The organism is Heyndrickxia coagulans 36D1, from assembly GCF_000169195.2.
In the GTDB taxonomy this organism is placed as follows: Bacteria; Bacillota; Bacilli; order Bacillales; family Bacillaceae_C; genus Weizmannia; species Weizmannia faecalis.
In genome coordinates this window covers 1,730,145-1,787,815 of sequence record NC_016023.1, presented here as the reverse complement: position 1 = coordinate 1,787,815, position 57,671 = coordinate 1,730,145, and the positions used below count along the sequence as shown (strand labels likewise).

Genomic DNA, 57,671 nt, shown 5'->3' with positions numbered 1-57,671 from the left:
ACATCTCTGACAACATCCGATCCAAACAATACCGCGAAAAATGGGATGAGCGCATATAAACCATAGTGTAAGAACCATAATCCATAGTGAAGGCCGACGATTGATTTTTCTTTTCCTTCAAGCGCGAGCTTTCTGAATTTCGGTGCAAATGGCCCGATAACAAAAGAAAAGATCAAGTTCATCAATTGCAGTCCTAAAATGGCTAATGGAAAAACCAACGGGATAATCGCGCCCATATTCCCGCCCATGTTGATTGAAAAAACAGTGGCTAATCCTGCTGCCAGTGAAGGCTCTGCTGTACTGGATATGCCAATATTGACGACGCCCATAAATATTGTTTCCAGAGACGCCCCTACAAGGAGTCCTGTGTTTAAGTACCCCAGTAATAAACCCGTAAGAGGAGCGACAACGATTGGGCGGCTTAGCATAGACATGCCAAGCAATTCATGTCCTGCAACTCCTGCAAATACTGCAAACGCGACGACAATTGCATCATACACAAGGTATTCCTCCTAACGTCTTATGTTTTTAAGGATATTTACAGCTAACTTTTTTTCCATGGCTGGAGTAGGCTGAAATTCTGTATTTGGATACAGCTTTACCAATGTTTCTAAATGATCAATTTCTTCTTGTGTGAGCATGACTTCTTTTGAGAATGTGATCTTTTCCCCATCTGTCATTTTTCCGGCGTTTCCGATATTTACGAGTTCAATGTCCTGAAATCTTTCGCAAATTGTAACAGCATCTTTCACAGTTGTGACCAATACCATAAGCCTCATTTTTTGAGCCCTTGGGTCGTTCAGCAGTTGTATTGCAGACTCCACCGTTTTAATAATGCATTTTATCTCTTGAGGCACAGCCATTTTCAAACTCATTTTTTGAATTTCATTATTTGCTGCCTCATCATTTGCAACTACTAAACCATCAAGTTTTAACGCCTTCGTCCAAGTCATGGCTACTTGTCCATGTATTAATCTTTCATCCACTCTCAGAGCAACGATCATCTTAATCCCTCCTAATTAAAAAATAAATCCTCATTGTTATCTTTTTCCGTTTCCTGTTTGGAAAGATTGCTTAGTTCGATTAATTTCATTTGTTTCTGAGAATCGGCAACCATTTCCTCTAGCAGCTGATCCGTCAGTTTTTTTGTTGAAAGCACGACTTCAAGGATGACCGGTAAGTTAAAACCGGAAATGAGATGCACTTTTCTTTTTATGGAACTGGCGTAAGCAATGATCTTCTGGGTTACACTTCCTCCGTATAAATCAGTAAAGATAATAATTTCATTTTCTTCACTTGCAGATTGGAAAAAATGTTCAATTTGTTTGTCAATGCTCTCATCATTGACGTATGCATTCAAAAAATAGATGTTTTCTTCCACACCCGTAAGAAGTTTAATACTGCTTTTGATGCCGTTTGCAAAATAACCATGAGTGGCAACTAATATTTTGTTCATTTCTCTCCTCCTTTCGTCTCATCGGTTTTTCGTATATTATTAATGCAATTTCCGTGCCAGTCTTTTAAAAAACAGGTATGCCAGGCATTTCAATTGTAAAAAATAATGTGTCCAAAAAATTGGACACAACAGGAACACTGGATAGACAGATTACGGGATTCACGAAAGCCCTCTCATTTTTGAATAAACGGGCCAATTAATTGGTATAACAACGAGATTTCGTATTGGCTGACCATAATGTTGTAATTATTTTCCATTGGCTTAAAAATATTTTTTGAAGTAACGTAGAATTCCGCTTCGGGTTCTGACAATTTCTCTTTAATATCCTCTTTTTCTTCTCGAGAAATAAAAAGACGTTCTATCATAAGAGCGATGTGCATATACAAATTTAACTTTACTTTTCCAGTAAACGTAATACGATAATAATTTTCATATTTTGTCAAAACATTTTCCACTTCATTGATCACAACAACGGGATTTAAAAATTTCAGCCGGTCTACCACGCCTTGTATTGAAAATAGTTTTAGCAATTCCTGAATCATTTTATCAAAGGAATTTCTACTGATATCGTTATAAATTAAACTCCATAAATTGGAAATACCCTCTGCATCCAGCATATTGTATATATTGACATGGGGAATGGAAAAAGAGCTTGGTAAGTCCGTTGTGGTAATGACAAGCTTTGTTTTGTCAAAATAATTTTTTGAATTCCTGTCAATTGTATTTTTCAATTCCCTGTATTCCATCGTTAATACTTCTATCTTTTCTGTAGATAAATACTTGCTCATGATATCTTTAATTTTTTCCGATATGCCCATGCCGGACATACAAGAAATAATGATGTTTTTTGTTTTTGAGAAGCCTTCAAAATACTGGGTTTCAATTTTATATTTTTCGACAGACTGTTCTCTGCTATGGTTTTAAAAGGCACCCTGTTTTTTATTTTAAGCCCTATGTCCAGTGCAATCGAGGTGGTTAAGTTGTCGACTATTAATAAATCACCCTGCAGAGCGTTCTTAATGGATGAATACAGTTTGCTGAGCGAACCCATATCAACTAATAAAGTAAGCCCGTCCGGATTCGCCTGATGATGAATAAACATACGTGCTTCTGTAATAATATTTTCCAGTGCTGTATTGATCGGCATATCAATGGCTTCAAAAACATATGTTTCACATAATCGGTTGACCACAGACTGGATACTGCTGGCCGTGCTTTCTCCATGAGCGATGAGCAAACCCTTCAGTTCAATATCTTCTTTCACATAATCAGATAGCAGGAGGGAGATCACTATTTTTAGGAACGCACTTTTTTCGCTTGTTAAGTGCAGGGAACTGACAAATTTATCGGCAATATAACTCGTTCTTGGATAAACCGTTTGAATTTCTATATTTAAATCCTTTAAACAGCCTAAAAAGGGTATCTTTTTCTCATGAATGTAATAATAAAAATCAAAGCTGATTTTGTCTATTGATACACTGTTTACAATCCCGTACCGGTTCATAATGATATCTTCCCATTTTTGAATAAACATGTTCTTTACATACATTATGCTTTGATTGGATACATTTTCAAAGTAAGAAAAGTTACCCAAGCTTTTTAAATGAAGCGTCTGTAATCTGTTTTTTAATTGTTCCAATGACGCCTTTGAACCCGTGCCTTTAGCATCGTGCAAATCTGACATGATTTTTTTCAATTCCAGCATGAAGCCATCTGCATGCTCCTGGTCAAAATCAAAAGGGAATGCATATTCAATCAAGAGATAATTGTGCGGATACTTGCTTGTTTCCGCTTTCCGAACAGGCATATCAGAAATGGTACCGGGGCTTATCAGTAAAGTATCATGGTCGGGATGATGATTATAAGCATCAGCACAACTCAGCTTAATCATATTTTTTAACTTTCCGATGTTGCCATTAAAATGGCTGTTTAATAATAATTGTACGGACTCTCCTTTAACCAATATATTTTTTTGAAGGATGTTTGCTTCTTGATAAAACATATATTTTATTAACTGTATTTTTTCAGCCAATGGCCGGTTATTGAAATTAGAAATAGTAACATGTACTTGAATCCTTCTCAGAAATGTTTCTAAAAATATATTTTCCTCATTTTCTGTGGTTGCGAAAATAAATCGGACTTTCGATTCATTCCATGTCTTATTTTCCCCGAGCGGTCTGTATTTGCCGGTATCCATGAACAAAAAAAGCTTTTCCTGGTTTTCTTTAGATAATCTATGGATCTCGTCTAAAAATAAAAAGCCACCGTCCGCCTCTTGGATAAGCCCGTCTTTTTCCGGGTTGCCCCCGTAAAAGCACCCTTTTTATAACCAAACAGAACAGAAGATAATAATTCTGCATTGTCTGCGTAGTCTGCACAGTTTAAAACAATGTAAGGGGCGTTTTTTTAATAACCTCTTGATTTATGGCATACTGATAGATTAACGACGCGAGAAAACTTTTGCCGACACCTCTTTGTCCGGTGATCAATATATTTAAACCGTTAGGAGGGTATTTAACCGCCGCCTGGCAACGTTGTATGATTTCACTCTGGCTGCCATGATATCCAATAAAAGATTCGAAGACGTCTTCCGTTTTCATCTTGCTTATAACAGACCAATAGACAGGTTTTGTGGCTGTTTTTGCCACTTTTCCTTCTTCAAGTAACCTGGAAAGATAATGACTTACTACTTGCCTTGAAAGGGAAAGCTTTTCTGCAATTTCTGATGCAGTAATTCCATCTTTGGCGGTATTTAATTCGCTTAGTAATTTAAATACCTCAACTTTCGCACCTAGAAAATCATAATAAATTCAGTGCTGGCTAATGTCTATTACGTCTCAGATACAGCACTTGACAGTAAAATTAATATATGAAAAAACACCTCTACTTTTGGTATAGTTGATTTATCGAAAATCACTACCAAATAGAAGAGGTGTCTCCTACTATGATAGCGAAAAACAGCCTGAATAATCAACTACCAAATGAAATAAAATCAACATTTAAAGAGTTGAATGTGTTGAAACACTTGCGAATCGCCGGTATTACGAAGTCCTTTGGTTTTTCTTGTGCCTACATTTTTCAATTGATTTTTTGTATGATCTTTGAAAACAAAAACTGGTTCAGGATGTTGGAAAGTAAGAAAGCTACAGACATCCCAGCCAAAGATACCGTTTATCGGTTTCTCAACCAATCAACGTTCAACTGGCGTCGTTTCCTCCTTTCACTGGTTGCCTCAGTGATTGGAAAAGTTTCGAAATTGACACGTCATGACCGTCCGAAAGTATTGATTTTAGATGATTCATCTTATGACCGGAACCGAAGCAAACACGTTGAGCTTCTGGCTCGCTGCTTTGATCATGCATCTCAAAAAATGCGTTTTTACAAAGGATTCCGCATGTTGACATTAGGATGGTCTGATGGCGCAACATTCCTACCCGTTGACTTCTCATTATTGAGTTCGAAAAAGAGCCAGATCAACGGCATATCCGAAAATATCGATAAACGTAGCTCCGGTTATAAGCGCCGAAAAGAAGCATTACAAACGGCACCAGAACAGATTCCTGGCATGATTGCCCGGGCGATGAATTCTGGTATCGATGCTTCCTATGTTCTAATGGATTCGTGGTTCACCCAACAACCTCTCATCAAGGAGATTACAGAACAAGGTCTTGACGTAATTGGTATGGTCAAAAAATTAAAACAACGCTATTTTGTCGATGGTAAGCGTGTTAGCCTAGATGAATTGTATCGTCTAGCTAAACCGACTAGTGGAAAGAAAGGAATCTTGCGTTCCATCCATACAACGCAGGCCAATGGCGTGCCAATTAAAGTTGTCTTTGTTCGCAACCGCAACAAGAAAAGCGACTGGTTGGCGATTTTGAGTACAGACTGTACACTGAGTGACCAGGAAATCATCCGTATTTACGGGATGCGTTGGGATATTGAGGTTTTCTTCAAAACAACAAAGTCCCTATTAAAACTACAAAAGGAATTCCAGAGTCGTTCATATGACGCGCTTATCAGCCACACGACCATTGTGTTTGCAAGGTATATTGTCTTGTCATGGCAAAACCGTTGCAGTGTAGATGACAGAACATTAGGTGGCATGTTTTATGAATTATGTGATGAAATAGATGACCTTGATTGGGCTGTTGCATTGCAGCAGTTAGTCGAGATTCTTGAAGATACTCTGGATAAAAGTAATAAGAAAATTCAACAACTGATCAAAAGTCAACTACAACAATGGATTGCGGGTCTGCCGAATTATATCAAGGTATACCTACCTGTTTCAGTCTGCGAAAGTTGAGTAAATACCTTATCTTGCGCTGATATTTTCATTTTGCTCACTCCCGGCTGGAACTCTATATTGATAGCACAATCATACCATTTGAAAAATATATTACAAATTCAGAAAAAAGCAAGAGATATGGCCGGAGTGGATATAACTTATCTTAAAATCTCTTGATTCAAGGATAGCAACGCCAGGCACTCCACGGAAAAAAGCGGTTCGGGCTGGTGTTGTTTAGTCGGAAAGTATCAACGGCAGTTAATAACAAGTGATCAATGAGACCATTCTCCAGTTCCTTTTTCAACTCCGGAAAAGTGGCTTCTTTGAACTCTTTTTTTGTCCAGATCAGCTTTATCAAAGTATACGTTGCCATAGAGTAGCTGAATCCAAGCCTGTTTAACATCTTAGAAACACCCTTTGGAGTAAAAGTATTAGGAAAAATTAGATTTTTATTTACTTTTCTCCCTAAACTTTTTGGCCTTTTGAGGGATTCGAAGTATTTTGGAGGACCCATTAAAAATAGGGAGTAATATGAGAATGGGGTTTTATTTCCTGATGGAATATTGCTAAATTTAAGTCTAATAGGGATTTACAAATATTTATATTTAGTGTACAATTCTGTATATAAGATGAAACACAAAGACTGGGGGAAGGTATTGTGAAGTATCCATTAGTACGTAAGCATCTCATGATGGTACCCTTCGGTAAGAAATTGTCTATAGGAACTATTCCTAATGGCGCAATTGAAATTGAAGATCCTGATAGAGCGATTGATTCTGTATTATCCATTTATGATGGAAAAAGAACAGTAGAGGAAATACATAGATTGAATGTTATGGATAATATTAAAAAACTAATTTAAAAGGAGATTCTTTTATGAAAGCACTACTTGTTTTAGATATGCAAAATGGAATATTAGAAATGAAGGACTTTAGTGAAGAAAGGAATAAAATCAAGAACATTATAAAAAGGTTTAAAGATGCAAAAGATTTGGTGGTATTAACAAAACATATAGATAAGGATCCAAATAGTCCACTAGCTGAAAATACTGAAAAGAGTGATATTGATAAGGAATTTGCTCAATATGCGGATCTTACTATAACCAAAAACACTCCAAGTGCATTTTTTGGTACAACCCACATTTCGCACGTCTTAAATAAAATTCATTTTAATTTTTGAATGAACTATATTTAAACATTTTGGTGGGATGATATCTTCTTATTTTTGAGGAATTTTCGATAAAGTTCTATTGAATTCGACATTCTTTTCATGAATTCCTCCTGTTGTGTGTTATTCGCCTTTGTTTTCGACATTTTTTGACACGTATATTGATAGATCATACCCGCATAATTCAATGATTTTTTTGGCTTGTGAATCAATATTATCGGGTAAGAGCCTTAATTTTTGTCGATTTTGATTTATAAGGATCACGGTGATATCTTCTAATTGCTCTAACAATGCTTGACCTGTGGGTTGATAGAGTTTCCTTTTTCCTTTCAAGATTAGAGATAGGTTCTTTTCTTTCAGTTCTTTTCTAACTCGATATTCTAAAATTCCATAGATTAATAAAGCCATCACATACACAATCCCTAAGGCCTCAACCCTTTCCGGGGTTTTCAAGTAAATGGCATCAATCATTTGTGAATCTTTGATTAATCGGAAACGGGTCTCAACGGCCGACTGTCCTTTATAAACCCTCAAAACTTCTTGATTGGATAGTGTCTCCTCGTCTAATTTATTTGTGATTAAAACAAAAGTGCTGAGCATTCTTTTCTTATTTTCGATAAAATCATGATCTTTTTCAAACGATTCCAGTTGTATCTGATAGATTTGTTCTCGTTTTGTCTGTTCGTCCTTTTTAGGTCTTCCTCTCTTTTTTCGTTTGATAGGTTGATCACTCATCTGGACGTTTAGTTTATAACAGAAATATGAAGCCTTTTGTTTTTTCTTAAAAGATTGAATTGCTTCTAGTGCGTCCTCTTTACAATGAAAGATAACTTTACTTAGTTTTTCTATCTCTTTTTTTAATTTTATTTCTTCCTTTTCGATCGCCCGATTTAGGGTTTTCTCTTTTCGTTGATCTAAATTGTTTGAGTGGACAACAAGAAACCGGTAAGGAAGGTTTTGAATTTGTCTTTCAAAAGCTTGAATTTGGTAAATAGCTGCGTCTTTTTTATTGCTAAGTGAGCCTACCCTTTCCCAGTTATTGAGCAACCATGCCTCTTTCTTTAGTTCTGTGCTTAAACCGAATGTATCAGGTAAACGGGAAATAAACGATAAATTTTGTTGTTGAATTTCCGCTAGATTTTCCGTTGTGATTAATGCAGAATCGGCTTGATAAATGAGATTTTTCCAATCTTCATGGGAAAGGATTTTTCTCATCTTTTGAATGAATTCCACATTCCAAGATTTATCCGAAGTATTCCCATTTTCTACTTTTGCAAGAATAGGAATTCGTTCAGGTGTGACCCCCATCCCCAGAACGATTTGTTTTAAGTCAGGCCTATGGGCCTTACTATACCCGTACGTAATTTGCAGTCCATCTTCCTTCGGTTGTTTATATTCACCGTAAACAGAAATTGATGTTGTATCGTTATGGAGTACACCAATAGGAAGATTCAATTTTTTTAATGCTTTTAATGCAAGGGTGGAATATACTTTCCATGCTTCGGCTTTATACAAGTAATCTAATGCTCTTCCTAATGCATCATCATTTAATTGATCGGGTGAAATCGATGTATCGAAAAGCATCTCAGAATCTAGGTTTTGATAGAATTCATGAACCTTATAAAGGGGCTTGCCACTGCATAAAATGTTTAAGACAAGGGCTTTAATCCTTGTTCCGGGTGAGATATGACAACGGACAGAATCCCATTTGACTAAATTATTAATGGTCTTTTCGAGTTCTATTTCATCACACAGTTTAGATAAAAGTTGAGACGGCCCCACATGTAAGGTTAAAATTTGATCTGACATAAAAATTTCCTCATCTTCCTCTAGTTAGATAATCATTCAATTCTACAAAGAAGGAGAAAATTCCTTTAAAAAAATCACAAAATAGAAAAATTTACGTGCGGAATATGCGGTACAAAGTTAGATTCTATTTTAAAGGAAAAAAATATTGATCATCTATATATTACAGGATTTAATACAGAGTATTGCTGTTTATTTACTGCTATAACTGCATTTGAAAGGGGATATAAAGTCACTTTTATCGAAGATGCAACAGGAACTGTTAATGATGATGATACCTATGAAATGAAGGGATTGGATATAAACGATTTTGTAGGTTGTATATTGGATTGGTCAGGTATAATTGAGGTTCTTTACTACGAGGAGTTTGAAGAGCAATATGCTGCATCAATATGAGAAGGCTATTGTATCAACAATAGTGACCAGGGGTATCTTGTGAATGTCTTTTGATTCTTTATGAAAACGGATTTATCCTACGTAATAGTAGAAGTATTATTCTTCATTTATTTCATTTTGAGAGATAAATATAAACAAAAGAAGCACTTTAATAAAATGAAAATTTCCATTGAGGTGTGTAACTATGAATATTATTACCTACAATTGGTCCGTTCATAATGGGGAAAAAGTTGAAACTGTAGTCAAGTATTGCCCAAATTGCGGAAAGGTAGTAAATTTTTATGACACTTTAATGAGAAGACATAATTCAAACGGAAAAAATATTTATAAATTTACTATTTTTAAATGCGAAAAAAACCACACTTGGAATAGAAAAGAGAAAATCTTTAAATCGTATGACCCTAAGTTGGAAATTAAAAATAGGGATTTTCCGAATGAAGCACCCCAGAATGATAACGAAAAAATTAATTTGGTTACACACTTAAAAAACGGATTTAATAAGATTTGTATTAATATAAATTATTTAGATGAACCTGTTCGTATCGATAAGTTGCTTGGAAATCAACTCATTGATATAAGTAGGAATCAAATTTGTTCGTTAATTAAAGAGGGGAAAATACTATTGAATAAAAATACAATTAAAAATCATACTGCTGTTAAAGAAAAAGATACAATAGAAATATTTATTTGATAAAAAATTAAATGATATTTTCACGGGATCAGTTCTATATTTTTATATTTAACCTGTGAAACTGAATAAGGAGATACCAAATCTTTACAGTATCCTTTTTAACTTCTGGTTACGGATACAGGAATCTACCACCACCCTACCAATTACCAACCTTCTTACAGGTGAATATACGAAAACCAAGGATTGGTGTGCCAATCCTTGGTCCTTGTTGAAGAACGTTACTACATGTCTTCATCAATGTTAAATTCGCCGTTTTCTTTTAAATATTGATAGGTAAATTGCAGTTCTTCCCTCGGCCTTATGCCTTTTTTTATAGCCTCCTCGTATTCTCTTAGCCAATAATCTTTCTGATTGTATGTTTTAAGCTTATTGAGCAAGCTAAACAATGCGTCTTCTTTAGATTCTTCCTGAATATTGCTTTTAAAATAACGGATAGCTGACTCATATTCACACAGTTCCATCTTTAGTTTGAAAACCGTTTCAATCAATTCATTTATATTTCGCTCCCGGCTATATTCATCATCCTTCCAAACCCATGTCTCTTCTGGCGTTATCGTTCGCTGCTTCAATCCCATTAGAAAATGATGGCATTGTTCGATTGCTATTTCTTTAGCATCCACAGTTCTCAAATTCGCAATGAACACGTTGAATAAAGATGACCGCAGTGTATCCATGTCGAGATGATAATTAATAATTTGTTTCAGGGCAGAACTTATAGTTTCTTTGTTAATCCCCATACTGAATTTTCTTTTTAGGAGAATATCGAATAATTCCACTTGCTCCATACCAATAGATCTAAAGGGATTGTCTGTGTTAAAGATGTAATAGCCACACCCATAACATAACATTTCATACAGTGCATCGAGTAAATCTGTAGCACGCTTCCCTTCGTTTCCTTCAACGGGTACCTGTTGCAATTGTTTTATGTATGATTTGACCTTGAATCGCCACTTGGGACGTTCCTTTTTGCTAACATACCGATTTGGGGCAATGTAATTTTGTTTATAAGCATTTTGAATGAATTGCGTAATTTCACGTTCCAAATCATTAAGGTCAACATGTTTTTCTTTCTCTTTTTTTATCTTTTCAGCTTCTTTGTACTGCTGAAAATCTTGCAACATCCCATCAATTTCTTTTTCATCACGCACTTTTTTCGGTATCGCCTTATACAATTCAATCATCATTTTGCTTAAGTCGTCCTTACTGTATTTTTCAAGGAGCTCTCTCAGCTCAGTGACACGCATTTAACATCCCTCCCATTCGTTTAAAAAACTCCCGGATTCCCGGCATTTGCTTGTTTCAATCAACAAATGTTACTCAATGGTATCTATTTTATTTACCATGTAACCCTCTGTTTAAATAAAAATTTTAAGTGATAAACTTCGAAGGTAAATTACTTATAACAAACTGTTTTTATGTTTTCATTGGATATAGTTTTTTCCTATCTGGTTCTTTCATTATATTTACGCTCCTTTCATTTTTCAATATATCTTTTATAAGTTCACATTTTTATTTGAATTACATAATTAATCCGCTTTCATCCAGCTTTTAATCCTTTTCTTCGGTATCACACTCTTCACATCTGTCAAATCTATGGAAATGTGTATGTGCAAACCATAAGTTTAAAAAAGGGTGTGAGACCCAGAGTGATTAAAGTGTCACTTTTCCCTTTAATATGTTGCTGGCGAGTTTGCAGCTGCCTGATCAGCCTTTACACAATCGATGGCGACAACGATAGCTATGAGAATCGTTTCCATTTCTTCTTTTAAGATTTGAATTTTGTAACTATCGCCCCAAGTAAACCATTCCTTACTAACTTTACCGACCACTTCACCGTGCCGCAACACTTCAAAATCCATATCCAGCCAATTCCCACGCACTTCAATTCCTGCCGCATCAATCGTATAGCGTGCCTTAAAGAAGGATAGCTCTTTCTTTATTGTTAACACTTCTCGTCCATTTACCTCGACAATAAACTTTGGAAGAAAGCTAAACGCCTTTTTCGTAATAAGCGCGACTTCCTCTCATTTTGTATTCATAATCGAGAACGTCTTAGGGATTTGCAAAAAGCTGCCCTCAACATAATAAACATCTCGTTCCTGTTGATCCTTGACCGTAAATTTGCCGCTTAAACTAAAAACCTTCTGCTTCATATATAGCTGCTTCATACCCGTCCTCCTTTATTTTAAAGGAATTTTTTATGATTCTATTCTCTCACATTATACCGAATCCACCAATGGGTTGACATGGCTGTTTGTACTAGAATAGAAAAATAATCTTGAATATAGAAGTTAAATTAAATGCTCGTTTGTTTAATAGTCTTTGGACACTATATAAAATGCACTAAACCTTGTTACTCTGTTTCCTAGCCCTGAAGTTACAAAGGCTCAAGACATTCCTTTTGCACAAAAAATAATTCGATAAGATATTGTAGGAAAAGTAATCGAAAGAGACATCGTAATTTAATATGAAAAAGACCCAGAAATCGAAAATGAAATCCGGGTCTGAATGGGAAATGTTTTATATTATTCTACATCCCAAACAGCAATTTTGTGACGACTTCCACATGTGTCGTATGCGGAAACATGTCAACAGGCTGTACTTCCACTGTACGGTATCCTCCCGTTTCCAGGAACCGCAAGTCTCTTGCCAATGTTGCCGGGTTGCAGGAGACGTAGACGACTTTTTGCGGTTTCATCTCCAGGATGGTTTTGAGCAGGGCTTCGTCACAGCCTTTGCGCGGCGGGTCAACCACTAAGACATCTGCCTTGTTGCCTGCCTCGTACCATTTTGGGATGACCGTTTCCGCTGTGCCCGCTTCAAACTCCACATTCGTGATACCGTTGAGCGCCGCATTTCGCTTTGCATCTTCAATCGCTTCCGGCACAATTTCTACGCCGAATACTTTGCGGGCCTTCTGTGCAAGGAAAAGCGAAATTGTCCCGATGCCACAGTATGCATCAATGACCGTTTCGCTGCCGGTAAGTTCCGCGTACTCGAGCGCTTTTTCATACAGCACTTTCGTCTGAACGGGATTGACCTGGTAAAAAGAAGGCGCGGAGATGGCGAATTTTATATCCCCGATTTTGTCGTAAATGACCTCATTTCCCCACAGTACTTTGGTTTTCTCCCCTAAAATCACGTTTGTGCGCTTCGGGTTGATATTGTGCACGATCGACTTAACTTGCGGCAGGCGCGAGACCACTAAATCCACGAGTTTTTTCCGATGCGGCAGTTCCACTGTTCTCGTGATCAGGACGACCATCAGCTCGCCGGTCTTCCTCCCGTAACGCACCATGATGTGGCGGAGGACGCCGCTGTGATGTTCCTCATCGTAAGCCGGGATGCCAAGTTCCCGGCAAATTTCTTTTACCACTTGGACGGCTTCGTTTACCGCCGGAAGCTGGATCACGCTCTCATCGGCATCTAGTATTTCATGGGTTCTCGGTTTAAAAAAGCCGGCTACGAGTTTCCCATTTTTTTCGCCGACCGGCACCTGGGCTTTGTTCCGGTAATGCCACGGGTTGTCCATGCCGATCATCGGATGGATGCGGGCGCCTTCAATTTTTCCAATCCGGGCGAGTGCCTGGCGCACCTGATTTTCTTTGTACATAAGCTGGCCATCATAGCGGATATGTGCAAGCTGGCAGCCACCGTATTTCGGTGCGTCTTCTTTCGGGATGTCGACGCGGTACGGGCTCCTTTCGTACAGTTCGAGGAGGCGACCGATCCCGTAGTTCTTGTTGGCTTTAATGACTTTAATGCGGGCTTTCTCCCCTGGCAAGCCGTTTTTGACAAACAGCGGATAGCCGTCCACCTTTGCCACCCCTGCACCGTCATGCGTCAAATCTTCAAAAACAACCTCTATTTCTTCGTTCTTTTGAACCGATAATGTTTTTTTCATGCCTGTCTTCCTTTTCGTCTTAATGGCTACGGAAATTTTAACATAAAGCGGCTTTGAATGCGAAAAACAATCAGTTGCCGCGGACTGTTTTCTTGAATATTCGACCGTTTTTAAAAATACACCTTTATTAAACAGATATTATGATGATAAAATGTTGTTGAAAGGACCAAAAACAAAGGGGGAAACGCTTCTTGAGTGATCAAACATTAAAAATGATTTCGATCGCCATTTATATGGTGCTGATGCTCTGGATCGGCTGGGTGGCTTACCGGCGGACGAGCAACCTCGATGATTATATGCTCGGCGGACGTTCGCTCGGCCCTGCAGTTGCTGCTTTAAGCGCAGGCGCTGCCGATATGAGTGGATGGCTGTTGATGGGCCTGCCGGGCGGTATTTATCTGACCGGGCTTGCTGATGCATGGATTGCGATCGGACTTACGATTGGGGCCTATTTAAACTGGCGGCTTGTGGCACCGCGTCTCCGCTCCTATACAAAGGTGGCCGGTGATTCCATTACGATCCCTTCTTATCTTGAAAACCGTTTCAAAGACCCGACCAAAATGCTGCGGCTTGTTTCTGCACTTGTCATTTTAATTTTCTTTACGCTTTATGTATCTTCCGGGATGGTATCCGGGGCCGTCTTTTTTGAAAACTCATTCCATACGTCCTATTATTTAGGGCTGATCATCGTTGCGGGCGTTGTTGTGTTGTACACGCTTTTCGGCGGGTTTCTCGCTGTTTCATGGACCGATTTTGTCCAAGGGCTGATCATGGTCATCGCGCTCGTTCTTGTGCCGATTGTGGCTTTTACCAAAACGGGCGGGCCGGTTGAAACTTTCCATACCGTGAAATCGATCAATCCGGATTTGCTGGACTTTTTCAAAGGGACAACGGCATTGGGGATCATTTCCGCGCTCGCGTGGGGGCTCGGCTATGTCGGCCAGCCGCATATTATTGTCCGTTTCATGGCAATTAAATCGGTAAAAGAAACAAAAAGCGCGCGCAGAATCGGGATCAGCTGGATGATTTTATCGCTGATCGGCACATCCCTTACTGCGCTGATCGGGATCGCTTATTTCCATCAGCCCGGCCATAAATTGGATAATCCGGAAACGGTTTTTATCCAGCTTGGGCAGATTTTATTCCATCCGCTCATTGCCGGATTTGTGCTGGCAGCAGTGCTTGCGGCGATTATGAGCACCGTCTCGTCCCAGCTGCTTGTCACTTCAAGTGCGCTGACAGAAGATCTGTATAAGCTCTTCTTCCGTCGCAATGCTTCGGATAAAGAGTCGGTATTTTTCGGAAGGCTCGCGGTGCTTGTTGTTTCTGTTGTCGCTGCATTGCTCGCTTTAAACCGCGATTCCACCATTTTGCAGCTTGTCAGCTATGCATGGGCCGGGTTTGGCGCATCATTCGGGCCGGTGATCTTTTTGAGCCTGTTCTGGCGCAAGATGAACCACTGGGGCGCCCTTTTCGGTATGATTGTGGGTGCCGTGACAGTGATTATCTGGACCGTGTCAGGAATGGATGCCAAATTGTACTCCATGGTACCGGGTTTTGCCTTTAACCTGATTGTCAGCATGGTGATCAGCATCGCAACCTACAAACACCATGCAGGCATTGAAGAAGAATTTAATGACAGCCTTTCCGCAATGAAAAAGGAAAGTTGATTGTAAAAAACGTCGAAAGCTTTTTATACTGCTTCCGGCTTTTTCAATGGAGCAGGGGTTGCACAAAATGCCGGGTTGGACTACAGATTTAAAAAACGCCGGCAGTCTGCGTGTATGCTTCCGGCGTTTAATCTTGTCCTACAGGCATTATTTCCAATCAGAGATGGCTCAGACTTCCAAAATCTGGGACTTCTTTCCGGTCTTTTCACCAAGGCGGTTGGTGCTAAAAACCCGCAATGGCAGTGTTTTCAAAAGCCGGCAACCTGCATACCCGCTTCCCGTTCTTTTGTCAGTCAGCCTTGTCCGGCGGGCGGATGTTGCCAATCAGAGATGGCACAGATTTTAAAAACCGGGACTGCTTCCGGTTTTTTACCAAGATGGTTGTTGCTAAAAACCCAGGATGACAGTGTTTTCACAAAAGCCCGCTTCCCGTTCTTTTGTCAGTCAACCCTGTCTTGCGGGCGGATTTTATCAAGCGGCGCAAAGACTTCGAGATGGCGGTACAGGTTTTCAAAAACAGCAGGGGCTTCTCCGCCGAGTTCGCCGTCCAGATTTAATAAAATTTTATCCGGTGAATGAACTTTTACGCGGCTGGCGGAGGTGTAAATGACGTTCGGGTCATTCAAATGTTCACCGCGCAGCGCAAGGGTAACAACCCGGATGAACTCAGCCAGGTTCGTTTTTTTCAAAATCATTAACGTAAACAGGCCGTCATTGATTGAAGAGTCCGGAGCAAGTTTTTCAAAGCCGCCAATGGAATTCGTCAGGCCGATTAAAAACATCATCGCTTCGCCTTCAAACAGCTTCCCGTCATATTCAATCGTCATCTGAGTCGCGCGGATCGAAGGCAGCATTTCAATCCCTTTTAAATAATAGGCGAGCTGGCCGAGCATCGTCTTCAGCCGGCTTGGCACATCATATGTCAGTTCCGTGAGCCGCCCGCCGCCACCGATATTGATAAAATATTTCTCATTCATTTTCCCAATATCGACCGGAAGGGTATCGCCTTTTACGATAATTTCCGTTGCTGCCTGCACATCACGCGGGATTTGCAGGGCGCGCGCAAAATCATTGGTCGTACCCATTGGGATGACGCCGAGTTTCGGCCGGTAATCCTGTTCGGCAATGCCGTTGACGACTTCATTGATCGTGCCGTCCCCACCGGCTGCCACGACAATATCATACTTGCGTTCAACCGCTTTCCTTGCTGCTTTAATGGCATCCCCGCCGCCGGTTGTGGCATGGCAGGACGTTTCATATCCGGCCACCTCCAATTTTTGCAGCACATCCGGGAGATGGCGCTTAAACGCTTCACGGCCGGAAGTCGGATTATATATGATTCTTGCTCGTTTCATTCGCATCATCCTTATTTATGTTGATGTACATGCGTATTTATGTAATCCCGTTTCGCGCAGGCAAAGGACAGTTTCCCCAAAACAGACCCGGATAGGGAAACTGCTCGATATGTTGTCCGTTCTTTCTGCATGGGGCAAATCCTTCATACATCCACCGAATTATCATACAACTTTTTTGAAAAAAAATCCACTAACAGCAAGGTGCGGCGTGCGCCTTGGCCGCAAAAAGGCACATTTTCGGCTGCCGTGTGCGTAGGGACTGCCTTTGCCTTATACCAAAGTGGTTCAAGGAAAGGGGGACGTGCAGGCATGGATGATTTGTGCATGCACCCTAAAATTTTCCATACTTCCGCATCATCACGGGCTGAACAAACGGATGCCGCGCTCATTCAGAAATTGTATCGTTTCCAGCAGAGCATCTTCGCCGATCTTGTATACTTCCCCGATGGTATCTTTCCAGCGGGCGAAATCCCGCATGTGCAGCTCGCGGATATTGCGGTAGTTCATAATTTTTAATGAGCGGTCGCGCAAATAGTAGCATTCCCGCCCGTTGAAGCGAACGGCGGTCACCCTGCGCATCGTCTGATTGGCGTTGTCGTCAAGGTATGATGCACGAATATCTTCTTTCAAATCGTCTTCCGTAAGCGGCAGCCATTCAATTGTTTTTTTCACAAAAGATTTCCCATTTGAACGGCGGTCGATTTCGTAACGGCCGGGCTCAAGCTGCGTAAAAATGATATCTTCACCAAAACCATGGAGCACGTGGCGCCGTTTTGCCTCAAGTTCAACCGGCTTCATGATCGGGGAGCCGTAGCCGACATCCACGTACAGTTTTTTTTCGTTTAATAAAACCATCAGCGCGACATGGCCGGGCACCACACGCACAAACGAGCATTGAAAACCCAAGCCACGCAACAGCCGCGCAAAATTGATGTTTAATGTAAAACAGGTGCCGCCCCATCCTTTTTCCCATAAATGCTCCACAAAAGTCTCAAACGGAGGTATGTAAATCCCCTCACGGAAGTAATGAAACTTGCTGAACGTTTCATAGGGGACACAAGAAAGATGGTGCTGGATGAGCCGCTGCAAAAAATTCAGCCCCGGCTCTTCACGTTCAAGCTTTAAGTAATTCAAATAAGCCTCCACCTGTTCTTCCATTTTCTTTTCCCCTTTCAAGTGCTTTATCCGTTCTTTTCGCTGCCCGGCATGAAAAAACCTTTTTTTCGCAACAACAGGGATGAAAAAAGTGACTCGACATGCATCCTTATTCTATTTTAAACGTTTCTGCACTAGACGCACAGCTTACAGGCTCTTTATTTCCTTATTGGAGTTTTTAAAAGGACAGTTTGCTCCCGGTCCGGTACTCTTTTTTGTCTTTTTAAGCCCTCCAAAAGGACAATTGGCCCCGGGTCTGGCTCTCTTTTGTCTTTTTGAAGCCCCCAAAAGGACAATTCGAACGGATTCCAGTTCCCTTTTGTCTTTTTAAACCCTCCAAAAGGACAGTTCGACCGGATTTCAATCCCCTTTTGTCTTTTTGAACCCTCCAAAAGGACAATTCGACCGGATTTCGGCTCTCTTTTTGGTCTTTTTTTGAAGCCTTCAAAAATCAATTTGCCCATCCCGGTTTCCACCCCTCCAAAACCTGTCTCTCAAAGGGTGCATGCCCATTTTTACAACGTTTTCCGGACGGGCGCTGCTTAAAAGATGATTCCATTTTTGTCTATTATTTTTTGGTGAAAGTTTATTCCTGCTAGATCGTGGTATATATGACACCGTAAGCGATATTCAAAATCACCGAACAAAGGAGAGATTTGAAATGGCAGACAAAGATAAAAAAATGACAGTAGAAGAAGCAGGTCGCAAAGGCGGAGAAGCTACTGCTGACAGTCACGATAAAGAATTCTATCAAGAAATTGGTAAAAAGGGTGGAGAAACCACTTCCGAAAAACACGGCAAAGAATTCTATCAGGAAATTGGTAAAAAAGGTGGAGAAGCCACTGCCGACAGCCATGACAAAGATTTCTATCAAGAAATTGGAGAAAAAGGCGGTAACGCAAGAGCGAAAAACAACGGTGAAGATTAAGAGGAATGGTTTCACCCAAACCGGTTCAGCCCGCACGCTGAACCGGTTTTTTGCCGTATTCGTACTCTCTTTCTTTTTCTCCAATTGTTACCCTTATTATAGCACAGCCTACGTTATTTGGCAGTACATTTTGAAAAGACACGCAATTTGGATGCGCTTACATAAAAAGAGCCGGCATCCACTTTGCCCGCTCTTTTTATGCATTCTATTCAACTGGCAACTTTATCGCAAGTGTTTTAAGCTTCTACCGGATTTGCCTGTTTTTCAACAGTTTCTTCGATCAAATTCCGGATTTTCACTTTTAAAAAATGTTCTTTGCAATAATAACCGAGCAGTTTATTTGTTTTCCAGTCATACACCGGATAAACAGCATCAATTTCTTTGCCGGCTTTTCTCAAACAATATGCACACGTGGTTGTCAGTTCAAATAAGCAATCACACATTGTTTGCAGCCTCCTATCGTCAATTTCACCCTTTCGTTATATACCCGGTCACCAAATTTTAAAACAAAAAAAGCGGTGGGGCACACCGCTTTTTTTGAAAACTTAACGTTTATTCATTTCCTGAATCAGCAGTTTATTGACAATCGGTGGGTTGGCCTGCCCTTTTGTTGCTTTCATGACCTGTCCGACCAAAAAGCCGAGCGCCCGGTCTTTTCCGTTTTTATAGTCAATAATGGATTGTTCGTTTTTATCCAGCACTTCTGTTACAATTTTTAAAAGCTCGCCTTCATCAGAAATTTGCACAAGTCCTTTTTCCTTGACGATTTTTTCCGGGTCGCCGCCTTTTTCGACCAGTTCGCGGAACACTTTCTTCGCCAATTTTGAAGAGAGCGTGCCGTTTTCGATCAATTTGATCATGCCGGCAAGGCTTTCTGGTGTCAGAGCAATATCATGCAGTTCTTTCTGGGCTGAATTCAAGTACGCGGACACTTCGCCCATCAGCCAGTTCGATGCCTGTTTTGCATCGGCGCCGGCTGCGATCGTCGCTTCAAAGAAATCGGACATTTCTTTCGTGAGTGTGAGCACCATGGCATCATAAGCCGGGAGCCCGAGTTCTTCCGTGTAACGCTTTTTCCGTTCATCCGGAAGTTCCGGGATTTCGGCGCGCACCCGTTCTTTCCAGGCGTCATCAATATACAGATCCACAAGATCCGGTTCCGGGAAATAGCGGTAATCGTCCGAGCCTTCTTTCACCCGCATCAAAATCGTTTTGCCGGTTGCTTCGTCAAAACGGCGTGTTTCCTGTTGGATCACACCGCCTGCAAGCAGCACTTGTTTCTGGCGTTCCTGCTCATACTGCAGGCCTTTGCGCACATAGTTGAACGAGTTCAAGTTTTTCAGTTCGGTTTTCGTGCCGAATGTTTCCTGCCCGATTGGACGGATGGAAATATTGGCATCGCAGCGGAGTGACCCTTCTTCCATTTTGCAGTCGGAAACGCCGGTATATTGAATGATGGATTTTAATTTTTCAAGATACGCATACGCTTCTTCCGGCGTACGAATATCCGGTTCCGAAACAATTTCAATTAGTGGCGTGCCTTGGCGGTTCAAATCGACGAGAGAATACCCTTCATTTGCCGCGTGGAACAGTTTCCCGGCGTCTTCTTCCATGTGAATACGGGTAATACCGATCTTTTTCTTTATGCCGTCCACTTCGATTTCAATCCAGCCGTTTTTCCCGATCGGTTTATCAAATTGGGAAATCTGATAGGCTTTCGGGTTGTCCGGGTAAAAATAGTTTTTCCGGTCGAATTTCGTTTCGGTTGCAATTTCGCAGTTCAGCGCCATGGCCGCCTTCATTGCGTAGTCAACCACTTTTTTATTCAGTACCGGAAGCACCCCCGGATAGCCGAGATCAATAACATTTGTGTTCGTATTCGGTTCTGCCCCGAAATGCGCAGGCGCCGGCGAGAAAATTTTCGTATTGGTTTTGAGTTCAACGTGCACTTCAAGTCCGATCACTGTTTCAAAATTCATCTTTTTCACCCCTTACAATTGCGGTTTTTGGTTATGGAAGTCCGTCGCCTGTTCAAATGCGTGGGCAACGCGGTACACGGTGCTTTCGTCAAAATGCTTCCCGATGATTTGCAGCCCTAATGGCAGCCCACCTGCAAACCCACATGGAACAGAGATCCCCGGAACGCCTGCCAAGTTGACCGGAATGGTTAAAATATCATTCGCATACATCGTTAACGGATCTTCTATTTTTTCCCCGATTTTAAAAGCCGGCGTCGGCGTGGTCGGCCCGATGATGACATCATATTTTTCGAGTACATCGTCAAAGTCTTTTTTGATCAGGGTGCGGGCCTGTTGTGCTTTCTTGTAATACGCATCGTAATAGCCTGCACTTAGCGCAAAAGTTCCAAGCATGATGCGGCGTTTTACTTCGTCCCCAAAACCTTCCGAACGGGTCTTTTTATATAATTCTTCGAGGTTCGTGGCGTTTGGCGAACGGTAGCCGTAGCGGACGCCGTCGAAACGGGCCAGGTTGGAAGACGCTTCGGATGAAGCAAGCAAATAATAGGTGGCCACGCCGTATTTCGAATGCGGCAGCGACACTTCTTCCCATGTGGCACCGAGCTTTTCCAGCACTTTCAAGGCATTGAGAACAGCCTGGCGTGCTTCTTCGCTGACGCCTTCACCTAAGTATTCTTTTGGCACGGCAATTTTCAAGCCTTTTACATCACCTTTGAGCGCCTCCACATAGTTCGGCACTTCCACGTCGGCTGAGGTAGAATCATGCCGGTCAAGCCCGGAAATCGCCTGTAAAAGATAGGCATTGTCTTCCACGGTCCGGGTAATCGGCCCGATCTGGTCGAGCGAAGAGGCGAATGCGACAAGGCCAAAACGGGAAACGCGCCCGTAAGTCGGCTTCATTCCGACAACCCCGCAAAATGCGGCCGGCTGGCGGATCGAGCCACCGGTATCGGATCCAAGCGCAAACGGTACTTCTCCCGCTGCCACGGCTGCAGCCGAACCACCGGAAGAACCGCCCGGCACCGTATCCAGGTTCCAAGGGTTACGGGTGATTTGGAATGCGGAATTTTCCGTCGACGAACCCATCGCAAATTCATCCATATTCAATTTGCCGATTGTGATCGTCTTTTCCTTATGTAATTTTTCCATAACCGTGGCATCATAAATGGGATCGAAGTTTTCAAGGATTTTGCTGGCACAGGTTGTCCGCAAATCTTTCGTGACAATATTGTCCTTGATTCCGATCGGCATGCCGAACAGCACATTTTCAGCTTCCGGCGAGCCGATTTTGCCGTCCAGTTCCGCTGCGGTTTTGCGGGCCCGTTCTTCATCTAACGTTAAAAAAGCTTTCACTTTGTCGTCTGTTTCTGAAATCTTTTGATACGCTTCATCAACAAGTTCTGATACTTTAACTTCCTTATTATGTAAAAACTCGTGGAGCTCCGAGATTTTATGGTCAAATAAAGACATGCTTTCCCCTCCTTATTCTACAATTGTCGGCACACGGATCATGCCGTCCTGAGTATCCGGTGCATTTTTCAACACAAGCTCGCGCGGCAGTCCTTTTTCCACCGTATCTTCGCGCATCACATTGCGGATTTCGAGTACGTGCGTGGTCGGCGGAACCCCGGTTGTGTCAAGTTCATTTAATGATTCCGCAAAATGGATAATATCCCCCAGCTGTTTCGTAAACTTTTCCGTTTCCGTCTCATTCATTTCAAGGCGTGCCAGGTCGGCAACGTGTTGGACTTGTTCTTTTGAAATATCAGGCATAGCCTTTCACCTCCGTTATAAAAGTCACATCAATTGTACGTGGAACCAATCGGGCGTGCAGTTCATTGCCCCGCAGCACAACCCGGAAAGCGGGGCCTGACTGTCCGTTCATATGGGGCGAATCGAACCCTGCAATACTATTGATCATAGCAGAAAAGCCCGCCCTTAAGCAAGGGGGGCGCCAGGGTTGCAAAAAAGAAAACGGGCAGGCTTTGCTTAGGCCTGCCGTGTTTTGGCATGTTCCAATTTAATGAATGAATTGTTCCTGCTCGGTCGATCCTGTGAGTGCGGTGGTGGAAGAAGTGCCGCCTGAGATGACCATCGAGACTTCATCGAAATAACCGGTCCCGACTTCGCGCTGATGGCGTGTTGCCGTGTAACCATATTGTTCGTTTGCAAATTCGGCCTGCTGCAGTTCGGAATAGGCTGCCATGCCGCGGTCGCGGTAGTTGCGGGCCAGTTCAAACATGCTGTGGTTCAAGGCATGGAAGCCGGCAAGCGTAACGAACTGGAATTTATAGCCCATGCGCGCAATTTCTTTCTGGAAGTTCGCAATTGTTTTGTCATCGAGTTTCTTCTTCCAGTTGAACGACGGCGAGCAGTTGTAAGCCAAAAGTTTACCCGGGAATTTTTCATGGATCGCTTCTGCAAACCGGCGTGCTTCGTCCAGATTCGGCTCACTCGTTTCGCACCAGATCATATCGGCATATGGCGCGTAAGCAAGGCCGCGGGCAATCGCCTGGTCTATGCCTGCTTTTGTGCGGTAAAAACCTTCCGCTGTCCGTTCCCCGGTGATAAACGGCGCATCATATGGGTCAACATTGCTTGTGATCAGATTTGCCGCATTTGCATCCGTACGGGCAATGATAACGGTCGGCACGCCCATGACATCAGCAGCAAGGCGGGCTGCAATCAAGTGGCGGATAGCTGTTTGTGTCGGCTGCAACACTTTGCCGCCCAAATGGCCGCATTTCTTCTCGGATGAAAGCTGGTCTTCAAGATGGACAGACGCGGCACCCGCTTCGATCATCGCTTTTGTCAGTTCGAATACGTTTAACGGGCCGCCAAAACCGGCTTCTGCATCGGCAACGATCGGCGCAAACCAATCAATCCGTTCGTCCCCTTCTGCATGGTGGATCTGGTCGGCACGCTGCAGGGCCTGGTTGATCCGTTTGACGACATTCGGCACGCTGTTCGCCGGATACAGGCTTTGGTCCGGATACATTTGCCCGGCAAGGTTCGCATCAGCTGCAACCTGCCAGCCGCTTAAATAAATGGCTTTCAATCCGGCCTTTACCTGCTGGACGGCCTGATTTCCCGTGAGTGCACCCAATGCATGGATATAATCTTCCGTATGCAGCAGATTCCAGAATTTTTCCGCCCCCCTGCGCGCCAAAGTATATTCAATTTGAACAGAACCCCTCAGTTTGAGCACGTCTTCCGGAGCATACGGGCGGACAATCCCCTGCCACCTTTCATCTTTCTCCCAGCTTCGTTTCAATTCAAGCGCTTTTTCGTTTACCATCAAAAATTCCTCCCATTTTTTCAATATAATGTAAATCCGCAGGCAAAATAAGGCTTTCCCGGGGTTCAAACGATTCCCCTTTATACGGCTGCGGCTAAAGCAGCTAACATATAGAGCTTACGATATTCATATGATACCTCTCTACATGACTGCAGAGCTTTCCATTGTACGTCTCCCCTTGTTACGGACATGCCTCGTTAAATCACCTTTCGATCAGCCCAGCAATTCATACGCCGGTAAGGTTAAAAATTCAATAAATTCGTCTTCTTTAACAAGCCGGTCAAATAAGGCTACTGCTTCTTCAAAACGGCCGGCCCGGTAATATTCCTCCCCGATTTCCCGGCGGATGCGTTCCAGTTCTTCCGCTTTGATTTGTTCATATAGCTCAATCGTCACTTTTCTGCCGTCTTGAAGCACGCCCTTCGGATGGCGAATCCAGTGCCAAAGCTGGGTGCGAGAAATTTCAGCCGTCGCCGCATCTTCCATTAAGTTCGAGATCGGCACAGCACCCCTTCCCCTGAGCCAGGATTCGATGTACTGGATGCCGGCATAAATGTTTTCACGGATTCCTTTTTCCGTGATTTCCCCTTGCGGCACAGCAAGCAGATCATCTGCCGTCGCCGTAAAATCCATCTGCTTGCCGGAGTGGATTTGGTTCGGCTCAGGCATTTCTTTATTAAATGCTTCCAAGGCGACTGGCACAAGCCCAGGATGCGCAACCCAGGTGCCGTCATGCCCGTCTCTTGCTTCCCGCTCTTTATCGGCACGCACCTTTTGGAAGGCTTCTTCATTTTTTGCCGGGTCGTCTTTTACCGGGATCTGCGCGGCCATTCCCCCGATTGCCGGCGCATTCCGGCGGTGGCACGTCTTAATGGTCAAAAGCGAATAAGCGCGCATAAACGGGACCGTCATGGTGACAAGAGACCTGTCTGGCGTAATAAACTGCGGATTGGTACGCAGTTTTTTAATATAGCTGAAAATATAGTCCCAGCGCCCGCAGTTGAGGCCTGCCGAATGCTCTTTCAGTTCGTAAAGGATTTCGTCCATTTCAAATGCAGCCATAATCGTTTCAATCAGGACAGTCGCTTTAATGGTGCCTTTCGGGATGCCGATATACTTTTGAGCAAAGATAAAAACATCATTCCAAAGGCGCGCTTCCAGATGGCTTTCCATTTTTGGCAGGTAAAAGTACGGGCCTGTGCTGTTTTCAAGGAGCCTGCGGGCATTATGGAAGAAGTAAAGCCCGAAATCTGTTAAACTGCCGGATATAGGTTTACCGTCTACTAAAATATGTTTCTCTTCCAAATGCCATCCGCGCGGTCTGACGATTAAGACAGCGGGATGATCGGCCAGTTTGTATTCTTTTCCATTCGGCCCGGTAAAAGTAATCGTCCGGTTGACCGCATCACGGAGATGGATCTGGCCTTCAATGATATTCTCCCATGTCGGGGAAGTAGCATCTTCAAAGCAGGCCATAAATATTTTTGCGCCTGAATTCAAAGCATTGATCACCATTTTCCGGTCAACCGGCCCGGTAATCTCCACACGCCTGTCCTGCAAATCTTCGGGAAGCGGGGCAATGGTCCAGTCGGATTCGCGGATGGAGGCCGTTTCTTCGAGAAAATGTGGAAGCTTGCCCGATTTGATTTCTTCATCGCGCTTTTTTCTGTAGGCCAGCAGTTCACGCCGCCTTTCGCCGAAATGCCGCTCCAGCTGTTCCAAAAATTGCAGCGCTTCCGGGGTCAATATGTCGTCATACCCGTCATGGATGGATCCCGTTACGGTAATGCCTGGTGCTTTGGTCTCCATATCTGCACTCCCTTTCCTTGTTATAATACAGTATGTTTTGCATGTTTTTATTATATAACAGTGTTTTCAAAAATGGTAGCCTTTTTTTGAAAAAAACTTAAAAAATGTTTTCCTTTTTTGAAATGTGACATACTAAAAAAAGAGCAGATACAATTTTCATGTATCTGCTCTTTTTTCAGTTATAAATGTGGACGGTCGGGTCTTTTGCTTTTGATTCTCTTACAATGAGCGCTTTTGCTTCATTGTTAGCCGTGATGCTCACTTGTAAATTGACATAATCCGGGAAGGTTTTGACCACCAAGCCGGCGACATATTGCGTAAAGGCAATGACTTCCGCCTGGCCATAAAACTGGATCGGAATGTCGATGCTTAAATCAGCAAGCTGCCCGTCGCTGTATCTTGCCCTGCCAATACACCCGGTGTAATTCGGGAAAAAGTCTTCAATGTCCGTTTTAAAATTCTCAAATGTTTTCTCATCATCACGATGGGCTTTTTCCGCATCGTCGGACGGGAACAAATAATATTTTTCATTGATGTTTTTCCAATCGTCTGCAGATGTGCTGTTTGCCGGAACGGTAGCGTAAGCAAAGTAATTTCCGGGAATAACGGAATCCTTGCTCTGCTGTTTGTACAGCCCGATCGTAATCGGGACATTTTTCAATCCATCCATCTTGCGCAGGCGCTGGACGACTTCCGATGCAATCTGCTTCCCTTTTTCGTCCAGCGTTTTTTGGGAAATATTGACGTCATACGTGGAACCGTACTTTTCCGTCTGATAGTAATAAACCGAGTTCAGGGCAAGCCCGATGGCAACGCCGGACAGTTTGACGTTCCCTTTGCTGTCTTTTGTTAAATAATCCTGTTCGAGAATTTGCGCCAAATAAATCGGGTTTTTCTCGTTTTGCTGCTTTGCCGATCCTTTTTCATCATTCACCGGATTCAGCCCGACATTGTCCTGTTCTTTCAGGCCTTTCTTTTTCAACTGGTCTACCGTATATTTCCGGTTCAGCCATTTTGTTATGGTGTCGGAAGTCAGATACTGGCCTTCCTGAAAAAGATAGTCATCCGGCGGGTAGTTTCTCTGCGCAACCCGCATCAGGCCGGTTTCAAATTCCTCGATATCATATGAAGTATTTAAGTTGCTGACAACGAGCCCCCGCGATTTGCTCGTTTTATAGGGGTAAATATTTTTATAATACTGGTCGGAAATTTGGTAACTCGAAACAACGGATGTTTCTTTTTTATTGTTGCTTTTCTGGACCACTTTGTTATCCGAGCCGAAACCCGGTGAACAGCCTGCCAGTAAAACCATCGATATGATGAGGGGGTACCATTTTTTCATACTGCCTTTCCACCTTTTTGATTTCTCGCTTTCCCTTGCATTTATGAATGGAGCCGTTCCAAAAACGCTGCTTCATCCCATACTTCAATGCCGAGCTGTTCCGCTTTGGTCAGCTTTGTGCCCGCATCTTCCCCGGCGATGACAAGGTCGGTATTTTTGCTCACGCTGCCGGTCACATTTGCCCCGAGCGCCTCCAGTTTTTCTTTTGCTTCGTTGCGGGTCATGTTCACCAGTTTTCCGGTTAAAACGACCGTCTTTCCGGCAAAAGGCGAATCTGCATTGCGCTTTTCCGCACGTTTGGGGCCTTTATAAACCATGTTGACCCCGAGTGCAGCCAATTCCCGGACCAGGCCAAGCGCTTCTTCATTTTCAAAATACGCAGCAATGGAATCCGCCATCTTTTCGCCAATATCGGGTATGGCCTCCAGTTCTTCACGCGTTGCTTTCGACAGCCGTTCCATTGTTTCAAAATGCGCTGCTAAAATTTTCGCAGCTTTGGCGCCGACATGGCGGATGCCGAGGCCGAACAGCAATTTTTCCAGCGAATTCTTTTTTGAGGCTTCAATTGCGGCAAGCAAATTGGAAACCGATTTTTCCCCCATTCTTTCTAATTGTAACAGTTCTTCTTTTTTCAGTCGGTAAATATCCGCAACATTGTGGATCAATTCATGCGCGAACAGCTGGCTGATGACCTTTTCCCCCAGCCCTTCAATATTCATCGCATTCCTTGATACGAAATGGATCAGCCCTTCGCGGATCTGCGCCGGGCAGTTCGGGTTAATACAGCGGAGCGCCACTTCATCCTCAAGGCGGACAAGCTCGCTGCCGCAGTCCGGGCAGTGGGACGGCATGGAAAATGCCTGCTCTTCGCCTGTCCTCCGTTCGGGAATCGGGCGGACCACTTCGGGAATAATGTCACCCGCTTTTTTCACCACCACATAGTCCCCAATCCGGATATCTTTTTCACGGATCAAATCTTCATTGTGGAGTGTGGCCCGCTGGACGGTTGTTCCGGCCACCCTTACCGGATTTAGTATCGCAGTTGGTGTGACGACCCCGGTACGGCCGACTTTTACTTCAATACCGGTCAGTTTAGTGACGACTTCTTCAGCAGGAAATTTATAGGCAATAGCCCAGCGCGGACTTTTCACCGTTGTGCCAAGGGCGGCTTCCTGGGCATAGTCATTTACCTTGATTACAATGCCGTCAATTTCATACGGAAGGGCCGGCCGTTTTTCCGTCCATTCCGCGATAAATTTAAGCACTTCCCCGATATCCCGGCATATTCTTGTTTCTTTATTGACCTTAAGGCCGAGCCTTTTCAAATACGCAAGCCCTTCGCTATGGGCGGAAATATCGAGCCCGGTTGTATCACCGATTGCATACATAAACGTATCAAGGTTCCGCGATGCCGCAATTTTCGGATCGAGCTGGCGAAGCGAGCCGGCTGCCGCATTGCGCGGATTGGCAAACGGTTCTTCCCCGTTTTCTTCTTTAATACGGTTCAATGCCTCGAAAGACTTTTTCGGCATAAAACATTCCCCGCGCGCCTCGATGGTAACCGGTTCATTCAACCTGAGTGGTATCGAGCGGACGGTTCTGAGGTTGGCCGTGATGTCTTCACCGATCGTCCCGTCCCCTCTTGTGGACCCTTGGACGAATAATCCATTCTCATATTTAAGCGAAATCGCCAGCCCGTCAATTTTTAGTTCGCACACGTATTCATATCGATAGCCGGCCGTCTCTCGGACTCTGCGGTCAAAATCGCGAAGGTCGGCTTCGTTAAAGGCATTTGCCAGACTGAGCATCGGTGTATCATGGACCACTTTGGCAAATCCGGATAAAGGTTCTCCTCCGACCCTTTGCGTTGGCGAATCCGGCGTGATCAACTCCGGATGCGCATTTTCAATCTCCTGCAGTTCACGCAAAAGCCTGTCGTATTCCGCATCCGGAACGCTCGGGCGGTCGAGCACATAATATTCATAACTGTACTGGTTGAGCAGTTTGCGCAGTTCGGCTGCCCGGGCGGCTGCCGCGTGATTATCCATGTGCAACAATCCTTTCCATCAGGGCAAAAGTGGCATTTGCCGCCTGTGTCCCTTTCGTTGTCCAGACTTATTCTATTCTATTTTTGTAATCGGCGCAAACTCGGCTAAAAGCCGTTTGATGCCGACAGGGCTCGGGAATGCAATGTCAAGTTCAGCTGATTTGCCTTCTCCCTTGACACTGACAACCGTGCCGATCCCCCATTTTTTATGTTCGGCTTTATCGCCCACTTGCCAGGAAGGATTGCCGGCCCTGTTTTGTTGCCAGGCAGGAACAACAGGCGGCCGTTTCTCTTTTCTTCTCGTATTGCCGCTTGAAACCTGGCGGAAATCGAGCCGGTCTTTTTCCTCCTTGCGAATATCCTCGATCAGTTCTTCCGGGATTTCATTGATAAACCGTGAAACAGGATTGATGTTCATGCGCCCGTAAAGCGTCCGCACTTCAGCATTGGTCAGGTACAGCTCCTCTTGTGCCCGCGTGACGCCGACATACATGAGCCGCCTTTCCTCTTCCATTTCCGCTTCGTCCATGAGGGAACGGCTGTGTGGGAAAATGCCCTCTTCCATGCCGATCAGGAAGACAACCGGAAATTCAAGCCCTTTGGCGGCATGTAACGTCATTAATACAACGGCATCTTTTTGTGCATCATCTTCTTCAAGCCGGTCAATATCCGCGACAAGCGCCAAATCCGTCAAAAAGGCAACAAGGCTTTTGTCATCGTTCTCTTTCTCAAATTCCTGGGCAACTGAAAGAAATTCATCAATATTTTCGAGCCGGCTTTCGGCTTCAAGCGATTTTTCCAGTTTCAGCGCATCCCGGTAGCCGGACTTGTCCAGCAATTCTTCCACCAGTTCGGTAACGGATAAATATTCCTGCATCCGGGTAAAATTGCTGATAAGCTCGTAAAATTCTCGGCAGGCTTTGGTAATTTTCGGACTGAGGCCGATAAAATCGATTTCCTGAAGTGCCGTAAATAAGGAAACATCCTGGTCCGCCGCATAACGCACGATCTTATCCAATGAAGTCTGACCGATCCCGCGTTTCGGCACATTGATAATCCGGGTCAGGCTGAGGTCGTCATCCGGATTGGCGATGACCCGCAAATACGCGAGAATATCTTTAATTTCTTTCCGGTCGTAGAAACGGGTGCCGCCGACGATATTGTAGGCAATGTTCGATTTCATCAATACTTCTTCGATGACACGGGACTGGGCGTTCGTGCGGTACAAAATGGCAATATCGGAGTACCGGCGTTTACCCGATGCAGTGAGTTCCTTAATTTTTCCGGCAACAAACTGCGCTTCCCCCTGTTCGCTGTCTGCCCGGTAATAGACGAGATTTTGCCCCTCATCGTTTTCCGTCCATAAATTTTTCTTTTTCCGGTTTGCGTTGTTTTCGATGACTTTATTGGCCGCCTGTAAAATTTTCTTCGTCGAGCGGTAGTTTTGCTCGAGCAAAATGACTTTCGCGTTCGGGTAATCTTTTTCAAATGACAAGATATTGGCAATATCCGCACCGCGCCAACGGTAAATCGACTGGTCATTATCCCCGACAACACACAAATTCTGAAACCTTGAAGCCAACAATTTCACAAGTGTATACTGGGATTTATTGGATATGGATAGGTAAGCCTTTGAAGTCATCTCCAGCTTTTCCCCCCATTCACACCGTACATGAGAGTTTCCCCTCATACGGCGTTCCATCAATTTGTTATCGCGTTATAATACCTACTATTTTATCGTTTCCAACCAAATCGCGAAGTTTGTTGATTTTATCTAGGGCATTCTCGTCTTTCTTTAGCTTTTGGTTGTTATCAGTCAACTAATCACCACCCGGTTACTGGCAGCTTTCGTTTCTCTTAGTCATACTCGAACCTGATAGACGATAAATGTAGTTGCTTTAACAAATTGACTAGTGGCTATCCCTCCATGATGTTTCCATCACCTCAACGGTACTGTGCCACCACTTTCACTGACATAAAGATAAGTTATAGCCTTCGCTTTTCCTTATCACCGCTTCATTGGCCGGTAAGTCCTCCGCGTTGTCAGCTTCCCACGTTCCGATGATTCTATCTGTACATACACTTTTAGGTGAATCCTCTAGTCCTGCTAGCTTGGACGTGCCTGTAACACGTCAAGGTGTTTCATAAAGACAATTCTTACTCCACCTCACTAGCGCCACGTACCGTGACAATGCCATTTCTAGCATCTATACCTCTAGAACCGTACATTCGGATTTTCGTCAGTTAGTTGTTGTTCACTAACATTCTCACCATGAGTGTTTTATAGACCCCCGGCTTATTTGCTGCACCTTCCACCTCTGGAAAGCTTTCGTCAACTTGACTTGTTACGGCAGCATTCAGCCGACTTCACCGAGCTTATAACCTCAAGATCCTTACCTATCTTGACGCTATTCGGAGGATCAGGGAGAGCCTTTCCGGGCGTTACTCCTTCATTCGACTCTTCGAATCATCAGTTCTCCCAGCTTTCGCTGGTGGCTAATCTTTTCAATTAGCAACGTGTCGCACTATCCTGATACTCATCAACGTGGATGTATTGAAATTTTCTTTGGTAGTATTCGAGGACTTCCGGGACGCGCTTGAACAATTGGATTGTCATCATGATCAGATCGTCAAAGTCAAGCGACTGGTTTTTCTTCAGGCGTTGCTGGTAAGCCTCGTATACGTCACTGACAATTTGGTCAAAAAAATCGCCCGCTTGTTTGGCGTACTGCTCAAAATCAATCAGTTCATTTTTCGCGCTGCTGATTTTCCCTAAAATCGCCCGTGGATCAAATTTTTTCGGATCCAGATTTTTTTCTTTTAAAAGGTTTTTAATGACCGATAGCTGGTCGGTCGCGTCAAGGATTGAAAAATTGCGGTTAAAGCCGATCCTGTCGATATCCCTCCGCAAAATGCGCACGCACATCGAATGGAAGGTGGATATCCACACTTCTTCAGCAGCACCACCCATGATCCCGGCAATCCTGTCTTTCATTTCGCGGGCGGCCTTATTGGTAAACGTAATCGCTAAAATATTATACGGATTCACGCCTTTTTCCACCATTAAATAGGCAACGCGGCGAGTCAGCACCCGCGTTTTGCCGCTTCCCGCCCCGGCAAGAATCAAAAGCGGCCCTTCCGTTGTTTTGACCGCTTCTTTCTGTTCGGGGTTCAGCCCGTTCAGAATACGGTCGGTTAAAAATTGCATGATTTCACCACCAAATGAGAATGTTTGTTCTATTTTATCACAAACCTGTTTGCTTTACAACCCGAACCGTTTTCACGGCCTCGTGTATATTTTCATAAACCACATTGCCGACGACCACTACATCTGCAGCCCGTGCCATCTCCGCAGCCTGTGCCGCAGTGCGGATGCCGCCGCCGTAAAACAAAACGGTATCTTCCAGTACTGTTTTCACTTTTTCAACAAGCTTTGGATCTCCGTAAGTGCCGCTGTATTCCAAATAAAAAACCGGAAACTTGAACATATGCTCCGCCATGCTTGCATAAGCGAGAACGTCGTCGTCATCAAGGCCGGTTGCTGCTTCTGCAAGCTGAGCGGCTTTACAGTCCGGATTTAAAATACAGTAGCCTTCCATGACGATCTCATTCCAATTCATCCATTCCCCGTATGCTTTCACTGCTTTATGGTGGGCACCGGTGATCCAAGTTGTATTTTTGCTGTTTAAAACCGCCGGAATCAAGTAAAGGTCATAAGCTGGTGCGATTGCGTCCGGATCCGATACTTCGAGGCAGCACGGCACGGCGTATCTTCTCACCCTTGACATTAACTGTAACGTGTTATCAAGGGTGACACCGTCCGTTCCACCGATAATCACTGCATCCGTGCCGGACTCGCAAACTTTTTCCAAATCTTTTTCCGAAATATCTTTATTCGGATCCAATTTGAAGGCATGCCGCCATTCACGCACATCATACATCAACCGGAAATCCTCCATTCTTCATCCATCATAGCCCATTATAGCATTTGAAGGTACAGGCAAAAAAGCTTTTCATCGGAACGGGAAAATATAACAGGCCTGCCCGGAAACGCCGCGCTTTCCCCCCATTAAAGCCGGAAAATCTCTCCTGTATGCTTATGCAAAAAAAGCGGTGCCGGCAGAAGGAAAAATGAAAAGCGCAACTTTTCTAGCAAGATGCGCCAAGCCCCGTGATTCTATCACGAAAAGCGGTTGTTCTGCGTAAAAAAAGCCCTTCTTTTAAAAGAAGAGCTTTTTCTTTTTATTCTGATGGTTCTTCTTCTGTACGGTTTTCCTGCCTTTGTTTTTTTTCGATCCGGTCGAGGACCATCTGGTAGGAATCGTTGCCATAATTCAGGCAGCGTTTGACACGGGAGATAGTAGCTGTGCTCGCGCCGGTTTCCGTCTCAATCGCATGGTACGTCTTATCGTTGCGCAGCATTCTCGCCACTTCCAGGCGCTGCGTCATCGCCTGAATTTCGTTGACGGTGCATAAATCGTCAAAAAAACGGTAGCACTCTTCAATCGTTTCAAGCGACAGGATCGCTTCAAACAGCTGATCCAGCGCTTTTCCGCGTAATTTGTCTATTTGCATAAACGTTTTTCTTCTCCTTTACTCTATTGCTTTCCAGCACGGCTCTGCCGGACTGCCCGAACCCCTGCCTAATCTGTAACGGTAACACTGCTTAAAGTTGGTACAATATTGATCCATGTTTTTCCCGGCACCAGTTTGACCGGTTCCCCGTTTTGATACGGAAGAATCCTGCCGTTGTCATTTTCCCATTCGACTTCCCGGAGCTTTCCCTTTTGGATGAGATACGCTTTGCCTCCAGATGTTAAATCAATATCCTTGCGCCCGTGACTGTCAATCAGCTTATGTTTAGCAGCAACAATGAACAAATTGTCGATGAGGACCGGTTGATCGTTGTTTGCATCCACCGTCTCCACCCCGCCAGAGTAGCGGTCATACTTTCCTTTTTCTGCGTTATACCGGTACACGGCATTTAAATTTTCCCGGCTTGAATAACGGATACTGACTTTCCCCGCAGAAATGCCCGAAATGTTTTTCACTTCATTGGCAGAGGCAAAAGAAAGAGGAGACGGAGGCTGGTTCATTACATAGCCTTTTTTCCGTGCGCCCTTTAAAATATTTTGATAAGTGATATAGGAATTATGGGGCGCTTTTCTGGCCGCCGACCGTTTGAACAAAGTGCCGTCATACTGCATGCCGTTCAGTTCATCGACATAGCCCGAATCGAGCAGCTTTTTCGCGCCCGGGCTGTAGCCGTGGGCAATATATAAAGCATCGTATCCCTTTGCCAGCTTGATGAAATACGGTCTGGCGCTCCGGACAGGCCCGAATTTGGCCGGCATATGGCTCTCAAAAATTGCGACAAACCGGGTGATTTCCCCTTCTGCCAGGGCTTCATAGACCACATCGGCTGAACTTAACCCTGACTGCGGGCGTGCAAGCGGATGATTATTGATCATGACGGCAACCGCCCGTTTTGCTGGCCTGTTTGTTGTCCGAAGCCCTGTCAGCGGTGCGGTCCACCGGTGTGCCGCAGATTTTCCGGCTCCCTGCTGCTGACTGCCTGTACCATGCTGGCGGCCGCATGCCGATAGCACCAACAGGAGGAACATCAGACCAATCAGTCGTTTCTTTCCCATTTTTGCAACTCCAATCACATTTCTTAAATACACCGAACGGCAAACCGCAACCTGCCGTACAGAAAGAGGTTTTTTAGAAACGAACCATCTCCCTTTTTACGCCACGCTTAACCATTTCCATTACTTTATTATTTTAACGCATTATTGTTGGAAAGAGTATCGTTTTCTTCATCACATCGTACATTCCTTTGGAAGTGATCCGGATATAGGGCAAATGGGTCGCGCATAAAAAGAGCAAAGAATACATCGGATCATCATATGCATAGCCGCGGTCCCTTAAAATACTGGAAAATTTTTTCATATCCCCGATCAGTTCATCCATGCTTTTATCCGACATGATGCCGCCGACCGGGAGCGGAATCTCATGGATGATTTTCCCGTTTTCCGCAATCACGATGCCGCCGCCCATTTCTTTCATCCGTTTAAATGCAAGCAGCATATCGCTCTTTGATTTTCCAATGCAAAGAATGTCGCCTGTTGATGAATAAGAAGAGGCAAGGCCCATCAGATTTTTGGCAAATCCTTTCACCAGTGTGTTGATCCGCCATTTTCCTTTTTTATTCATTAACATGAGAAAATTATCTTCATAGTTGTCCGGAAGCACTTCATACGATACGTCATACGAAATGGAGTACGGCCTTGTAATGACACTGTTGGACATCTCTAGTCCGAATGGCATGGAAAATTGCAAATCGTCCGGTTCGAGATCCCAATCCAGTTCAAGCGGGCCTTGACCGTACAATGCCCAATCGACCGGTTCTTCCGGTTCGATTCCTTTGCCATCTTTTTTCAACCAAACTCCTTTCGACAGAACCGAAACAGGCACCGGATTTGTTTCGCTCTCCAAAAAATTGATACTTGCCACCCGGCCTGTTGCAATGATACCGTGCAAATGCTGGATATTGTAGTAACGCGCCACATTGTAGCTTGCCATTAAGTATGCGTCCACCGGGGGCACCCCGTGTTCCATCGCGATTTGAATCATCCTGTCGATCACGCCTTCTTCGTAAAAAGCAGGCGAGCTGCCGTCGGTTGTAAAAAACATTTGATCATACTGGTCAATGCCGAGCGCTTTCATTTCATCCAGTAACACAGGCAGATCGGGGCGGATGGATGAGTGGCGCAAAGACACCGTGTATCCCTGCATCAGCCGGTTCAGTACTTCCTTGCCCGTCATCGCTTCATGGTCACAGTCTGCCCCAAACAGCATCATTTTTGCCAATGTTTTCTCGGAGGCACCCGGGAAATGGCCTTCAATTTTTTTCCGCATCCGCTTGGCTTCCTGAATCCAATGGAGTATTAAGTCGTCGCCGTCCGCCAGTTTCGGCCAGCCGGTCAATTCCCCTCCCTGCAGGACAGCATCATGCTCGAGCCACGATTTTACACACTCGTGAGAAAAAACCATTTCTTCGTCCACAAGCTCCGTCTGCCCGTCGAACCGGGCCCACCAATACATCGTAACCGGTGAATGGCGGAGCTTTTGCATCAGAGAAAACGCTTTCTTTTTGTCTGTTAATAAAACGAGCATGAGGTTATCGTTGATCAATGTTGTTGTCCCTTTTTGCGCTGCATAATGGGCAAAGGTTTGGGGATTATAAAGTTGAAACGGATGGACATGCGGTTCAATATACCCGGGCACAAGCCACTGCCCCGAGCAATCGGTGATTTCGCATCCGGATGTCTTTTCAGGCAGTTTTTCCCCGGTGTATACAATCCGGTCCTGATAAATCCAAATATTGCCCGTAACCCATTTTCTTAACGTCGAATGAAGAAACCGGGCATTTGTTAAAACCATGTCTGGCGAAAGCTTGCCGTCCAGCACGGCGACATGTTCCCTGATTTGTTTGTTTTTCCATCTGTAACGTTGGTCAAGCATTGTCTCATTCCTCCCTAGGGAGACCCTAATATATTCATATATTACCATATTTTATCCATTAAAGCAGTAAAGAAGTTCGAAAACATGGGAAAGGAGATGTTCATCATGAAAATCGCACCCAATATTGGCATTTTAAATGCCTTAATCCGGATTACGTGCGGGCTCACTTCGCTTGCATGGGCCACAGCTAAATTATCGAAAAAACCGGGGCGCTGCAGCTATTTATGTGTTGCGCTCATGGGTGCCATGAAAGTGGGAGAAGGGATTGTCCGTTACTGCCCTGTAACAGATCTCATTCAAAACCGGCAAATGAATGGCGGCCAGGAAGAAGTGTAAACGAGAAGGCAATATAAGGAATGGGAAACATTACCAACTGTGCAAAAAACATACCAGGCAAAAGGCCGGGATTTTCCAGCCTTTTGCCTCAAGGGCTAAGCCTGATTTCTTTTTCCGATATCTCTCCGGTAAAAAAAACCATCCAAACGGAGCCTTTCCAATTCATGATACAGTGCTTTTCTCGCTTCTTCCAGCGTACCGGCTCTCCTTCCGATGAAAAGAACCCTGCCGCCGTTTGATACAAGCCTTTCCCCCTCCAGACGCGTGCCGGCATGGAAAACAAAAGACTTCAATTTTGAAAGCGACGGAATGGGAATCCCTTTTTCGTACGCACCCGGATAGCCGTTTGCCGCAATCACAACCCCTAATACAGCTTCCTTGCGCCACTTGATGGAAGGAGTTTTGCCGTCCAACAGATCGAGAAAAATCTCTGCCAGATCCGATTCAAGCCTTTCGAGCACAACCTCCGTTTCCGGGTCACCGAAACGGGCATTGAATTCAATCACCTTTACGCCATTTTCGGTCAACATTAAGCCGGCATACAGGACGCCGGTAAACGGGCAGCCTTCCTCTTTCAACGCTCTAGCTGCCGGGCGCAAAATATGTTCCACTGCCTTTTTCACTTCTTCATCCGGGATTTGCGGAACCGGGGAGTAGGCGCCCATTCCGCCTGTATTCGGGCCGCTGTCACCGTCATAGGCACGCTTATGGTCGCGCGCGATGACCATGGGATACACTTCTTCTTCCCGGACAAACGCCATCAGGGAAAATTCTTCCCCTTTTAAAAATTCTTCTACAACCACTTGGTTTGAGGCTTCCCCGAATTTCTTCCCGATCAGGGCGGCACGGAGCGCATCCTTTGCTTCTCCCGGTGTCATCGCAACGGTTACACCTTTTCCGGCGGCGAGGCCGTCTGCTTTAATGACGATCGGTGCGCCTTTTTTTTCAATATGTTTTTCTGCCTCTGCATAGTCGGAAAAAACACGGTAATCCGCAGTCGGAATGCTGTATTTTTGCATCAGTTCTTTTGCGAATGCTTTGCTGCTTTCAATCCGAGCCGCTTGTTTTGTCGGCCCGAATATTTTCAAGCCGGCATTTTGAAATTCGTCGACAATCCCTGCGCTTAAAGGGGCTTCCGGACCGACAACTGTCAGTTCAATGCCCTTGTCTTTTGCAAAAGCAAGCAAAGAAGCCGTGTCCGTTTCATGGATCGGAACGATTTCGGCGATTTGCGCAATGCCGCCGTTTCCCGGTGCGCAATAAATTTTATCAACGCGGGCGCTTTCCGATAATTTTTTGCAGACGGCATGCTCGCGGCCGCCGCTGCCGATTACAAGTACTTTCATTTTAACGTGGCCTCCTCTCTTTGTCCATTATTTTGTAAGGTCTTCTGACTAATTTTATGATCTGATATAACGGGCACCCAGGGACAAATTTCCTGCCGAAACGTTCGCCGGTCCTGGCCGGACAGTGGCCTTCGCTTTTCTGTTTACCCGGCTCTGCTTCCCGGGCTTGCGTACTTCTGCGCCTTTTCCCTTTTGATAAGCGGGCATCGGTTCGCCTGCAGTCATTGTGTCCGCCAAAGTAAGCCGTACGCTGCGCTTTTCTGTTAGTGTTTAAAGTGGCGGATGCCGGTGAAGACCATGGCGATGCCGTATTCATCGGCCTTTTTAATGGAGTCTTCGTCGCGGATGGAGCCGCCCGGCTGGATGATCGCGGTAATGCCAGCTTTGGCAGCTGCTTCGACAGTGTCGTCCATCGGGAAAAACGCATCGGATGCCATCGCGGCTCCTTTTGCTTTTTCGCCGGCCTGGGCCAACGCAATTTCTGCCGCGCCAACGCGGTTCATCTGCCCGGCGCCGATGCCAAGCGTTTTTTCAGTATCCGTCACCACAATCGCATTTGATTTCACATGTTTTACCACTTTCCAGGCCAGTTTTAAAGCCTTCCATTCCTGTTCTGTCGGCTCACGTTTTGTGACAGTTTTCACTTGGGCTTCATCTAAAGTATAGGTGTCCTGATCCTGGATCAGCAGCCCGCCTTCTACGGAAGTAATGATTTTTTCCGGTTTGTGCGCTTCCGTAAAAGGCACAGTCAAAAGGCGGATATTTTTCTTGCTTGCCAAAATGTCAAACGCTTCGTCCGCAAACGACGGGGCAATTACAATTTCGAGAAAAATTTCATGTAGCAGCTTGGCCGTTTCCGGGTCAACAGGCCGGTTGAATGCGACGATGCCGCCGAAAATCGATTTCGAATCTGCCTCGTACGCTTTTTTATACGCTTCAAGCGCCGAATCTCCGACCCCGATGCCGCACGGATTCATATGCTTTACGGCTACAGCTGCCGGTTCCTTGAAATCTTTTACGATCTGCAGGGCGGCATCTGCATCGCGGATATTATTGTACGATAATGCTTTGCCGTGCAGCTGCCTTGCATGCGCAATCGAAAACGGCGAACCAAGCGGGTTAATATAAAAGCTTGCTTTTTGGTGCGGGTTTTCCCCGTAACGGAGCGTTTGCTTGAGCTCATATGTAAAAGTGACATTCTCCGGGGCCTCTTCGCCAACAAGCGTTGTCATATAATCGGCAATCATGGCGTCATACGCTGCTGTATGGCGGAAAACTTTTGCAGCCAACGCTTTTTTCGTATCTTTCGTCACATCGCCGTGCGTTTTGATTTCGTCAATCACTTTGCCGTAGTCCCCTGCGTCCGTAACAACGGTGACATATTCGAAATTTTTTGCAGCCGCACGCAGCATTGACGGTCCGCCGATATCAATATTTTCAATGGCCTCTTCTTCCGTGACATCCGCCTTTGCAATCGTCTCTCGGAACGGATAAAGGTTGACACAGACAAGGTCAATCGGTTTGATCCCGTGCGCTGCGATTTGCTGTTCATGGTCCGGCGTCCGTTTTGCCAAAAGCCCGCCGTGGATATTTGGATGGAGCGTTTTTACCCTGCCTTCCAAAATTTCCGGGAAACCTGTTACCTCTTCCACCCCCGTAACAGGCACGCCGGCTTCTTCCAGCGCTTTTTTCGTGCCGCCGGTTGAGAGAATTTCAAAGCCGAGCCCGCTCAAACTTTGTGCAAATGCCGTTACCCCTGTTTTATCCGATACACTGATTAATGCTCTTTTCATTCTGGTAAAACCTCCATGTTGGTTTGATTTTCCACTAGCTTCCTGAGCACATCCGGATACAGCATATGCTCTGTCTGATGAATTCTTGCCGCCAGTGTTTCGTATGTGTCCCCGTCAAGCACAGGGACAGCCGCCTGTGCAATAATCGGCCCGGTATCCATGCCTTCATCGACATAATGAACGGTTACGCCCGTTATTTTCACGCCTGCCGCAAGCGCCTGCCCGATCGCATTTTTTCCCGGGAGAGCCGGCAGCAACGACGGATGGATATTGATGATTTTCCGTGGATACTGATTCAGGAGCACCGGCCCGATCAGCCGCATATAGCCGGCCAGGATGATCCATTCAATCTGTTTTTTCTGTAACTGCGCCAAAATTTCCTGCTCATACGCCCGCTTATCCGGATACGTTTTCGGATTGAACACAAACGCCGGGATGTTTTCCTGTGCTGCCCGGCGGATGACATACGCATCTTCACGGTCACATACCAGCAGTTCAATCGCGGCATCAAGTTCCCCTTTTTTGACTGCATCACAAATCGCCTGGAAATTGGTGCCGCTGCCCGATGCAAAAACAGCCATTTTATGCATTGCCTCTGCTCCCTGCTGCAAAACGGACACCCGCCGTATTTGTAACATGGCCGATGATGAAAGCTTGTTCCCCGGACTGGTTGAAAAAGGAAACAGCGGCCTGTGCCTCTTCCGCCTTCACCGCGAGGACAAACCCGATTCCCATGTTAAAAACGTGAAACATCTCATCGCGGCTGACGTTACCGTAAGATGCCACAGCGGAAAAAACGGGTGGGACCGGCCATGAACCGAGGCTGATTTCAACACCGAGCCCGTCTCTGTGCATGCGCGGAATATTTTCATAAAACCCGCCGCCTGTTACATGTGCCATTCCTTTAACCTCAAATTTTTTCAACGCGGAAAGCACCGATTTGACGTAAATTTTGGTCGGGGTTAACAGCACTTCCCCAAGCGGCCGGCCCAGTTCCGGCAAAATCGTATCAACGGTCATCGCATGGTCTTTGAAAAAAATTTTCCGGATCAGCGAATAGCCGTTACTGTGAATGCCACTTGAGGCAAGACCGATTAAAACATCTCCGGGTGCGGTGTTACCCGTGACAAGCGCATCTTTTTCACATGCACCAACCGCAAATCCCGCCAAATCGTATTCGCCTTGTTCATACATATCCGGCATTTCCGCCGTTTCTCCGCCGACGAGTGCGCACCCTGCCTGCACACATCCTTCAGCCACGCCTTTTACAATTTGCTCAATCGTTTCCGGGTTCTGGCTGCCGCAACCGATATAATCGAGGAAAAAAAGCGGTTCCGCTCCCTGGACAATGATGTCATTGACGCACATGGCGACACAATCGATGCCGATCGTATCATGCTTATTTGTTAAAAAGGCAAGTTTCAGTTTCGTGCCGACGCCGTCCGTTCCGGAAACAAGCACGGGCTTCTCGTAATGGAGCGCGGATAAGTCAAACATGCCGCCAAATCCGCCGAGTGCACCGATTGCCCCCGCCCGGTTTGTCCGCGCCACATGCTTTCCCATCCGTTTGACCGCTTCATAGCCTGCTTCGATGTCGACGCCAGCATCCCGGTATGTGTTTGCCATAGGAATCCTCCGTTAATTGCTATTTTTGAATCAGTTCTTTTTCATGTGGCAGTACCGTATCCGGATAGATTTCCGTCGGATACTTGCCGGTAAAACAGGCGAGGCACTGGCCGCATGTTTCATTAATGGCCGGCCTGCCAATTGCTTCGAGCATATTGTCCACCGTCAAAAAAGTGAGGGTGTCCGCGCCGATCATCTGGCGGATTTCCTCCACGCTGTGGCGGGCTGCGATCAGTTCTTCATGCGTCGATGTGTCAATGCCGTAAAAACACGGATGTTTCATCGGCGGCGAGCTGATGCATACATGCACTTCCGTTGCCCCGGCATCGCGGAGCATGGTGACGATCCGTTTGCTTGTCGTTCCGCGCACGATCGAATCATCGACCATGACCACCCGCTTTCCTTCGACGATAGCGCGCACCGGCGACAGTTTCATTTTCACGCCCTGTTCGCGCAGCGACTGCGACGGCTGGATGAACGTGCGCCCGACATAGCGGTTTTTGATCAGGCCCATTTCATAGGGGATGCCGGATTGTTCCGCGTAACCGATCGCCGCCGAAATGCTTGAATCGGGCACGCCGGTTACGACATCCGCGTCAATGCCCGCCTGGATCGCAAGCCTTCTCCCCATATTTTTGCGTGCGGCATGAACGTTGATGCCGTGGATATTGCTGTCCGGCCGGGAAAAATAGACATATTCCATTGTACAAATGGCCGGATTCGCAGCATACGCATACTGCTCCGACTCAATGCCGCGGCTGCTGATCGATACGAGTTCACCAGGACGGATATCGCGGATAAACTCAGCCCCGACAATATCAAGCGCGCATGTTTCCGACGCAACGCAGTAAGCGTCGCCGATTTGTCCGAGTGAAAGTGGGCGCAAACCGTTTGGGTCAAGGGCGACGAGCAGCTCATCTTCAGTCATAACAGCAAATGCATACGCCCCCTTTAGCATCGTAAGCGCGCTTTTCATCTGTTCTTTCATGGTACGGTAGCCGCTTCTTTTCATTAAATGGGCGAGCACCTCTGTATCGGATGTCGTCTGGAAAATGCTGCCCTGCATTTCAAGCTGGTGCTTCAATGTATGCGCGTTGACGAGATTGCCATTATGCGCAAGCGCAAGGCTGCCGTTTTGCGAATGGAACAGAAGCGGCTGGACATTTTCAATCCCGCCACCACCCGCTGTTGCATAGCGGACATGCCCGAGGGCTGCATCCCCGTCAAGCCCGGCAAAAGACTGGGCTGAAAATACTTCCGTCACAAGCCCTTCCCCTTTTTTGCCAATGAGGCGCCCGTTTTGTTTGACTACGATACCCGCACCTTCTTGCCCCCTGTGCTGCAGGCTGTGGAGCCCGTAATAGGCAAGTTGCGCTGCATCTTTGTGGCCCCATACCGCGAAAATCCCGCATTCCTCATTTAATCCCTTTATTTCAGCAAGCATCTTAAGGCTCCTTTCCAAGCCGTTTCACATTCCGCTGTATCCGCCAGAATCCACGTCTCCCCGTTTTCCCCTTTGATGGTCATTTGCTTATCATCCGTGACATGGCCTATCCAAACAGCCTCATTCACCAAATTTTGAAAAACCTGCTGGTGCTCTTTTTTCACTGACACAATAAATCGTGACTGGGTTTCGCTGAATAACGCCGTAACCGGGTTGCCTTTTAAAACGACATGGGCCCCCAAATTTTCCGTCCCAAACAGGCATTCGGCGAGTGCCGGTGCAAAACCGCCTTCTGAGACGTCATGGGCGCTTTGCACAAGGCCGGACTGGATCGCAGCAAGCAGTTGGTGCTCTCGCCGGGCTTCGGTTTCCAAATCGAGTGCCGGCGGTTTTCCGGAAATTTGGCCGTCTGTAAGCTTTTGCAGTTCGCTGCCACCGAATTCCGGTTTTGCTTCCCCGATTAGATAAATGAGGTCACCAGCCTGTTTAAATGTCTGCGTGGTCGCATGAGTAATGTCTTCGAGAAGCCCGACCATGCCGACAATCGGTGTCGGATACACGGCCTGTACGGACACTTCCCCATTTCCTGTTTTTTGCAATGTTTCATTGTACAGTGAGACATTGCCGCCAATGACCGGTGTTTCAAGCGCGCGGCACGCTTCGCTCATGCCGTCTGCTGCCTTTTCGAGCTGCCAGAAAATTTCCGGTTTTTCCGGTGCGCCGAAGTTCAGGCAGTCTGTCACGCCAAGCGGCTGGGCCCCGGAACAGACAATGTTGCGCGCCGCTTCCGCCACTGCGATTTTCCCGCCCGTTTCCGGATCCAAATAGACGTAGCGGGCGTTGCAGTCCGTTGTCATCGCGAGCGCTTTTCTTGTCCCGCGTATCCGGATGACGGCTGCATCTGATCCCGGCATGACCACCGTGTTCGTCCGCACCTGATAGTCGTACTGTTCATACACCCATTCTTTGCTGGCAATGGTTGGCTGTTTGAGCAATTGGAAAAAGGTTTCCTGAAGATTTTCCACCGCCGGAATTTGCGGTTTCATCACCTGATAGGCCGCAAAGTAAGCCGGCTCTTTGGACGGTTTATGGTAGACGGGCGCATCCTCTGCAAGCGCATCGGCCGGCACATCTGCGACAAGTTCGCCGTGGTGGTACAGTTTCAGCCTTTTATCATCGGTTACCGTTCCGATGGCAACAGCATCGAGCCCGTATTTTTGAAAAAGGCGGATGATTTCCGGTTCCCGGCCCTTTTTTACGACAATCAGCATCCGTTCCTGCGATTCGGAGAGCATCATTTCGTATGGTGTCATCCCGGTTTCGCGTTGCGGAATGCGGTCAAGATTCATCACAAGCCCGACGCCCGCCTTGCTGGCCATTTCGGAAGAGGAGCTGATGAGCCCGGCCGCCCCCATATCCTGGATGCCGACGAGCGCATCATGGCGGACAAGTTCGAGGCAGGCTTCAAGGAGCAGTTTTTCCATAAACGGATCGCCAACCTGGACTGCCGGACGCTTTTCATCCGAATCTTCGCTGAGCTGCCCGGAGGCAAAAGTGGCGCCGTGGATGCCATCCCTTCCTGTTTTTGCGCCGACATACATGACCGTGTTGCCGATGCCGCGCGCCTGCCCTTTTTGAATGTCTTTATGTTCGATCAGGCCGACGCACATCGCGTTGACGAGCGGATTGCCGTCATAACACGGGTCAAATGCCACTTCTCCGCCGACTGTCGGAATGCCGATGCAATTGCCGTAGCCCGCAATTCCGGCAACGACTTCTTTGAAAAGATGTTTCACCCGCGGAGAATCGAGTTCGCCGAAACGGAGCGAATTGAGGAGCGCAACCGGCCTTGCCCCCATCGAAAACACATCGCGGATAATCCCGCCGACACCCGTTGCCGCGCCCTGGTACGGTTCAATCGCAGACGGGTGGTTATGGCTTTCAATTTTAAAAACAACCGCCAGCCCGTCGCCGATATCGATGATGCCGGCGCCTTCCCCGGGCCCCTGGAGAACGCGTTCGCCTTTTACCGGAAACTTTTTTAAGACCGGCTTAGAATTTTTATAGCTGCAATGTTCCGACCACATGACGGCAAACAGCCCTGTTTCGGTATAATTCGGCGTCCGGCCGAGAATCGCTTCGACCCGTGCGAATTCTTCGTCTGTCAGCCCGATTTCACGGTAAATCTTTTGGCTCTTGATTTCGGCCGGTCCTGGTTCAAGCAATAACGGCATGGGATTCCCTCCAGTTTTTCACAATGGATTTGAACAGCTTCAAGCCGTCCGTGCTTCCGAGTAATGTCTCAACGGCCCGTTCCGGATGGGGCATCATCCCGAGTACATTACCTTGTTCGTTCATAATTCCCGCAATATTGGCAATACTCCCGTTAGGATTTTCCCCGTACGTGAACACAATTTGCCTATTTTCTTTCAGCTTTTCGAGCGTTTCTTTATCACAAGTATAGTTCCCTTCCCCGTGGGCAACTGGAATCCGGATCGTTTCCCCATGTTCATACAGGGAAGTAAACATCGTTACGGCATTTTCGACCACAAGCGGTACCGTTTTGCAGACGAATTTCAAGCCTGCGTTCCGGAGCATGGCCCCTGGCAAAAGGCCGGCTTCAAGCAGAATTTGAAACCCGTTGCAGACGCCGAGCACCGGTTTGCCTTCTTCAGCAGCTCTTTGAACAGCCTGCATAACCGGCGAAAAGCGTGCGATCGCGCCTGTCCGCAAATAGTCGCCGTACGAAAAACCGCCCGGCAGGAGGATCCCGTCAAATCCATCTAAACAATCCGCATCATGGCGGACGTATGCCGCTTCTTCACCAAGTGCATCTTGAATCGCATGAAACATATCGGTGTCACAGTTCGATCCCGGAAAAACAAGACATGCAAACTTCACGGCGCAACACACTCCTCAATTTCATAGCGGTAGTCTTCGATGACAGGATTTGAGAGCACCCGCCCGCACACTTCCCGGATGACGTCATCCAGGTCCCGGTCCGTTTTTTCTATAAGCAGCTCCAAATATTTTCCGGCCCGCACGTCCTGCACTTCGCTGTAGCCGAGCTGGGCAAGCGACTGTTTGATGGCAACCCCTTGTGGATCAAGGATGCCTTCGCGCAAGGTGACATAGACTTTCACTTTATACATGCGAAATATCTCCTCTCAAGCGATTTAAGATTTCCTGGTAAACTTCCGTTAAACTGCCCAAATCCCGGCGGAACACATCTTTATCCAACTTTTCATTCGTTGCCCGGTCCCAGAGCCTGCACGTATCCGGGGAAATTTCATCAGCCAACAGGATCGCCCCGTCACGTCCGCGTCCGAACTCGAGTTTGAAATCCACAAGGCGGACGCCGATTTCGGCAAACAGCGCCTTTAGGCTCTCATTTACAGCCAGTGCCTGTTTTCTTAAAAACTGCAAATCTTCCGAACTTGCAATCCCTAAAAGCCGTACATGGTCTTCTGTAATGAGCGGGTCGCCGAGTTCATCCTTTTTATAATAAAATTCGACAACCGGCTGCCCGGCCGGCGTTCCTTCTTCAAGCCCGAGGCGCTTTGCAAGGCTGCCCGCCACGACATTGCGGACGACTACTTCAAGCGGGATGATCTCCACCCGGCGCACAAGCTGTTCGCGTTCCGATATTTTACGGATAAAATGGCTCTTGACCCCTTTTTCCGCAAGCCGCTTAAAGATCAGGCTGGAAATCTCATTGTTCAGCTGCCCTTTTCCTTCAATCTCCGCTTTTTTCACGCCATTAAACGCGGTGGCCGAGTCTTTATACTCAACGCGCAATACATCCGGATCCTCTGTTTCATACAACCGTTTTGCTTTCCCCTCGTATACAAGCATGCGCCTGCCTCCTTAAGCCTGCTGCAAATTTTGCAGCCGCTTTTTATTTTCCGGGACAGCCGGGCTGGATTCACCCGGCCGCCCCGGTTCAGTTCAACCCGAGACGGTCAAAAATCGTATCGACATGTTTCAAATGATAATGGTAGTCAAAGCATGCCTCGAGTTCCGCTTCCGTGAGCCTGCTTTGGATGGCCGGGTCTTTTTTCAACAGTTCCTTAAACGGTACCTGTTTCTCCCACGACTCCATCGCTTTTGGCTGCACCGTATCGTATGCCGCTTCACGGGACATGCCTTTATCAATCAAAGCAAGCAAAACCCGCTGTGAATAAATGAGACCGAGCGTTTTGTCCATGTTCCGTTTCATATTTTCCGGGAAGACGGTCAGGTTTTTCACAATATTGCCGAACCGGTTCAGCATATAATTAATAGCAATCGTTGCATCCGGCAAAATAATCCGTTCCGCGGAAGAATGCGAGATGTCGCGCTCATGCCAAAGGGAGACATTTTCATACGCCGTTACCATATAGCCGCGCAGCACCCGCGCCATCCCGGTCATATTTTCCGAACCGATCGGGTTGCGTTTATGCGGCATCGCGGACGATCCTTTCTGCCCTTTGCTGAAAAACTCTTCCACTTCACGGGTTTCGCTTTTTTGCAGCCCCCTGATTTCCGTAGCAAATTTTTCAATCGATGTCGCAATCAAAGACAAGGTCGCGATGTAATAAGCGTGGCGGTCGCGTTGCAGCGTTTGTGTGGAAATTGGCGCCGGCTTTAAGCCGAGTTTTTCGCAGACATACTGCTCAACGAACGGGTCGATGTTGGCATATGTCCCGACAGCACCGCTTAATTTCCCGTAACGGATGCCGTCCGCCGCTTGCCTGAAGCGTTCGAGATTCCGTTTCATTTCTTCGTGCCAGAGCGCCATTTTCAGGCCAAAAGTGGTCGGTTCGGCATGGACGCCGTGGGTACGGCCCATCATGACGGTGTATTTATGTTCAATTGCTTTTTGCTTTAAAATTTCAATAAAACGTTCAAGGTCTTTTTCAATGATTTCATTTGCCTGTTTGATCAAATAAGAAAGCGCCGTATCGACCACATCCGTGGACGTCAGCCCGTAATGCACCCATTTTCTTTCTTCGCCGAGCGACTCCGAAACGGCCCTTGTAAAAGCGACAACATCGTGGCGCGTTTCCTGCTCAATTTCTAAAATTCTTTCAACATCAAATCTGGCATTTTCACGGATTTTTTGCACATCTGCTTTCGGGATTTCCCCAAGCTCCGCCCATGCTTCACAGGCAAGGATTTCCACTTCAAGCCATGCTTTGTATTTATTTTCGTCTGTCCAGATGGCGCCCATTTCAGGCCTTGTATAGCGTTCAATCATTCACTGCTGCCTCCGATCGTTTCTGTACATCCTGCCATACACCGGATTGTTCAAGGGAAAGCAAAGTCTCTTCGATTTCCTCTGTCAGCACTGTAATATGGCCCATCTTCCGCTGGAATTTCGCTTCTTTTTTGCCGTAAAGATGGACCGACCACTCCGGCTGGTAAGGAATTTGCGTAAGCGCCCTTTCGACGTGCTGGCCGAGCAGATTGACCATGACAGCCGGTTTTAAAAGTTCCACTTTGCGGAGCGGCCAGTTGCAGATCGCGCGGATATGCTGGCCAAACTGCGAAATCGAACAGGCTTCAATTGAGTAATGTCCGGAATTATGCGGGCGCGGTGCCAGTTCATTGACATAAAGCGTACCGTCCGCTTCTAAAAACATTTCGACTGCAAGCGTACCGGTTAAATGAAGCCGCTCTGCCACCTTTAGGGCGAGTTGCTCCGCCTCTTTTTTCACCGTATTTTCCACCCGTGCCGGCGCGATTGTTTGATGCAAAATATGGTTGTGATGAATATTTTCAACTACCGGAAAAAGGCTCGTTTCCCCTGCTTCGTTCCGGGTGATGATGACAGAAAGTTCCTTTGTAAATGGAATCATTTTTTCAAGGACACATGCGCCGTGGGCAAGAAGCGGATCCGTTTCCTTAAGATCCCCTTCATGCCGAAGCGTGATCTGCCCTTTTCCATCATAACCGCCACGCGCCGTTTTTAAAATACATGGATAGCCAATTTCCGCAACAGCTTCTTTCAAATCCGCCGCGTTTTCAACGACGCGGTACGGCGCAACTCGGACGCCTGCTTTTGCAACCGCTTCTTTTTCAAAAATACGGTCCTGCGTGATCCGGATCAGCTCCGCTCCTTGTGGGACATGGGCAAATCCGGTGGCCTTTTTCAATGTTTCATAATCGATATTTTCAAATTCGTAGGTGAGCACATCGCATCGTTCCCCGAGCGCCCGCAATGCCGCTTCATCATCATATGGCGCCGTGATTTGCCCGTCCGCTACCTGCGCACACGGGCAATCCGGCACAGGATCAAGGACAATGATCCGGAAACCTGCCTCTTTTGCGGCAAGGGCCATCATTCTCCCGAGTTGGCCACCGCCGATGATGCCGATTGTACTCCCCGGTTTAATCATTTTCCTGTTCAAGTTGATCACTGCTTTCATATACGTTTTTCGAAAGTCTTTCCCGCCTTTGTTCAAGCCTTTTGGCAATATGTTCGTTTGTTATGGATAAAATTTGGGCGGCAAGCAGTCCGGCATTCGTTGCGCCCGCTTTTCCGATCGCGACCGTTGCAACCGGGACACCGCCCGGCATTTGCACGATTGAAAGCAAAGAGTCAAGGCCGTTCAACGCTTTCGACTGGACCGGCACGCCGATGACTGGCAACGTCGTTTTTGCTGCGACCATCCCCGGCAAATGAGCCGCGCCGCCTGCTCCCGCAATGATGACTTTTACGCCCCTGCTTCTTGCCTGTTCCGCATATTGAAACATCAGATCCGGCGTCCGGTGTGCAGAGACGACTTTTTTCTCGTAAGGCACGTTCAATTCATCCAGCACGCCGCATGCATGTTTCATCGTTTCCCAGTCTGAAATGCTGCCCATAATGATGCCAACTTCAACTGCCACCTGCATCCCTCCCCTATTTATGTACAAAAAAAACCCGGACAGATCTGCCCGCTCTTTTTTAGAGAGAAAGCAGTCCATCCGGGTGCAGCACAAATAAGCATGGAAAACCTTGTGATTCCCAACTTCCGCTTTCCCTCATAGTCCGATTATTTACGGTAACCGGGTAGAGACGTATGGGCCGTATTCCCATTATATATGAGGGTCATATTCACTTTGTATTTTTATCTTAACAGGGAGAGTTGTTGCTGTCAACGAATAATTCATGTTTTACAGGTCGGGAATGTTCGGGTCTGAACTTGTTTTTCTTCCTTCAAAAATAATTTTTCTCGTGACCGGCTCATATTCTTTCTTGCCGTTTTTCTTGACTTCCCGGAACACCGGCTTTTCGATTCTTCTGACCGGTTGGAAGCCTTCTTTTTCCATTCTTGCCAGACAGTCCGCAATGGTCTCATTTTCAAACACTTCAAACTGTTTTTTCATTTGTTCAATTTTCCTTTCTTCACCGCTTTTACCCAAAAACCGCCGTAAATGGTTTTCGGCTCGTATGCAATGATAAAGGCCTTTGGATCAATCGTCTTTATCGCTTGGTATAATTTCAGCTCATATTTCCTCGGCGTCAAAACCTGGAGGGCAATCCGATCCCCTTCAAGCCCGTGCGCATCCCATGTAGTCACGCCGTAGCCGCTTTCCCGCAATTTTTTTGCCAAATCTAGATTTGCCCCTGTTGTAATGACATTGACCGTAATATAGCCGAGCGCCAGTTTTTCTTCAATTTTCATCCCCACCATAACACCGATTCCGTAACCGGCCGCATACGCAATAATGTTTTGGATCTTATTCAGATTGTCAAGAACAAGCCCGAGACCGATGATATACACGATAATTTCAACCATGCTGACAAAAGCGGCAATATACCGGTATCCTTTTAACGTTAGAATCATCCTCGTTGTCGAAAAGGATACATAGATAATATTAACAACAAAAATAATCAGTACCGTGACAATACTATTGTGGAGCAATGATTTTCCCCCTCCTCATCACACATTCATTTTGCTTCTTTTCCATCATATCACGGCCGGAGCAAAGTAAACGTGTCCATAAGCATGATTTTTTATGATAAAACTTTTTTGTGATACGATAGGGGGTAATCGAAAGAAATGGGGTGTTCATATGAAAATTGAAGTGTGGTCTGACTTTGTCTGTCCATTTTGCTATATTGGAAAACGGCGTTTGGAAATGGCACTGGCACAATTTCCGCACCGGGACCAGGTGGAAGTTGAATTTAAAGCTTTTGAACTTGACCCTGCTGCTGAAAAAGGCATTGGAAAAAATATCCATGAAGCGATTGCCGAAAAATACGGCATCAGCATGGAAGAAGCAAAACAGGCAAACCACGGCATCGGTGAACAGGCGGCAACGGTCGGGCTTCGTTATGATTTTGACAACATGAAGCCGACAAACACGCTGGATGCACACCGCCTTGAAAAATTTGCCGCGGCTGAAGGCAAAGGAGCGGAACTCGCCGAAAAACTGTTCCACGCCTATTTTACAGACGGCGCATATATCGGTGACCACGAAACACTTGCCACGATCGCCGAATCTGCAGGTCTCAGCCGGGAAAAAACTTTGGAAGTGCTTCGTGACCCGAACGCCCACTTAAATGATGTACGCGTAGATGAAGCCATCGCACAGCAATACGGCATCACCGGCGTCCCGTTTTTTATTCTCAACCAAAAATACGCCATCTCCGGCGCCCAGCCGCTCGAAACCTTTACAAGCGCCCTTCAGAAAGTATGGCAGGAAGAAGCCGCAGCACCGGTGCTGCAAGACCTGTCCACCGAAGAAGACGTTGCCTGTGCAGATGGAAGCTGCATTATACCGGGGAAGGAAGAAAAGTAACCATGTTATAAAAGGCAGGGATATTCCCTGCCTTTTTAAAATACGCCTATGGGCACTCTTTCTGTATCCGCTGATGGTTAGAAAAATTTGTTCGCGGATTTAGAAAAAGCAAATAAAAAAACGCAGACGATTTGTCTACGTTTTTTTATTTGGCCCGGCAACGTCCTACTCTCGCAGGGGGAAACCCCCAACTACCATCGGCGCTGGAAAGCTTAACTTCCGTGTTCGGGATGGAAACGGGTGTGACCTTTCCGCCATCATCACCGGACCAGTATAATTTTGGGATGTGTTCCCTGAAAACCGGATGGGAGAAAAAACTGTAAACTGAGAATAGCTTTGGTTTCTAACTTTGAGAATTGTCTAGCTCCAGCGCCTATCGGCTAGCGTATTTCTGCGCTTTCTCCCTACGATAAGTCAACATCGGCTCGCCTTTAGGGGCTCGCCGTGTTTCCTTTATCTCAGTCGAAAGCTCCGAAATCCGTACGCCGATGACCAAGGCGCTTCCGCTTTTCGTGGTTAAGTCCTCGATCGATTAGTATCCGTCAGCTCCACGCGTCGCCGCGCTTCCACCCCGGACCTATCAACCTGATCATCTTTCAGGGATCTTACCAGTATAAACTGTGGGAAATCTCATCTTGAGGGGGGCTTCATGCTTAGATGCTTTCAGCACTTATCCCTTCCGCACATAGCTACCCAGCGATGCCTTTGGCAAGACAACTGGTACACCAGCGGTGCGTCCATCCCGGTCCTCTCGTACTAAGGACAGCTCCTCTCAAATTTCCTGCGCCCGCGACGGATAGGGACCGAACTGTCTCACGACGTTCTGAACCCAGCTCGCGTACCGCTTTAATGGGCGAACAGCCCAACCCTTGGGACCGACTACAGCCCCAGGATGCGATGAGCCGACATCGAGGTGCCAAACCTCCCCGTCGATGTGGACTCTTGGGGGAGATCAGCCTGTTATCCCCAGGGTAGCTTTTATCCGTTGAGCGATGGCCCTTCCATGCGGAACCACCGGATCACTAAGCCCGACTTTCGTCCCTGCCCGACTTGTAAGTCTCGCAGTCAAGCTCCCTTATGCCTTTACACTCTGCGAATGATTTCCAACCATTCTGAGGGAACCTTTGGGCGCCTCCGTTACCTTTTAGGAGGCGACCGCCCCAGTCAAACTGCCTGCCTGACACTGTCTCCCACCCCGGTAAGGGGTGCGGGTTAGAATTTCAATACAGCCAGGGTAGTATCCCACCGATGCCTCCGCCGAAGCTGGCGCTCCGGTTTCCAAGGCTCCTACCTATCCTGTACAAGCTGTACCAAAATTCAATATCAGGCTGCAGTAAAGCTCCATGGGGTCTTTCCGTCCTGTCGCGGGTAACCTGCATCTTCACAGGTACTATAATTTCACCGAGTCTCTCGTTGAGACAGTGCCCAGATCGTTACACCTTTCGTGCGGGTCAGAACTTACCTGACAAGGAATTTCGCTACCTTAGGACCGTTATAGTTACGGCCGCCGTTTACTGGGGCTTCAGTTCAGAGCTTCGCCTTACGGCTAACCCCTCTCCTTAACCTTCCAGCACCGGGCAGGTGTCAGCCCCTATACTTCGCCTTGCGGCTTCGCAGAGACCTGTGTTTTTGCTAAACAGTCGCCTGGGCCTATTCACTGCGGCTTCCCGGGGCATACACCCCAAAAAGCACCCCTTCTCCCGAAGTTACGGGGTCATTTTGCCGAGTTCCTTAACGAGAGTTCTCTCGCTCACCTTAGGATTCTCTCCTCGCCTACCTGTGTCGGTTTGCGGTACGGGCGCCTTTCACCTCACTAGAGGCTTTTCTTGGCAGTGTGGAATCAGGAACTTCGGTACTAAAATTTCCCTCGCCATCACAGCTCCGCCTTGGCGCGAAGGATTTGCCTCCGCACCGGCCTAACTGCTTGGACGCGATCAACCAGTGTCGCGCTTGCCCTATCCTCCTGCGTCCCCCCATCGTTCAAACGGTGAAGAGGCGGTACAGGAATATCAACCTGTTGTCCATCGCCTACGCCTTTCGGCCTCGGCTTAGGCCCCGACTAACCCTGAGCGGACGAGCCTTCCTCAGGAAACCTTAGGCATTCGGTGGAAGGGATTCTCACCCTTCTTTCGCTACTCATACCGGCATTCTCACTTCTAAGCGCTCCACCGGTCCTTCCGGTCCGGCTTCAACGCCCTTAGAACGCTCTCCTACCACGGACACCAAACGGTGTCCATCCGCAGCTTCGGTGATACGTTTAGCCCCGGTACATTTTCGGCGCAGCGTCACTCGACCAGTGAGCTATTACGCACTCTTTGAATGATGGCTGCTTCTAAGCCAACATCCTGGTTGTCTAAGCAACGCCACATCCTTTTCCACTTAACGTATACTTTGGGACCTTAGCTGGCGGTCCGGGCTGTTTCCCTTTCGACCATGGATCTTATCACTCACAGTCTGACTCCCAAGCATAAGTTTTTGGCATTCGGAGTTTGTCTGAATTCGGTAACCCGATGAGGGCCCCTCGTCCAAACAGTGCTCTACCTCCAAAACTCTCCGCTTGAGGCTATCCCTAAAGCTATTTCGGAGAGAACCAGCTATCTCCAAGTTCGATTGGAATTTCTCCGCTACCCACACCTCATCCCCGCACTTTTCAACGTGCGTGGGTTCGGGCCTCCAGCAAGTGTTACCTTGCCTTCACCCTGGACATGGGTAGATCACCTGGTTTCGGGTCTGCGGCCTCATACTCTTTCGCCCTGTTCAGACTCGCTTTCGCTGCGGCTCCGCTTCTTCAGCTTAACCTTGCATGAGACCGTAACTCGCCGGTTCATTCTACAAAAGGCACGCCATCACCCGTTAACGGGCTCTGACTACTTGTAGGCACACGGTTTCAGGATCTCTTTCACTCCCCTCCCGGGGTGCTTTTCACCTTTCCCTCACGGTACTGGTTCACTATCGGTCACTAGGGAGTATTTAGCCTTGGGAGATGGTCCTCCCGGATTCCGGCGGGATTCCTCGTGTCCCGCCGTACTCAGGATCCACTCGGGAGAGAACGAAGTTTCAGTTACAGGGCTTTTACCTTCTCCGGCAGGCCTTTCCAGGTCGCTTCACTTACCCCGTTCTTTTGTAACTCCCATATGAGTGTCCTACAACCCCGGAAGGCAAGCCTTCCGGTTTGGGCTGTTTCCTGTTCGCTCGCCGCTACTTGGGAAATCGCAATTGCTTTCTCTTCCTCCGGGTACTGAGATGTTTCAGTTCCCCGGGTGTGCCCTTCCTGCCCTATGGATTCAGGCAGGAATCCTGTCCGATTAAAGACAGGGGGTTTCCCCATTCGGAAATCTCCGGATCAAAGCTTACGTACAGCTCCCCGGAGCATATCGGTGTTTGTACCGTCCTTCATCGGCTCCTAGTGCCAAGGCATTCACCGTGCGCCCTTTCTAACTTAACCATAAAAAGGTTTAAATCCAAAAATAAGCGATTCTCGGTTTACTTGGTTTGTTTCTCCTATCCGGTTTTCAAAGAACACATGTTGAAGGATTGAACCTTCAAAACTGAACAAAACGGAAACGCCAAACTTGATTTTGGAAAACGAAGTTTTCCTTTTCTGTCTAGCTCCGGGCGCTATCGGCTAGCGTATTTCTACGTCTTCTCCCTACGATAAGTCAACATCGATTCGCCTTTAAGGCTCATCGTGTTTCCTTTATCTCAGTCGAAGACTACGAAATCCGTACGCCGATGAACAAGCGCCCTACGCTTTTCCCCTTAGAAAGGAGGTGATCCAGCCGCACCTTCCGATACGGCTACCTTGTTACGACTTCACCCCAATCATCTGTCCCACCTTCGGCGGCTGGCTCCGTAAAGGTTACCTCACCGACTTCGGGTGTTACAAACTCTCGTGGTGTGACGGGCGGTGTGTACAAGGCCCGGGAACGTATTCACCGCGGCATGCTGATCCGCGATTACTAGCGATTCCGGCTTCATGCAGGCGGGTTGCAGCCTGCAATCCGAACTGGGAATGGTTTTCTGGGATTGGCTTAACCTCGCGGTCTCGCAGCCCTTTGTACCATCCATTGTAGCACGTGTGTAGCCCAGGTCATAAGGGGCATGATGATTTGACGTCATCCCCACCTTCCTCCGGTTTGTCACCGGCAGTCACCTTAGAGTGCCCAACTGAATGCTGGCAACTAAGGTCAAGGGTTGCGCTCGTTGCGGGACTTAACCCAACATCTCACGACACGAGCTGACGACAACCATGCACCACCTGTCACTCTGTCCCCCGAAGGGGAAGGCCCTGTCTCCAGGGAGGTCAGAGGATGTCAAGACCTGGTAAGGTTCTTCGCGTTGCTTCGAATTAAACCACATGCTCCACCGCTTGTGCGGGCCCCCGTCAATTCCTTTGAGTTTCAGCCTTGCGGCCGTACTCCCCAGGCGGAGTGCTTAATGCGTTAGCTGCAGCACTAAAGGGCGGAAACCCTCTAACACTTAGCACTCATCGTTTACGGCGTGGACTACCAGGGTATCTAATCCTGTTTGCTCCCCACGCTTTCGCGCCTCAGCGTCAGTTACAGACCAGAGAGCCGCCTTCGCCACTGGTGTTCCTCCACATCTCTACGCATTTCACCGCTACACGTGGAATTCCACTCTCCTCTTCTGCACTCAAGCCTCCCAGTTTCCAATGACCGCTTGCGGTTGAGCCGCAAGATTTCACATCAGACTTAAGAAGCTGCCTGCGCGCGCTTTACGCCCAATAATTCCGGACAACGCTTGCCACCTACGTATTACCGCGGCTGCTGGCACGTAGTTAGCCGTGGCTTTCTGGCCGGGTACCGTCAAGGCACCGCCCTGTTCGAACGGCACTTGTTCTTCCCCGGCAACAGAGCTTTACGACCCGAAGGCCTTCTTCACTCACGCGGCGTTGCTCCGTCAGACTTTCGTCCATTGCGGAAGATTCCCTACTGCTGCCTCCCGTAGGAGTTTGGGCCGTGTCTCAGTCCCAATGTGGCCGATCACCCTCTCAGGTCGGCTACGCATCGTTGCCTTGGTGAGCCGTTACCCCACCAACTAGCTAATGCGCCGCGGGCCCATCTGTAAGTGACAGCCGAAGCCGTCTTTCCTTTTTCCTCCATGCGGAGGAAAAAACTATCCGGTATTAGCCCCGGTTTCCCGGCGTTATCCCGATCTTACAGGCAGGTTGCCCACGTGTTACTCACCCGTCCGCCGCTAACCTTTTAAAAGCAACCTTTTAAAAGCAAGCTTTTAAAAGGTCCGCACGACTTGCATGTATTAGGCACGCCGCCAGCGTTCGTCCTGAGCCAGGATCAAACTCTCAGTAAAGATGTTTGATAAAAGCTCAAAAAGAATTTGACGTTTCGTTTTGTCCAGTTTTCAAGGAACAATCTTTGCTATTCTTAACAGCGACTTAATTATTATATCAAAATATCAATTCGCTGTCAACATCTTTTTTATCAGACTCCCAATATTTATCAGTTCCTGTCGAGTCAGCTTTATTATCATACCATCCGTGTTATCCTAAGTCAAT

At 46.5% G+C, this 57,671-nt stretch carries 45 protein-coding genes, 3 rRNA genes, 5 pseudogenes and 1 riboswitch (1 of these 54 only partly in view); of the genes and pseudogenes, 9 read left to right on the top strand and 44 right to left on the bottom strand.

All coding sequences use genetic code 11. The features are described 5' to 3' along the window. The 6 genes and pseudogenes from BCOA_RS25725 to BCOA_RS35675 form a co-directional block, all read right to left on the bottom strand. Nucleotides 1-500: the 5' portion of a PTS mannose/fructose/sorbose/N-acetylgalactosamine transporter subunit IIC gene (locus tag BCOA_RS25725; RefSeq protein WP_014096939.1), read on the bottom strand. The gene continues 301 nt to the left of window position 1, outside the view; 500 of the gene's 801 nt are visible here — the first part of the coding sequence; its start codon is at nt 498-500; its stop codon lies off the left edge, out of view. Nucleotides 501-512: 12 nt separating this feature from the next. After that, nucleotides 513-1,004: a PTS sugar transporter subunit IIB gene (locus tag BCOA_RS25720; RefSeq protein ID WP_014096938.1), complete on the bottom strand. Its 492-nt coding sequence runs from the start codon at nt 1,002-1,004 to the stop codon at nt 513-515. An 11-nt stretch (nt 1,005-1,015) separates the two neighbouring features. After that, complete coding sequence (locus BCOA_RS25715; protein WP_014096937.1) at nt 1,016-1,456, bottom strand: PTS sugar transporter subunit IIA; 441 nt, start codon at nt 1,454-1,456, stop codon at nt 1,016-1,018. Between the two features lie 173 nt (nt 1,457-1,629). Continuing rightward, a complete protein-coding gene (locus BCOA_RS35460; protein ID WP_179234739.1) occupies nt 1,630-2,202 on the bottom strand; it encodes a PRD domain-containing protein in 573 nt (190 codons plus the stop codon). Between the two features lie 38 nt (nt 2,203-2,240). Then, nucleotides 2,241-3,793: pseudogene (locus tag BCOA_RS35455) on the bottom strand (sigma 54-interacting transcriptional regulator). Between the two features lie 44 nt (nt 3,794-3,837). Beyond that, complete coding sequence (locus BCOA_RS35675; protein WP_373897139.1) at nt 3,838-4,176, bottom strand: sigma 54-interacting transcriptional regulator; 339 nt, start codon at nt 4,174-4,176, stop codon at nt 3,838-3,840. A gap of 224 nt (nt 4,177-4,400) precedes the next feature. On the opposite strand from BCOA_RS35675, the gene BCOA_RS25705 reads away from it, so the two are divergent. Continuing rightward, nucleotides 4,401-5,762, top strand: a complete 1,362-nt coding sequence (locus tag BCOA_RS25705; RefSeq protein WP_014096933.1) for an IS4 family transposase — start codon at nt 4,401-4,403, stop codon at nt 5,760-5,762. 160 nt (nt 5,763-5,922) lie between these two features. Here BCOA_RS25705 and BCOA_RS25700 read toward each other — a convergent pair whose 3' ends face one another. Further along, nucleotides 5,923-6,147 (bottom strand): hypothetical protein, encoded by a 225-nt coding sequence (locus tag BCOA_RS25700; protein ID WP_013860568.1) that lies wholly within the window; start codon nt 6,145-6,147, stop codon nt 5,923-5,925. Between the two features lie 255 nt (nt 6,148-6,402). On the opposite strand from BCOA_RS25700, the gene BCOA_RS25695 reads away from it, so the two are divergent. Continuing rightward, the gene (locus BCOA_RS25695; protein ID WP_014096932.1) at nt 6,403-6,606 is read left to right on the top strand and encodes a hypothetical protein; all 204 of its coding nucleotides are present in this window, start codon (nt 6,403-6,405) and stop codon (nt 6,604-6,606) included. 14 nt (nt 6,607-6,620) lie between these two features. Continuing rightward, nucleotides 6,621-6,923, top strand: a complete 303-nt coding sequence (locus BCOA_RS25690; RefSeq protein ID WP_014096931.1) for an isochorismatase family protein — start codon at nt 6,621-6,623, stop codon at nt 6,921-6,923. A 111-nt stretch (nt 6,924-7,034) separates the two neighbouring features. Here BCOA_RS25690 and BCOA_RS25685 read toward each other — a convergent pair whose 3' ends face one another. Beyond that, nucleotides 7,035-8,720 carry an IS1634 family transposase gene (locus BCOA_RS25685; RefSeq protein WP_014096930.1) on the bottom strand — a complete coding sequence of 562 codons (1,686 nt, stop codon included), beginning with the start codon at nt 8,718-8,720 and terminating at the stop codon, nt 7,035-7,037. 111 nt (nt 8,721-8,831) lie between these two features. Here BCOA_RS25685 and BCOA_RS34660 point away from each other — a divergent pair. Beyond that, a pseudogene (locus BCOA_RS34660) lies at nt 8,832-9,113 on the top strand (cysteine hydrolase family protein); the annotation flags it as partial. Nucleotides 9,114-9,297: 184 nt separating this feature from the next. Beyond that, nucleotides 9,298-9,804 (top strand): S4 domain-containing protein, encoded by a 507-nt coding sequence (locus BCOA_RS25680; RefSeq protein WP_013860569.1) that lies wholly within the window; start codon nt 9,298-9,300, stop codon nt 9,802-9,804. Between the two features lie 221 nt (nt 9,805-10,025). Here BCOA_RS25680 and BCOA_RS25675 read toward each other — a convergent pair whose 3' ends face one another. The 3 genes and pseudogenes from BCOA_RS25675 to rlmD form a co-directional block, all read right to left on the bottom strand. After that, complete coding sequence (locus tag BCOA_RS25675) at nt 10,026-11,048, bottom strand: hypothetical protein (RefSeq protein ID WP_014096929.1); 1,023 nt, start codon at nt 11,046-11,048, stop codon at nt 10,026-10,028. Nucleotides 11,049-11,474: 426 nt separating this feature from the next. Beyond that, nucleotides 11,475-11,972: pseudogene (locus tag BCOA_RS34655) on the bottom strand (LURP-one-related/scramblase family protein). A 362-nt stretch (nt 11,973-12,334) separates the two neighbouring features. Further along, nucleotides 12,335-13,708 carry a 23S rRNA (uracil(1939)-C(5))-methyltransferase RlmD gene (rlmD, locus tag BCOA_RS25665; protein WP_014096928.1) on the bottom strand — a complete coding sequence of 458 codons (1,374 nt, stop codon included), beginning with the start codon at nt 13,706-13,708 and terminating at the stop codon, nt 12,335-12,337. Between the two features lie 191 nt (nt 13,709-13,899). Here rlmD and putP point away from each other — a divergent pair, with 191 nt between their 5' ends. Then, nucleotides 13,900-15,378, top strand: a complete 1,479-nt coding sequence (putP, locus tag BCOA_RS25660) for a sodium/proline symporter PutP (RefSeq protein ID WP_014096927.1) — start codon at nt 13,900-13,902, stop codon at nt 15,376-15,378. A gap of 440 nt (nt 15,379-15,818) precedes the next feature. Here the strand turns inward: putP and BCOA_RS25655 are convergent, their stop codons facing one another. Then, a complete protein-coding gene (locus BCOA_RS25655; protein ID WP_014096926.1) occupies nt 15,819-16,733 on the bottom strand; it encodes a diacylglycerol kinase in 915 nt (304 codons plus the stop codon). Nucleotides 16,734-17,090: 357 nt separating this feature from the next. Next, the gene (locus BCOA_RS25645) at nt 17,091-17,891 is read right to left on the bottom strand and encodes an arylamine N-acetyltransferase (protein ID WP_014096925.1); all 801 of its coding nucleotides are present in this window, start codon (nt 17,889-17,891) and stop codon (nt 17,091-17,093) included. A 658-nt stretch (nt 17,892-18,549) separates the two neighbouring features. Here BCOA_RS25645 and BCOA_RS25635 point away from each other — a divergent pair. Further along, nucleotides 18,550-18,816 (top strand): general stress protein, encoded by a 267-nt coding sequence (locus BCOA_RS25635; protein WP_014096923.1) that lies wholly within the window; start codon nt 18,550-18,552, stop codon nt 18,814-18,816. 236 nt (nt 18,817-19,052) lie between these two features. Here the strand turns inward: BCOA_RS25635 and BCOA_RS25630 are convergent, their stop codons facing one another. From BCOA_RS25630 to BCOA_RS25565, 14 genes and pseudogenes are all read right to left on the bottom strand, one after another. Then, nucleotides 19,053-19,259, bottom strand: coding sequence for a hypothetical protein (locus tag BCOA_RS25630; RefSeq protein WP_013860577.1), 207 nt, complete (start codon nt 19,257-19,259; stop codon nt 19,053-19,055). 102 nt (nt 19,260-19,361) lie between these two features. Next, nucleotides 19,362-20,795, bottom strand: a complete 1,434-nt coding sequence (gatB, locus tag BCOA_RS25625) for an Asp-tRNA(Asn)/Glu-tRNA(Gln) amidotransferase subunit GatB (RefSeq protein ID WP_014096922.1) — start codon at nt 20,793-20,795, stop codon at nt 19,362-19,364. 12 nt (nt 20,796-20,807) lie between these two features. Beyond that, nucleotides 20,808-22,265, bottom strand: coding sequence for an Asp-tRNA(Asn)/Glu-tRNA(Gln) amidotransferase subunit GatA (gene gatA, locus BCOA_RS25620; RefSeq protein WP_014096921.1), 1,458 nt, complete (start codon nt 22,263-22,265; stop codon nt 20,808-20,810). Between the two features lie 12 nt (nt 22,266-22,277). After that, entirely contained in the window at nt 22,278-22,568 is a 291-nt protein-coding gene (gene gatC, locus BCOA_RS25615; protein WP_014096920.1) for an Asp-tRNA(Asn)/Glu-tRNA(Gln) amidotransferase subunit GatC, read from the bottom strand. A gap of 247 nt (nt 22,569-22,815) precedes the next feature. Next, entirely contained in the window at nt 22,816-24,093 is a 1,278-nt protein-coding gene (gene aceA / locus BCOA_RS25610) for an isocitrate lyase (RefSeq protein ID WP_014096919.1), read from the bottom strand. Between the two features lie 213 nt (nt 24,094-24,306). After that, complete coding sequence (aceB, locus tag BCOA_RS25605) at nt 24,307-25,902, bottom strand: malate synthase A (protein ID WP_014096918.1); 1,596 nt, start codon at nt 25,900-25,902, stop codon at nt 24,307-24,309. Nucleotides 25,903-26,077: 175 nt separating this feature from the next. Further along, nucleotides 26,078-27,244, bottom strand: a complete 1,167-nt coding sequence (locus tag BCOA_RS25600) for a CamS family sex pheromone protein (RefSeq protein ID WP_014096917.1) — start codon at nt 27,242-27,244, stop codon at nt 26,078-26,080. A gap of 41 nt (nt 27,245-27,285) precedes the next feature. After that, nucleotides 27,286-29,292, bottom strand: coding sequence for an NAD-dependent DNA ligase LigA (gene ligA, locus BCOA_RS25595; protein WP_014096916.1), 2,007 nt, complete (start codon nt 29,290-29,292; stop codon nt 27,286-27,288). A gap of 72 nt (nt 29,293-29,364) precedes the next feature. Then, a pseudogene (locus BCOA_RS25590) lies at nt 29,365-30,906 on the bottom strand (3'-5' exonuclease); the annotation flags it as partial. A gap of 909 nt (nt 30,907-31,815) precedes the next feature. Continuing rightward, nucleotides 31,816-32,499 (bottom strand): annotated as a pseudogene (locus BCOA_RS25585) (UvrD-helicase domain-containing protein); the annotation flags it as partial. Between the two features lie 37 nt (nt 32,500-32,536). Further along, entirely contained in the window at nt 32,537-33,232 is a 696-nt protein-coding gene (locus BCOA_RS25580; RefSeq protein WP_014096913.1) for a heptaprenylglyceryl phosphate synthase, read from the bottom strand. Nucleotides 33,233-33,533: 301 nt separating this feature from the next. Then, the gene (locus BCOA_RS25575; protein WP_014096912.1) at nt 33,534-33,866 is read right to left on the bottom strand and encodes a YerC/YecD family TrpR-related protein; all 333 of its coding nucleotides are present in this window, start codon (nt 33,864-33,866) and stop codon (nt 33,534-33,536) included. Nucleotides 33,867-33,934: 68 nt separating this feature from the next. Further along, on the bottom strand, nt 33,935-34,942 hold the full coding sequence (locus BCOA_RS25570; RefSeq protein WP_014096911.1) for a DUF3048 domain-containing protein: 1,008 nt from the start codon (nt 34,940-34,942) through the stop codon (nt 33,935-33,937). A gap of 133 nt (nt 34,943-35,075) precedes the next feature. Continuing rightward, complete coding sequence (locus BCOA_RS25565; RefSeq protein ID WP_014096910.1) at nt 35,076-36,818, bottom strand: adenine deaminase C-terminal domain-containing protein; 1,743 nt, start codon at nt 36,816-36,818, stop codon at nt 35,076-35,078. Nucleotides 36,819-36,923: 105 nt separating this feature from the next. Between BCOA_RS25565 and BCOA_RS25560 the strand changes: the two genes are divergently transcribed. Then, nucleotides 36,924-37,154 (top strand): YgaP family membrane protein, encoded by a 231-nt coding sequence (locus BCOA_RS25560; protein WP_014096909.1) that lies wholly within the window; start codon nt 36,924-36,926, stop codon nt 37,152-37,154. A 95-nt stretch (nt 37,155-37,249) separates the two neighbouring features. Here the strand turns inward: BCOA_RS25560 and purD are convergent, their stop codons facing one another. From purD to BCOA_RS25490, 14 genes are all read right to left on the bottom strand, one after another. Continuing rightward, entirely contained in the window at nt 37,250-38,500 is a 1,251-nt protein-coding gene (gene purD / locus BCOA_RS25555) for a phosphoribosylamine--glycine ligase (protein WP_014096908.1), read from the bottom strand. A gap of 263 nt (nt 38,501-38,763) precedes the next feature. Then, nucleotides 38,764-40,293: a bifunctional phosphoribosylaminoimidazolecarboxamide formyltransferase/IMP cyclohydrolase gene (gene purH, locus BCOA_RS25550; protein ID WP_014096907.1), complete on the bottom strand. Its 1,530-nt coding sequence runs from the start codon at nt 40,291-40,293 to the stop codon at nt 38,764-38,766. Further along, a complete protein-coding gene (gene purN, locus BCOA_RS25545) occupies nt 40,290-40,883 on the bottom strand; it encodes a phosphoribosylglycinamide formyltransferase (RefSeq protein WP_014096906.1) in 594 nt (197 codons plus the stop codon). The genes purH and purN overlap by 4 nt, the downstream gene beginning before the upstream one ends. Beyond that, nucleotides 40,876-41,919, bottom strand: a complete 1,044-nt coding sequence (gene purM / locus BCOA_RS25540) for a phosphoribosylformylglycinamidine cyclo-ligase (RefSeq protein ID WP_014096905.1) — start codon at nt 41,917-41,919, stop codon at nt 40,876-40,878. Before purM ends, purN begins: the two co-directional genes overlap by 8 nt. Nucleotides 41,920-41,938: 19 nt before the next feature. Continuing rightward, entirely contained in the window at nt 41,939-43,363 is a 1,425-nt protein-coding gene (gene purF, locus BCOA_RS25535) for an amidophosphoribosyltransferase (RefSeq protein ID WP_014096904.1), read from the bottom strand. Next, entirely contained in the window at nt 43,348-45,597 is a 2,250-nt protein-coding gene (purL, locus tag BCOA_RS25530) for a phosphoribosylformylglycinamidine synthase subunit PurL (RefSeq protein ID WP_014096903.1), read from the bottom strand. Before purL ends, purF begins: the two co-directional genes overlap by 16 nt. After that, nucleotides 45,581-46,264 (bottom strand): phosphoribosylformylglycinamidine synthase subunit PurQ, encoded by a 684-nt coding sequence (gene purQ, locus BCOA_RS25525; protein ID WP_014096902.1) that lies wholly within the window; start codon nt 46,262-46,264, stop codon nt 45,581-45,583. Before purQ ends, purL begins: the two co-directional genes overlap by 17 nt. Then, complete coding sequence (gene purS / locus BCOA_RS25520; RefSeq protein WP_013860601.1) at nt 46,261-46,515, bottom strand: phosphoribosylformylglycinamidine synthase subunit PurS; 255 nt, start codon at nt 46,513-46,515, stop codon at nt 46,261-46,263. The genes purQ and purS overlap by 4 nt, the downstream gene beginning before the upstream one ends. Further along, complete coding sequence (gene purC / locus BCOA_RS25515; RefSeq protein ID WP_014096901.1) at nt 46,508-47,218, bottom strand: phosphoribosylaminoimidazolesuccinocarboxamide synthase; 711 nt, start codon at nt 47,216-47,218, stop codon at nt 46,508-46,510. Before purC ends, purS begins: the two co-directional genes overlap by 8 nt. A gap of 88 nt (nt 47,219-47,306) precedes the next feature. Continuing rightward, entirely contained in the window at nt 47,307-48,602 is a 1,296-nt protein-coding gene (gene purB / locus BCOA_RS25510) for an adenylosuccinate lyase (protein WP_014096900.1), read from the bottom strand. After that, complete coding sequence (gene purK, locus BCOA_RS25505; RefSeq protein WP_014096899.1) at nt 48,595-49,755, bottom strand: 5-(carboxyamino)imidazole ribonucleotide synthase; 1,161 nt, start codon at nt 49,753-49,755, stop codon at nt 48,595-48,597. The genes purB and purK overlap by 8 nt, the downstream gene beginning before the upstream one ends. Then, the gene (gene purE / locus BCOA_RS25500) at nt 49,736-50,242 is read right to left on the bottom strand and encodes a 5-(carboxyamino)imidazole ribonucleotide mutase (RefSeq protein ID WP_041818007.1); all 507 of its coding nucleotides are present in this window, start codon (nt 50,240-50,242) and stop codon (nt 49,736-49,738) included. Before purE ends, purK begins: the two co-directional genes overlap by 20 nt. Before the next feature lie 112 nt (nt 50,243-50,354). Continuing rightward, nucleotides 50,355-50,455: riboswitch (purine riboswitch) on the bottom strand. Between the two features lie 48 nt (nt 50,456-50,503). Further along, complete coding sequence (locus BCOA_RS25495; RefSeq protein ID WP_014096897.1) at nt 50,504-50,716, bottom strand: NETI motif-containing protein; 213 nt, start codon at nt 50,714-50,716, stop codon at nt 50,504-50,506. Beyond that, nucleotides 50,713-51,255 carry a DUF2179 domain-containing protein gene (locus BCOA_RS25490; protein WP_014096896.1) on the bottom strand — a complete coding sequence of 181 codons (543 nt, stop codon included), beginning with the start codon at nt 51,253-51,255 and terminating at the stop codon, nt 50,713-50,715. Before BCOA_RS25490 ends, BCOA_RS25495 begins: the two co-directional genes overlap by 4 nt. Before the next feature lie 151 nt (nt 51,256-51,406). Here BCOA_RS25490 and BCOA_RS25485 point away from each other — a divergent pair, with 151 nt between their 5' ends. Continuing rightward, complete coding sequence (locus BCOA_RS25485; protein WP_014096895.1) at nt 51,407-52,135, top strand: DsbA family oxidoreductase; 729 nt, start codon at nt 51,407-51,409, stop codon at nt 52,133-52,135. Between the two features lie 152 nt (nt 52,136-52,287). Here the strand turns inward: BCOA_RS25485 and rrf are convergent. The 3 genes from rrf to BCOA_RS25470 form a co-directional block, all read right to left on the bottom strand. Continuing rightward, nucleotides 52,288-52,403, bottom strand: a 5S ribosomal RNA gene (rrf, locus tag BCOA_RS25480). A 244-nt stretch (nt 52,404-52,647) separates the two neighbouring features. Further along, a 23S ribosomal RNA gene (locus BCOA_RS25475) occupies nt 52,648-55,580 on the bottom strand. Between the two features lie 318 nt (nt 55,581-55,898). Beyond that, nucleotides 55,899-57,466, bottom strand: a 16S ribosomal RNA gene (locus tag BCOA_RS25470). The 16S, 23S and 5S rRNA genes sit together here, the layout of an rRNA operon. Nucleotides 57,467-57,671: the final 205 nt, after the last annotated feature.

Coding starts and splice junctions, on each gene's coding strand:
- BCOA_RS25720 (WP_014096938.1), bottom strand. CDS start 1,004: ATGATCGTTGCTCTGAGAGTGGATGAAAGATTAATACATGGACAAGTA.
- BCOA_RS25715 (WP_014096937.1), bottom strand. CDS start 1,456: ATGAACAAAATATTAGTTGCCACTCATGGTTATTTTGCAAACGGCATC.
- BCOA_RS35460 (WP_179234739.1), bottom strand. CDS start 2,202: ATGGAATACAGGGAATTGAAAAATACAATTGACAGGAATTCAAAAAAT.
- BCOA_RS25705 (WP_014096933.1), top strand. CDS start 4,401: ATGATAGCGAAAAACAGCCTGAATAATCAACTACCAAATGAAATAAAA.
- BCOA_RS25700 (WP_013860568.1), bottom strand. CDS start 6,147: ATGTTAAACAGGCTTGGATTCAGCTACTCTATGGCAACGTATACTTTG.
- BCOA_RS25690 (WP_014096931.1), top strand. CDS start 6,621: ATGAAAGCACTACTTGTTTTAGATATGCAAAATGGAATATTAGAAATG.
- BCOA_RS25685 (WP_014096930.1), bottom strand. CDS start 8,720: ATGTCAGATCAAATTTTAACCTTACATGTGGGGCCGTCTCAACTTTTA.
- BCOA_RS25680 (WP_013860569.1), top strand. CDS start 9,298: ATGAATATTATTACCTACAATTGGTCCGTTCATAATGGGGAAAAAGTT.
- BCOA_RS25675 (WP_014096929.1), bottom strand. CDS start 11,048: ATGCGTGTCACTGAGCTGAGAGAGCTCCTTGAAAAATACAGTAAGGAC.
- rlmD (WP_014096928.1), bottom strand. CDS start 13,708: ATGAAAAAAACATTATCGGTTCAAAAGAACGAAGAAATAGAGGTTGTT.
- BCOA_RS25655 (WP_014096926.1), bottom strand. CDS start 16,733: ATGAAACGAGCAAGAATCATATATAATCCGACTTCCGGCCGTGAAGCG.
- BCOA_RS25645 (WP_014096925.1), bottom strand. CDS start 17,891: ATGGAAGAACAGGTGGAGGCTTATTTGAATTACTTAAAGCTTGAACGT.
- BCOA_RS25635 (WP_014096923.1), top strand. CDS start 18,550: ATGGCAGACAAAGATAAAAAAATGACAGTAGAAGAAGCAGGTCGCAAA.
- BCOA_RS25630 (WP_013860577.1), bottom strand. CDS start 19,259: ATGTGTGATTGCTTATTTGAACTGACAACCACGTGTGCATATTGTTTG.
- gatB (WP_014096922.1), bottom strand. CDS start 20,795: ATGAATTTTGAAACAGTGATCGGACTTGAAGTGCACGTTGAACTCAAA.
- gatA (WP_014096921.1), bottom strand. CDS start 22,265: ATGTCTTTATTTGACCATAAAATCTCGGAGCTCCACGAGTTTTTACAT.
- gatC (WP_014096920.1), bottom strand. CDS start 22,568: ATGCCTGATATTTCAAAAGAACAAGTCCAACACGTTGCCGACCTGGCA.
- aceA (WP_014096919.1), bottom strand. CDS start 24,093: ATGGTAAACGAAAAAGCGCTTGAATTGAAACGAAGCTGGGAGAAAGAT.
- aceB (WP_014096918.1), bottom strand. CDS start 25,902: ATGGAGACCAAAGCACCAGGCATTACCGTAACGGGATCCATCCATGAC.
- BCOA_RS25600 (WP_014096917.1), bottom strand. CDS start 27,244: ATGAAAAAATGGTACCCCCTCATCATATCGATGGTTTTACTGGCAGGC.
- ligA (WP_014096916.1), bottom strand. CDS start 29,292: ATGGATAATCACGCGGCAGCCGCCCGGGCAGCCGAACTGCGCAAACTG.
- BCOA_RS25580 (WP_014096913.1), bottom strand. CDS start 33,232: ATGTATGATGTGCGTGAATGGCGGCATGCCTTCAAATTGGATCCGAAT.
- BCOA_RS25575 (WP_014096912.1), bottom strand. CDS start 33,866: ATGCAAATAGACAAATTACGCGGAAAAGCGCTGGATCAGCTGTTTGAA.
- BCOA_RS25570 (WP_014096911.1), bottom strand. CDS start 34,942: ATGGGAAAGAAACGACTGATTGGTCTGATGTTCCTCCTGTTGGTGCTA.
- BCOA_RS25565 (WP_014096910.1), bottom strand. CDS start 36,818: ATGCTTGACCAACGTTACAGATGGAAAAACAAACAAATCAGGGAACAT.
- BCOA_RS25560 (WP_014096909.1), top strand. CDS start 36,924: ATGAAAATCGCACCCAATATTGGCATTTTAAATGCCTTAATCCGGATT.
- purD (WP_014096908.1), bottom strand. CDS start 38,500: ATGAAAGTACTTGTAATCGGCAGCGGCGGCCGCGAGCATGCCGTCTGC.
- purH (WP_014096907.1), bottom strand. CDS start 40,293: ATGAAAAGAGCATTAATCAGTGTATCGGATAAAACAGGGGTAACGGCA.
- purN (WP_014096906.1), bottom strand. CDS start 40,883: ATGCATAAAATGGCTGTTTTTGCATCGGGCAGCGGCACCAATTTCCAG.
- purM (WP_014096905.1), bottom strand. CDS start 41,919: ATGGCAAACACATACCGGGATGCTGGCGTCGACATCGAAGCAGGCTAT.
- purF (WP_014096904.1), bottom strand. CDS start 43,363: ATGCTTGCTGAAATAAAGGGATTAAATGAGGAATGCGGGATTTTCGCG.
- purL (WP_014096903.1), bottom strand. CDS start 45,597: ATGCCGTTATTGCTTGAACCAGGACCGGCCGAAATCAAGAGCCAAAAG.
- purS (WP_013860601.1), bottom strand. CDS start 46,515: ATGTATAAAGTGAAAGTCTATGTCACCTTGCGCGAAGGCATCCTTGAT.
- purC (WP_014096901.1), bottom strand. CDS start 47,218: ATGCTTGTATACGAGGGGAAAGCAAAACGGTTGTATGAAACAGAGGAT.
- purB (WP_014096900.1), bottom strand. CDS start 48,602: ATGATTGAACGCTATACAAGGCCTGAAATGGGCGCCATCTGGACAGAC.
- purE (WP_041818007.1), bottom strand. CDS start 50,242: ATGCAGGTGGCAGTTGAAGTTGGCATCATTATGGGCAGCATTTCAGAC.
- BCOA_RS25495 (WP_014096897.1), bottom strand. CDS start 50,716: ATGAAAAAACAGTTTGAAGTGTTTGAAAATGAGACCATTGCGGACTGT.
- BCOA_RS25485 (WP_014096895.1), top strand. CDS start 51,407: ATGAAAATTGAAGTGTGGTCTGACTTTGTCTGTCCATTTTGCTATATT.